Origin of the sequence: Pseudomonas sp. FG1 (assembly GCF_034313875.1) — a bacterium.
GTDB classification, from domain to species: Bacteria; Pseudomonadota; Gammaproteobacteria; order Pseudomonadales; family Pseudomonadaceae; genus Aquipseudomonas; species Aquipseudomonas veronii.
Genome location: NZ_JAVIWP010000001.1, coordinates 1,377,952 through 1,435,622 on the forward strand (window position 1 = coordinate 1,377,952; position 57,671 = coordinate 1,435,622).

Consider the following 57,671-nt stretch of genomic DNA (forward strand, 5'->3'; position numbering starts at 1 on the left):
GATCGAGTCGGTCGTCACGATGAGGCTGGACGCATGGGCGTTGGCGGCGAGGGCCAACAGGGCGGCGGCACTCAGCAGGCGAAGACGGGACATGGGGTTACTCCTGTAGATGAACAAATAAGGTCGCGCGCAGCGGCCACTGTGAAACGGATGTGGATGCCATTGAGCATCAGACGCCCGTTCTACACGGTTCGCCACGTGGTGACCGGATATTAAGCCGCGGCCTGTCCATTCGAAAAGCGCCTTGACTGTCTAGTCACGCCAGAACGGCTTGGACAGCTCGACATGGCGCTCGCCGGGGCTGATACCCGCGTCGGACAGCTCTCGAGGGTCGAGCTGGGCCAGTTGGTGTCGTTCTCGGGCCTGTTGCCGCCACCTGGCGAGCGTGGCGACGATGCGGCGTAACAACGTGGTGCGCGGGGTTGGTGGGTGCATGGGGAGCGCCTTACAGGGTCTTTTTTTTGGAAGACCATGTTGAGCGGATCGTTTCGACCGATACAGATACACCGGCGCTAAATTGTACTGCTCGATTGTTATAATAATCGAACTGTACTGGTTGGTTTGCAAGCTATCTGTTCGGGGCCGAAAACACCCGGGCCCAGACACAACAAAGCCCGCCTCCGGTGACCCGGGGCGGGCTTTGCTTAACGAATCAGGTTGCTGGCTGTGGACCCGGTGGGTCAGGGCCAGCGGGCGCTCATTAACGCCAGAACGGCTTGCTCAGCTCTTCGTAGCGTTGTGCTTCGCTGATACCGGCGTCAGCCAGCAGACGCGAATCCAGACGAGCCAGTTGATGGCGGCTGGAGATGCGGCGCTGCCACAGCATCAGGTTGGCGATAACGCGCAGAGGCAAGGAAGCCTGGGTGCTTACAGCTTTTTCTTCGAAGAACAGATCGGAACTGAGTGTACGTTCCATGATGACATCCTTCCGCTTGTGGCGGGATTAGGTAGTGGTTTAACTGATGCCAATGATCCTCCTCCCGCGCAAGACTCTCTAGATACAGTTCACCTGTATTGTGAGGGGCCAGTTAACTGTTTATAGCGGCTGTACTGTACGGAAATGGGGCAACTGTACCTGTCCGCACTGAAACAGTGCAAAAATGGCATTTTAGAAGAGAGGTGTGGGATATTTCGGTAGGAAAAGACCAGTACAGCAGTACAGTTTTTTCCAGAAAGGGGGATGATGCAACCGAGCTGATGAAACTGTGTGCATCAGCTCGGTTGTGTATCGATCAATCCTTGAGCATGTGCCCGGTTTCTTCCAGGTTAATGTGCCAGCTCAGGGCTTCGCGCAGGACGTGTGGGGTGTGGCCACCAATCGCGCAAGCGGCGTTGAAGTATTTGTTCAACGCATCGCGATAGTCCGGATGCACGCAGTTGTCGATGATCACCCGTGCGCGCTCCCGTGGCGCCAGGCCACGCAAGTCGGCGAGGCCCACTTCGGTCACGAGGATGTCGACGTCGTGCTCGGTGTGGTCGACGTGGCTGACCATCGGCACCACGCTGGAAATCGCCCCGGCCTTGGCAATCGACTTGGTCACGAAGATTGCCAGGTGCGCGTTACGCGCGAAGTCGCCCGAGCCGCCGATCCCGTTCATCATCCGCGTCCCGCACACGTGCGTGGAGTTGACGTTGCCGTAGATGTCGAACTCCAGCGCGGTGTTGATCGCGATGATGCCCAGGCGACGAACCACTTCGGGGTGGTTGGAAATTTCCTGCGGACGCAGCACCAGTTTGTCCTTGTAGTGCTCCAGGTTGCCGAACACGTTGCTGTTGCGCCGCTCCGACAAGGTGATCGAACTGCCGGAGGCGAAGCTCAGCTTGCCGGCGTCAATCAGGTCGAACGTCGAGTCCTGCAGCACTTCCGAATACATGGTCAGGTCTTCGAACGGCGAATCGATCAAGCCACACATCACGGCGTTGGCGATGTTGCCGATCCCGGCCTGCAGCGGGCCGAGCTTGTTGGTCATGCGGCCGGCGTCCACTTCCTGCTTGAGGAAGTTGATCAGGTGGCTGGCGATGCCTTGGGTGTCGGCGTCCGGCGGCGTCACTGTGGAAGGCGAGTCAGCCTTGTTGGTGATCACGATGGCGACGATCTTCTCCGGCGGAATCGGGATCGCGGTGCTGCCAATGCGGTCGTCGACTTTTACCAGCGGGATCGGCGTGCGCGTCGGCCGATAGGTCGGGATGTAGATGTCGTGCAGGCCTTCCAGGTTCGGGTTGTGCGCCATGTTGATCTCGACGATCACTTGCTTGGCGAAAATCGCGAAACTGGCCGAGTTGCCCACGGAAGTGGTTGGCACGATATGGCCTTGTTCGGTGATCGCAACGGCTTCGATCACGGCAATGTCAGGCAGCTTGAGCTGGTTGTTGCGCAGTTGCTCGACGGTTTCCGACAAATGCTGGTCGATGAACATCACCTCGCCGGCATTGATCGCCTTGCGCAGGGTGCTGTCGACCTGGAACGGCATGCGTCGCGACAGCACGCCGGCTTCGGTCAGTTGCTTGTCGAGATCGTTGCCCAGGCTGGCGCCGGTCATCAGGGTGATTTTCAGCGGCGACGTCTTGGCACGTTCGGCCAGAGCTTGAGGGACGGCCTTGGCTTCACCCGCACGGGTAAAGCCGCTCATCCCGACGGTCATGCCGTCCTCGATCAGTGCGGCGGCATCAGCCGCGCTCATGACCTTGTTCAACAGCGAAGGCAAGCGGATACGATCACGGTACATGGATTGTTATCTCGAGATACGGAGGCAAGGTGCGCAGTTTAGTGATTTCAAAAGTTTTCGGCCCGCTACCATGGTCGAATGCCGGGCAGCGATTTAGGGCCTTTGGTCGGTTTTCATGCTGCAATAAAAAACCCTAGCCTACTGCAGGCCAGGGTTTCGGGTATTGCGCTGGCGCAGTGTTACTCGACAGCCTTGACCATGTCTTCGATAACCTTCTTGGCGTCGCCGAAGACCATCATGGTTTTGTCCAGGTAGAACAGCTCGTTGTCCAGGCCGGCATAGCCGCTGGCCATCGAGCGCTTGTTGACGATGATGGTCTTGGCCTTGAACGCCTCGAGGATCGGCATGCCGGCAATCGGCGAGTTCGGATCGTTCTTGGCGGCCGGGTTGACCACGTCGTTCGCGCCGAGCACCAGTACTACGTCAGCCTGGCCGAATTCGGAGTTGATGTCTTCCATCTCGAACACCTGGTCGTAAGGCACTTCGGCCTCGGCCAGCAATACGTTCATGTGTCCGGGCATGCGGCCGGCCACCGGGTGGATCGCGTACTTCACGGTCACGCCACGGTGGGTCAGCTTCTCGGTCAGTTCCTTCAGCGCATGCTGTGCCCGCGCCACTGCCAGGCCATAGCCCGGCACGATGATCACGGTATCGGCGTTGGTCAGCAGGAACGTGGCGTCGTCGGCCGAGCCGGACTTCACCGGGCGCGCTTCTTTCGAGCCGGCCGCCGCACCGGCATCCGGCGCATTGCCGAAACCGCCGAGCAGCACGTTGAAGAAGGAGCGGTTCATCGCCTTGCACATGATGTAGGACAGGATCGCACCGCTGGAGCCCACCAGCGAGCCGGCGATGATCAGCATCGAGTTGTTCAGCGAGAAGCCGATCCCTGCCGCAGCCCAGCCGGAGTAGCTGTTGAGCATCGATACCACTACCGGCATGTCGGCGCCGCCGATCGGGATGATGATCAGCACGCCCAGCACGAACGCCAGGGCCAGCATCAGCGCGAAGGCAGAGAGGTTGCCGGTGAACATGAAGGTCAGGCCGAGCCCCAATGTAGTCAGGCCGAGCACCAGGTTCAGTTTGTGCTGGCCGCCGAACTGTACCGGTGCGCCTTGGAACAGGCGGAACTTGTACTTGCCCGACAGCTTGCCGAAGGCGATCACCGAACCGGAGAAGGTGATGGCGCCGATGGCGGCACCGAGGAACAGTTCCAGGCGGTTACCGGCCGGGATCGCATCGCCCAGGTGTTTGACGATGCCCAGCGATTGCGGCTCGACCACGGCGGCAATGGCGATAAACACCGCGGCCAGGCCGATCATGCTGTGCATGAAGGCGACCAGTTCCGGCATCTTGGTCATTTCCACGCGCTTGGCCATGATCGAGCCGGCGGTGCCGCCGATCAGCAGGCCCACGATCACGTAGCCGATGCCGGCAGTGGCAAGCTCAGCGCCCAGCTTATAGATGAGGCCCACGGTGGTGAGCACCGCCAGCGCCATGCCGAGCATGCCGAACAGGTTGCCGCGCCGCGAAGTGGTCGGATGCGACAGGCCTTTGAGGGCCTGGATGAAACAGATCGACGCGATCAGATAGAGCGTCGTGACAAGATTCATGCTCATTACTTCGGCGCCTCTTCTTTTACTTTCGGGGCTTTCTTCTTGAACATCTCAAGCATCCTGCGAGTCACCAGGAAGCCGCCGAACACGTTGACGGCCGCCAGGGCCACAGCCAGCGTGCCCATGGTCTTGCCCAGCGGAGTCACGGTCAGCGCAGCGGCCAGCATGGCGCCGACGATCACGATCGCCGAGATTGCGTTGGTCACCGCCATCAACGGCGTGTGCAGTGCGGGGGTAACGTTCCAGACCACGTGGTAACCGACATAAATCGCCAGCACGAAGATGATCAGGTTGTAGATACCGGGGGAGATAAGCTCTTCCATCGTCTGAATCCCTGCTTAGGCGTTTTTGCGGATGACTTGGCCGTCGCGGCACATCAGGCACGCGGCGACGATGTCGTCTTCGAGGTTGATTTCAAACTTCCCTTCCTTGTTGAAGACCAGCTTCAGGAAGTCCAGCAGGTTGCGCGCATACAGGGCCGATGCGTCGGCGGCGACGGCACCTGCCAGGTTGGTCGGGCCGCAAATGATCACGCCGTTTTCCACCACCACCTGGTCGGCGACGGTCAGCGGGCAGTTGCCGCCCTGGGCTGCGGCAAGGTCGATCACCACTGAGCCCGGCTTCATCTGGGCAACCGTGTCGGCGCTGAGCAGGGTCGGAGCCTTGCGGCCCGGGATCAGGGCGGTGGTGATGACGATGTCGGCCTGCTTGGCGCGTTCGTGGACCGCCAGGGCCTGGCGTTGCATCCAGCTGGTCGGCATCGGCCGTGCGTAACCGCCGACGCCGACGGCGCATTCACGCTCTTCGTCGGTCTCATAAGGCACGTCGACGAACTTGGCGCCGAGGGATTCGATCTGCTCCTTCACGGCCGGGCGCACGTCAGACGCTTCGATCACTGCACCCAGGCGTTTCGCCGTGGCGATGGCCTGCAGCCCCGCGACGCCAGCGCCGAGGATCAACACGCGTGCGGCTTTTACCGTACCGGCGGCAGTCATCAGCATCGGCATGAAGCGTGGGTAATGATGGGCGGCGAGCAACACGGCCTTGTAACCGGCGATGTTGGCCTGGGACGACAGCACGTCCAGGCTCTGGGCCCGCGAAGTACGCGGTGCGGCTTCGAGCGCGAAGGCCGTGATGCCCTGCTCGGCCAGCTTGGCGATGGTTTCGTTGCTGAACGGATTGAGCATGCCCACCAGCACGGTGCCGCTTTTGATCAGCGTCAGTTCGCTGTCGCTGGGGGCTACCACTTTGAGGATCAGCTCCGCGCCAAATGCATCGCTGGCGCTGCCAATGGTTGCACCTGCCGTTTCATAGGCACTGTCGACGATGCTGGCTTTAATGCCCGCCCCGCTTTGTACAGTGACCTTATGGCCCTGGCCGATCAGCTTCTTGATGGTTTCCGGGGTGGCAGCCACCCGCGTTTCACCGGTCTGGGTTTCGAGAGGAACACCAATGTGCACGTGAAATCTCCTGCATGATCTTTTTGCTTTTGATCTTATTGTAAAAAGGCCAGCGCACCGTGAGTGGCGCATCTGGGGCGGCCGATCAGCACGATCCCGCTGAAATGACAGCGGGGCGCGGCATTTTGCAGGCGAACTTTACGACCTTACAAGGGATTATGACGGGTGACGAAAAATTAACTACAAGTCACCCTGTGACTGATTGTCGCAACGTTTTGAGAAAAAACCTTTAAATACAAGTGGTTAATGGTGTGTTTTGGTTTTTCGGTAGTTTTGCAATCGCCGTTGTGAATAGCCGGGCATTGGTCGGTAATAGTCGCTACAAGCCATGAGAATCATGGCTTGTAGCCTCATTCTCGCCGAACAGGTACAGTTTGCTTAAATGCGACATATAGATATATCTGTAGGATAGTATTTTAGCTGACTACATGGTCAATAAATGGCACTTCGTCTTTAGATTACAGGGCTATAGCGCTGCGACTGATCGATCAGCCAATCCCTGAAGGCGTGCAGGGAGGCCGATTCGACTTTCCTGTCAGGAATCATCAAGTAATACGCCTTCGAACTGCTCAGTGCTTCAGGGCTCGCGATCACCAGTTGGTGCTCGTCCAGTTCGCGCTGGATGAGGAACGGTGGAATCAGCGCAATGCCCATGTCATGCATGGCTGCCTGGGACAACATCGAGAATAGCTCGTAGCGGGGGCCTGTCATGTCGCGAGGTATGTTCAGTTGTTGCGCGTTGAACCACTGGCGCCAGGCATAGGGCCGCGTGGTCTGCTGCAGCAGCGGCAGTTCCGCGATTTCCTGGGGGCTGAAGTGCGCGCGGCTGCCGAGTAAGCGCGGGCTGCACACCGGGACCGGGTTTTCTCCCATCAGCCGGTGGGATTCGGTACCGGACCAGTCGGCATCGCCGAAATAGATCGCGGCGTCGAATTCGGTGTCGGCAAACAGGAAGGGGCGCGTGCGGTTGGTGAGGTTGACCGTGACTTCCGGGTGCTGGCGCTGAAAGTCCTTGAGACGAGGGATCAGCCATTGGGTGCCAAAGGTCGGCACCACCGCCAGCTCGATGACGTTCGCGCCCTGCTGTCCCATGACGGACAAGGTGTCGCGTTCCACCGCGTCCAATTGCGTGGCGACCCGACGGCTATACGACAGGCCTGCTTCCGTCAGCTTGACCCCACGCCGCGAGCGTCGAAACAGCTCGACACTTAAAAACTCCTCGAGGCTGGCGATCTGTCGGCAAATGGCGCCCTGAGTGATGGAAAGCTCCTGCGCCGCCTTGGTAAAGCTCTCGTGGCGGGCTGCAGCTTCAAAGCTGACAAGGGCGGTGGTGCTGGGGATTTTTCTGCGCATGTACCTTGTTCTCACTTATAAGGCGCGTTTGCGCCCTTCTCGGCCGTTACGGAGTGAGAAATTAGCACAAGCCTATGCAAAAACCTCGTTTGCCCTCTGCGCTTGCCGAGCCTAGTCTGCATGCACGACTTCTGATTTCTTTGCGAGGACTTATTCATGGCTGGCAAGGCAAGCTTCAACTGGATCGATCCACTGCTGCTGGATCAACAGCTCACCGAAGAAGAGCGCATGGTGCGCGACAGTGCTGAGCAATTCGCCCAGGACAAGTTGGCGCCAAGGGTGCTCGAAGCCTTCCGCCATGAAAAGACCGACCCTGCGATCTTCCGTGAGATGGGCGAAACCGGCCTGTTGGGCGCGATGATTCCCGAGCAGTACGGCGGCAGTGGCCTGAATTACGTCAGCTACGGGTTGATTGCGCGTGAGGTCGAGCGAGTCGACTCCGGCTATCGCTCGATGATGAGTGTGCAGTCGTCACTGGTCATGGTGCCGATCAATGAGTTCGGCACCGAAGCGCAAAAACAGAAATACCTGCCGAAGCTGGCGTCGGGTGAATGGATCGGTTGCTTCGGTCTGACCGAGCCTAACCACGGTTCCGACCCGGGCGCGATGATTACCCGGGCACGCAAGGTGGATGGCGGCTACAGCCTGACCGGCGCCAAGATGTGGATCACCAACAGCCCGATCGCCGATGTGTTCGTGGTGTGGGCCAAGGACGATGCCGGCGATATCCGCGGTTTTGTCCTGGAGAAAGGCTGGAAAGGTCTGAGCGCTCCGGCGATTCACGGCAAGGTCGGCCTGCGGGCTTCCATTACCGGCGAGATCGTCATGGACAACGTGTTCGTGCCTGACGAGAACATCTTCCCGGATGTGCGTGGTTTGAAAGGCCCCTTCACCTGCCTTAACTCCGCTCGTTACGGCATCTCCTGGGGCGCGCTGGGTGCTGCCGAGTTCTGCTGGCACACTGCTCGCCAGTACACCCTTGATCGTCATCAGTTCGGTCGGCCATTGGCGGCGACCCAGCTTATCCAGAAGAAGCTCGCGGACATGCAGACCGAGATCACTCTGGCCTTGCAAGGCTGCCTGCGCCTGGGACGGATGAAGGATGAAGGCACTGCGGCGGTGGAAATTACTTCGATCATGAAGCGCAATTCCTGCGGCAAGTCGCTGGATATCGCACGCATGGCGCGGGATATGCTGGGCGGCAACGGTATCTCCGACGAGTTCGGGGTGGCGCGTCACCTGGTCAACCTGGAAGTGGTGAACACCTATGAAGGTACCCACGATGTACACGCCTTGATTCTGGGGCGCGCGCAAACCGGTCTTCAGGCGTTCTATTAATAGGAGCACGGGCATGGGCGCGCTTTCGCATCTGCGGGTACTGGATTTGTCGCGAGTACTGGCGGGCCCTTGGGCCGGGCAGATCCTCGCGGACCTTGGGGCCGAAGTGATCAAGGTCGAGCGGCCGGGCAATGGTGACGACACGCGTGCCTGGGGGCCTCCCTTCCTCAAGGACGCGTATGGCGAGAACACCAGTGAAGCGGCGTATTACTTGTCGGCCAACCGCAACAAAGAGTCGGTGACCATCGACTTCACGCAGCCGGAGGGGCAGAAGCTGGTGCGTGACCTGGCGGCCAAGTCCGACATCCTGATCGAGAACTTCAAGGTGGGCGGCCTGGCGGCGTATGGGTTGGACTATGCCTCGCTGAAGGCGGTCAACCCGGCGTTGATCTATTGCTCGATCACGGGGTTTGGCCAGACGGGGCCTTATGCGGCGCGTGCGGGCTACGACTTCATGATCCAGGGGTTGGGCGGACTCATGAGCCTGACGGGGCGGCCGGAGGGTGATGAGGGGGCGGGCCCGGTGAAAGTGGGGGTGGCGTTGACTGACATCCTTACGGGGCTCTATTCGGCGGTGGCGATCCTGGCGGCGCTGGCTCATCGCGAGCGTGATGGCGGCGGGCAACATATTGATATGGCGCTGCTGGACGTGCAGGTGGCTTGTCTGGCCAACCAGGCGATGAACTACCTGACGACAGGCGTGCCGCCAAAGCGCTTGGGCAATGCGCATCCGAATATCGTGCCTTATCAGGATTTTCCCACGGCCGATGGCGACTTCATCCTGACGGTGGGGAATGACGGGCAGTTCCGTAAGTTTGCGCAGGTGGCAGGTCAGCCGCAGTGGGCGGATGATCCGCGTTTCGCGACCAACAAGGTGCGGGTGGCCAATCGCGCGGAACTGATTCCCTTGATTCGCCAGGCGACGGTGTTCAAGACGACGGCTGAATGGGTGTCGCAACTGGAGCGAGTCGGCGTGCCGTGTGGGCCGATCAATGATCTGGCGCAGGTATTCGCGGATGCCCAGGTCAAGGCGCGCGGGCTGGCGATTGAGTTGCCCCACGCACTGGCGGGGATGGTGCCTCAGGTTGCCAGTCCTATACGGTTATCCAAGACCCCTGTGGAATACCGCAGCGCGCCTCCTTTATTGGGTGAGCATACGGTCAGGGTGTTGCAGGAAGTGCTGGGGTTGATGCCGGCGAATGTGGCTGCTTTAAAAGAAGCTGGGGTTATCTGAGTCCTCTCTTCTATATGGAGCGTCATTAAGGGCTCTATATAGAAGAAAGTTGGTTGTTTTTTAGCCAATCCTAACTATTGGATAGATAAGCGAAATTAAAGGTTGACGGCAAATCCTGGACGTCTATAATTCGCCCCACTTCCGGCGCAGTCGAAACAGAAAACTCCTTGGTAAACAAAGAGTTACGCAAGATTCGACAGCGACCTGCTTCAGTTCATCGAGGCCTGGAAGGAGTTGGTAGAGCAGGGTTGTTTGGCTCTATTAACGTTTCGATCTTCTCGGTCGAAAGCGGAGAAAAAGAGGTGTTGACAGCAGCGTGTAACGCTGTAGAATTCGCCTCCCGCTAACGAGAGATCGGAAGCGCAAGTGGTTGAAGTTACAAAGGAAACTTTGAAAACTTCTGAAAATAATCACTTGACAGCAAATGAGGCTGCTGTAGAATGCGCGCCTCGGTTGAGACGAAAGATCTTAACCAACCGCTCTTTAACAACTGAATCAAGCAATTCGTGTGGGTGCTTGTGGAGTCAGACTGATAGTCAACAAGATTATCAGCATCACAAGTTACTCCGCGAGAAATCAAAGATGTAACCAACGATTGCTGAGCCAAGTTTAGGGTTTCTTAAAAACCCAAAGATGTTTGAACTGAAGAGTTTGATCATGGCTCAGATTGAACGCTGGCGGCAGGCCTAACACATGCAAGTCGAGCGGTAGAGAGAAGCTTGCTTCTCTTGAGAGCGGCGGACGGGTGAGTAATGCCTAGGAATCTGCCTGGTAGTGGGGGATAACGTTCGGAAACGGACGCTAATACCGCATACGTCCTACGGGAGAAAGCAGGGGACCTTCGGGCCTTGCGCTATCAGATGAGCCTAGGTCGGATTAGCTAGTTGGTGAGGTAATGGCTCACCAAGGCGACGATCCGTAACTGGTCTGAGAGGATGATCAGTCACACTGGAACTGAGACACGGTCCAGACTCCTACGGGAGGCAGCAGTGGGGAATATTGGACAATGGGCGAAAGCCTGATCCAGCCATGCCGCGTGTGTGAAGAAGGTCTTCGGATTGTAAAGCACTTTAAGTTGGGAGGAAGAGCAGTTACCTAATACGTGATTGTTTTGACGTTACCGACAGAATAAGCACCGGCTAACTCTGTGCCAGCAGCCGCGGTAATACAGAGGGTGCAAGCGTTAATCGGAATTACTGGGCGTAAAGCGCGCGTAGGTGGTTAGTTAAGTTGGATGTGAAATCCCCGGGCTCAACCTGGGAACTGCATTCAAAACTGACTGACTAGAGTATGGTAGAGGGTGGTGGAATTTCCTGTGTAGCGGTGAAATGCGTAGATATAGGAAGGAACACCAGTGGCGAAGGCGACCACCTGGACTGATACTGACACTGAGGTGCGAAAGCGTGGGGAGCAAACAGGATTAGATACCCTGGTAGTCCACGCCGTAAACGATGTCAACTAGCCGTTGGGAGCCTTGAGCTCTTAGTGGCGCAGCTAACGCATTAAGTTGACCGCCTGGGGAGTACGGCCGCAAGGTTAAAACTCAAATGAATTGACGGGGGCCCGCACAAGCGGTGGAGCATGTGGTTTAATTCGAAGCAACGCGAAGAACCTTACCAGGCCTTGACATCCAATGAACTTTCTAGAGATAGATTGGTGCCTTCGGGAACATTGAGACAGGTGCTGCATGGCTGTCGTCAGCTCGTGTCGTGAGATGTTGGGTTAAGTCCCGTAACGAGCGCAACCCTTGTCCTTAGTTACCAGCACGTCATGGTGGGCACTCTAAGGAGACTGCCGGTGACAAACCGGAGGAAGGTGGGGATGACGTCAAGTCATCATGGCCCTTACGGCCTGGGCTACACACGTGCTACAATGGTCGGTACAGAGGGTTGCCAAGCCGCGAGGTGGAGCTAATCCCAGAAAACCGATCGTAGTCCGGATCGCAGTCTGCAACTCGACTGCGTGAAGTCGGAATCGCTAGTAATCGCGAATCAGAATGTCGCGGTGAATACGTTCCCGGGCCTTGTACACACCGCCCGTCACACCATGGGAGTGGGTTGCACCAGAAGTAGCTAGTCTAACCTTCGGGGGGACGGTTACCACGGTGTGATTCATGACTGGGGTGAAGTCGTAACAAGGTAGCCGTAGGGGAACCTGCGGCTGGATCACCTCCTTAATCGACGACATCAGCTGCTCCATAAGTTCCCACACGAATTGCTTGATTCATTGAAGAAGACGATAAAGAAGCAGCCCGAAATTGGGTCTGTAGCTCAGTTGGTTAGAGCGCACCCCTGATAAGGGTGAGGTCGGCAGTTCGAATCTGCCCAGACCCACCAATTTTGTGTGGGAACCTGTAGCAATACGGGGCCATAGCTCAGCTGGGAGAGCGCCTGCCTTGCACGCAGGAGGTCAACGGTTCGATCCCGTTTGGCTCCACCACTACTGCTTCTGGAAGTTGAAAGCTTAGAAATGAGCATTCCATCGTGATGATGGTGAATGTTGATTTCTAGTCTTTGATTAGATCGTTCTTTAAAAATTTGGGTATGTGATAGAAAGATAGACTGAACGTTACTTTCACTGGTAACGGATCAGGCTAAGGTAAAATTTGTGAGTTCTCTTAATTGAGAAATTCGAATTTTCGGCGAATGTCGTCTTCACAGTATAACCAGATTGCTTGGGGTTATATGGTCAAGTGAAGAAGCGCATACGGTGGATGCCTTGGCAGTCAGAGGCGATGAAAGACGTGGTAGCCTGCGAAAAGCTTCGGGGAGTCGGCAAACAGACTTTGATCCGGAGATGTCTGAATGGGGGAACCCAGCCATCATAAGATGGTTACCTTACACTGAATACATAGGTGTAAGGGGCGAACCAGGGGAACTGAAACATCTAAGTACCCTGAGGAAAAGAAATCAACCGAGATTCCCTTAGTAGTGGCGAGCGAACGGGGACTAGCCCTTAAGTGGCTTTGAGATTAGCGGAACGCTCTGGAAAGTGCGGCCATAGTGGGTGATAGCCCTGTACGCGAAAATCTCTTAGTCATGAAATCGAGTAGGACGGAGCACGAGAAACTTTGTCTGAATATGGGGGGACCATCCTCCAAGGCTAAATACTACTGACTGACCGATAGTGAACTAGTACCGTGAGGGAAAGGCGAAAAGAACCCCGGAGAGGGGAGTGAAATAGATCCTGAAACCGTATGCGTACAAGCAGTGGGAGCCTACTTTGTTAGGTGACTGCGTACCTTTTGTATAATGGGTCAGCGACTTATTTTCAGTGGCGAGCTTAACCGAATAGGGGAGGCGTAGCGAAAGCGAGTCTTAATAGGGCGTCTAGTCGCTGGGAATAGACCCGAAACCGGGCGATCTATCCATGGGCAGGTTGAAGGTTGGGTAACACTAACTGGAGGACCGAACCGACTACCGTTGAAAAGTTAGCGGATGACCTGTGGATCGGAGTGAAAGGCTAATCAAGCTCGGAGATAGCTGGTTCTCCTCGAAAGCTATTTAGGTAGCGCCTCATGTATCACTGTAGGGGGTAGAGCACTGTTTCGGCTAGGGGGTCATCCCGACTTACCAAACCGATGCAAACTCCGAATACCTACAAGTGCCGAGCATGGGAGACACACGGCGGGTGCTAACGTCCGTCGTGAAAAGGGAAACAACCCAGACCGTCAGCTAAGGTCCCAAAGTTATGGTTAAGTGGGAAACGATGTGGGAAGGCTTAGACAGCTAGGAGGTTGGCTTAGAAGCAGCCACCCTTTAAAGAAAGCGTAATAGCTCACTAGTCGAGTCGGCCTGCGCGGAAGATGTAACGGGGCTCAAACCATACACCGAAGCTACGGGTATCACGTAAGTGATGCGGTAGAGGAGCGTTCTGTAAGCCTGTGAAGGTGAGTTGAGAAGCTTGCTGGAGGTATCAGAAGTGCGAATGCTGACATGAGTAACGATAATGGGTGTGAAAAACACCCACGCCGAAAGACCAAGGTTTCCTGCGCAACGTTAATCGACGCAGGGTTAGTCGGTCCCTAAGGCGAGGCTGAAAAGCGTAGTCGATGGAAAACAGGTTAATATTCCTGTACTTCTGGTTATTGCGATGGAGGGACGGAGAAGGCTAGGCCAGCTTGGCGTTGGTTGTCCAAGTTTAAGGTGGTAGGCTGGAATCTTAGGTAAATCCGGGATTCTAAGGCCGAGAGCTGATGACGAGTCATCTTTTAGATGACGAAGTGGTTGATGCCATGCTTCCAAGAAAAGCTTCTAAGCTTCAGGTAATCAGGAACCGTACCCCAAACCGACACAGGTGGTTGGGTAGAGAATACCAAGGCGCTTGAGAGAACTCGGGTGAAGGAACTAGGCAAAATGGCACCGTAACTTCGGGAGAAGGTGCGCCGGTGAGGGTGAAGGACTTGCTCCGTAAGCTCATGCCGGTCGAAGATACCAGGCCGCTGCGACTGTTTATTAAAAACACAGCACTCTGCAAACACGAAAGTGGACGTATAGGGTGTGACGCCTGCCCGGTGCCGGAAGGTTAATTGATGGGGTTAGCTAACGCGAAGCTCTTGATCGAAGCCCCGGTAAACGGCGGCCGTAACTATAACGGTCCTAAGGTAGCGAAATTCCTTGTCGGGTAAGTTCCGACCTGCACGAATGGCGTAACGATGGCGGCGCTGTCTCCACCCGAGACTCAGTGAAATTGAAATCGCTGTGAAGATGCAGTGTATCCGCGGCTAGACGGAAAGACCCCGTGAACCTTTACTATAGCTTTGCACTGGACTTTGAATTTGCTTGTGTAGGATAGGTGGGAGGCTTTGAAGCGTGGACGCCAGTTCGCGTGGAGCCAACCTTGAAATACCACCCTGGCAACTTTGAGGTTCTAACTCAGGTCCGTTATCCGGATCGAGGACAGTGTATGGTGGGTAGTTTGACTGGGGCGGTCTCCTCCTAAAGAGTAACGGAGGAGTACGAAGGTGCGCTCAGACCGGTCGGAAATCGGTCGTAGAGTATAAAGGCAAAAGCGCGCTTGACTGCGAGACAGACACGTCGAGCAGGTACGAAAGTAGGTCTTAGTGATCCGGTGGTTCTGTATGGAAGGGCCATCGCTCAACGGATAAAAGGTACTCCGGGGATAACAGGCTGATACCGCCCAAGAGTTCATATCGACGGCGGTGTTTGGCACCTCGATGTCGGCTCATCACATCCTGGGGCTGAAGCCGGTCCCAAGGGTATGGCTGTTCGCCATTTAAAGTGGTACGCGAGCTGGGTTTAGAACGTCGTGAGACAGTTCGGTCCCTATCTGCCGTGGACGTTTGAGATTTGAGAGGGGCTGCTCCTAGTACGAGAGGACCGGAGTGGACGAACCTCTGGTGTTCCGGTTGTCACGCCAGTGGCATTGCCGGGTAGCTATGTTCGGAATAGATAACCGCTGAAAGCATCTAAGCGGGAAACTAGCCTCAAGATGAGATCTCACTGGGACCTTGAGTCCCCTGAAGGGCCGTCGAAGACTACGACGTTGATAGGTTGGGTGTGTAAGCGCTGTGAGGCGTTGAGCTAACCAATACTAATTGCCCGTGAGGCTTGACCATATAACACCCAAGCAATTTGCGAACTCGGAAGAGACCAGATTGCGGTGTGTGAAGACGAAACGAGCCGAAAGTTCGACTCTTACAAAACACCGAAAGCTATCACATACCCAATTTGCTGAAGCGAGGCCAGCTGGCCACGACTCAGTACCCGAATTTCTTGACGACCATAGAGCATTGGAACCACCTGATCCCATCCCGAACTCAGCAGTGAAACGATGCATCGCCGATGGTAGTGTGGGGTTTCCCCATGTGAGAGTAGGTCATCGTCAAGATTAAATTCCAGAACCCCTGTTTGCTCGCGCAGACAGGGGTTTTGTTTTAGTAGAAGTCCACGAATTTCACTGGAGCGTTGCCAAGGCAACGGTCTGGTACACAGAATTTCTTGACGACCATAGAGCATTGGAACCACCTGATCCCATCCCGAACTCAGCAGTGAAACGATGCATCGCCGATGGTAGTGTGGGGTTTCCCCATGTGAGAGTAGGTCATCGTCAAGATTAAATTCCGAAACCCCTGTCTGCTTGCGCAGACAGGGGTTTTGTCGTTTAAGAGGTCTGCTTTGGTCGCACATCTGCTCAGCCGACTCCCTGCATCTGATCGATGGTCATCCGTCCTGGAAAACTGCAAGACTTTGCAGTTTCGGACGCCTTGCTTGTACCGCCGGTCTGTTTCCCACTCAAAAAGAGGATCTTTCTGACAAATCCTTAAGATTCCATTTCATTTGGCCGAAAGCCTGACGAGCCATGCGTGCACCGATTTGGAGCAGATCAAGCGTCTGCCCAGGCGTTACATGGAATGTTCCACCCAGCACGCTCCCCCCCTTTGGCAAAAGAAGTCGATGAAATGAATCTAAAGTTCAGTCATAAAATTCTGTTGGCCGCGTCAGGCGTCGTGGTCTTGGCCTTCGCGTTATTCACGTTGTACAACGATTACTTACAGCGCAGCGCCATCAAACAAAACCTGGAGTCGTCCATCCAGCAATCCGGAGAACTCACCGCCAGCAGTGTGCAGAACTGGCTCAGTGGCCGTGTGCTGATACTCGAAAACCTGGCACAAAACATGGCCCACCAGGGCAGTGCTGCAGATCTTCCAGGCTTGGTTGATCAGCCCGCACTCACCTCGAACTTCCAGTTCACTTACGTCGGCCAAACCAACGGCGTGTTCACCCAACGCCCCGACGCAAAAATGCCCGATGGCTATGACCCGCGCCAGCGTCCTTGGTACAAGCAAGCCGTGGCGGCTGACAAACCGATGCTGACCCCGCCTTACATGGCAGCCGTGGGTGGGCAGATCGTGACCATCGCCATGCCGGTGAAAAAGAACGGCGAGTTGCTGGGCGTGGTCGGTGGTGACCTGAGCCTGCAAACGCTGGTGAAGATCATCAACTCGGTAGACTTCGGCGGCATCGGCCATGCGTTCCTGGTCAGCGGCGACGGTCAGGTCATCGTCAGCCCCGATCAGGGCCAGGTGATGAAGAACCTCAAGGACATCTACCCAGGCACCAGCGTCCGTATCGAGAAGCTTAACCAGGATGTTGTCCTCAACGGTCAGGATCGCATTCTGTCCTTCACCCCTATCGCCGGCTTGCCAGGTGCGGACTGGTACATCGGCTTGTCGATTGATAAAGACAAAGCCTACGCCCCCCTGGGTAAATTCCGCACCTCCGCGCTGATTGCCATGCTGATTGCCGTGGTGGCGATTGCGGTGCTCTTGAGCTTGCTGATCCAAGTACTGCTGCGGCCGCTGACCACCATGGGCGTTGCCATGCAGGACATCGCCCAGGGTGAGGGTGACCTGACCCGCCGCCTGGACGTGACCAGCAAAGATGAGTTTGGCGAGGTAGGGAGTGCCTTCAACCAGTTCGTCGAGCGTATCCACGCCTCGATTTCCGAGGTGTCCTCGGCAACACGCCAGGTGCATGACTTGTCCCAGCGCGTAATGGCGTCGTCCAACGCTTCGATCGTCGGTTCTGACGAGCAGAGCGCGCGCACCAACAGCGTAGCCGCGGCAATCAACGAACTGGGCGCCGCGACCCAGGAAATCGCGCGTAACGCCGCTGACGCTTCCCAGCACGCCAGTGGTGCCAGCGAGCAGGCTGACGATGGGCGAAAAGTGGTGGAGAAAACCATCCTGGCGATGTCGGAACTGTCGCAAAAGATCAGCCTGTCCTGCACCCAGATCGAAACCTTGAACGCCAGCACCGATAACATCGGCCACATTCTCGATGTGATCAAAGGCATCTCCCAGCAGACCAACCTGCTCGCGCTCAACGCCGCGATTGAGGCCGCCCGTGCCGGGGAAGCGGGTCGCGGGTTTGCCGTGGTCGCCGATGAAGTGCGCAACCTGGCTCACCGTACCCAGGAGTCGGCGGAGGAAATCCACAAAATGATTACTTCGCTGCAAGTGGGTTCGCGTGAAGCGGTGACCACCATGAACGCGAGCCAGACCTCCAGCGAAGAGAGCGTCGAAGTCGCCAACCAGGCCGGTGAGCGCCTGATCAGCGTGACGCAGCGGATTGTTGAAATCGACGGCATGAACCAGTCGGTCGCCGCCGCCACCGAGGAGCAGACCGCGGTGGTGGAAACCCTCAATGTCGACATCAACCAGATCAACCTGCTGAACCAGCAAGGCGTGGCCAACCTCAATGAAACATTGAAGGACTGTGACGCGTTGTCTCAACAGGCCAGCCGCTTGAAACAACTGGTCGACAGTTTCAAGATCTGACCTCAACGGCATAGGAGCGAGGCCTCTCGCTCCTACTGCTTAGCCGAGCATTTGTCGGACATTTTCCAGGGTGCCGTCGGCGAAGTTCTGCATAAAGTGTTCGAACCCTTCCTGCGCGGTGTCGACCGGTTCGCCGATGAGCGTCCAGCTCGCCCTGGAGCATCCGCAGCCAAGTGGCTCCACATGCATTGCCGCCCACAAGCGGGCCACGCCCAAGGTGTTGTAGACCGTGGTCCAGGTCATGAACATGGCCTCTTCGTCACGGCTGTTGAGCTGCTCCACCGCACAATGGCCATCGTGGAAATACTTCGTGCGTAAAGCGCCTACGCCGGTGCCGGTCATTTCGATGTGCGACAAGGCGGGAATGAACGCATCAAAGCCTGCAAAGTCCCCCACCAAGCCCCACAGCCTGGCGGCCTCGCAGGTGACTACGACAGAGGCCACCACTGGTGTGCCCCGGGGGTTGCGGATCAATGTATCGGGTTGCAACGGTTTCATGAGGTTGTCCTGAGGCGGTTCAGAGAAAGCCGATGGCCTTGAGGTAGTCGCAGCCTTTGCCTAACAGCGCGGGGCTTTTCTCGGGGTACGGCTTACCCATTTCTTCCACGCCCCGGCGTGCGTTGTCGTGACGGATCATCGACGTATCGCCGATGTCTTCACCCAACCCGTCCAGGTAAAAACCCAGCACGCCAAACAGCGCATTTTCGCGGCCCACCGTTCGCAGTTGCCGTTGCCACTGCGCGACACTGACCCGCTCGAATGTGTAGCCGGCGTCGCGGAATGCGTCGAGGTACTGCTCCCAGCTCAGGGGTTGTGGGTTATGCAGGTTGTACACGCTGCGCCCGGTTGCGAAACGAGCGCAGTGGAACGCGATGAAGCGTGCAAAAAAGTCCACCGGCATCAGGTCGAAGTTCACCGCTAAGCGCGGAACCCGGCCCAACTGCAGCGAGCCCTTGAGCATCAGCATCAGGCGATTTTTCTGTGGTTGGCAAACACCGCTTTGGCTGTTGAAACTGATATTGCCCGGACGATAGATATTCACCCAGGCACCTTGCTCCAGCGCGCGTGCCGATAGCCGCTCGGCCACCCATTTGGACAGGTTGTAACCATTCTTGATGTAGATCGGCGGTGTCGCCGCAGCAGGCGACTCGAGGACCTGTCCCGCGGCGTCGATGGCGCTGCATGCCGAGAGTGTCGAGATGAAGTTGAAGACCTTTTTGCTGTGGGTTTCACACAGGCGCACGCATTCGAGTATCGGGTCGACGTTGTCTTTTACCAGCGACGCGTAGTCCATCACATGGTTGACCTGCGCCGCGTTATGCACCAGCACGCCAAAGTCCCTGGCGAGGCGCTCGTACACCTCGGCGGCCAGGCCCAGGCCAGGCTGGCTGACATCGGCGGCGTACACCTGCACCCGGCTCAGGTCCAGATGTTCCAGGCGGTACTCCTGCAACGCCTGGGTGAACCGTACCGTTGCCGGCTGGTTCGGCAGTTCCCGTACCAGGCATGCCACTTCGGTCGCACCGCCGGCCAGCAAGGCTTCGACAATGTGGACCCCGATAAAACTGTTGGCCCCCGTCACGATCACTTTGCGACGATCACCGGCGCGGTCCTCGGGCAGCACCTCAAAAGGCGGTTCCCGCTGTGCGTCTTGAACCGCCTGGCCGACGGGTGCGGCAGCGCGCGGGCCGTCCTCCAGCAGCGCCGCGAGCGTGCGAATGGTCGGCATTTCAAAAAAGCTGTTCAGGGGCAGGCTGCGACCAAATTGTTCGCGAACCCGCAACAGCAGGCTCGACAGCAAAATGGAGTGGCCGCCGACGTTAAAGAAGCTGTCATCGATGGACAACGTGCCCGTAGGAAGCTGCAACAACTCATGCCACAGCCCCAACAGCTCAACCTGCAGCGGCGTTTGCGCGGCCTTTGCGGTGTGATTCGAAGGGCGCTGCACCGGCAGTTGCAACAAGGCCTGGCGATCGACTTTACCGTTGCTCGCGTAAGGCAGGCCGGCGAGTTCGATCCACCGCTCGGGTTGCATGTAATCAGGCAGCCACTGCCGTGCATGCTGTTTGAGGTCGTCCATCGTGGCACCCGGTTCCGGCTGGGCGACCACACCGCGAATCCTGCGATCACCGTCGATCACCACCGCCACCTGGCGGAACAGGCGGCTGGCACGCAGGCACTGTTCGATCTCCTGGGGTTCGACTCGAAACCCCCGAATCTTCACTTGCTCGTCCCGACGCCCGCCCAGCTCGATGCCGTCGCCGGTCCACTTTGCGTAATCACCGCTGCGGTAGGCGCACACGGGTTGTCCTCCCGGCAGTACCAGTTCGACAAAAGGGTCGTCGCGCAGTTGTGTTGCGTTCAAGTACCCCAGGCTCACGCCCGGCCCGACGATGTACAGCTCGCCCATCACCTGTTCGTCCACCGGCTGTAAATGCTCATCGAGTATCAGCACCTGGCTGTTGGCGATGGGACGGCCGGCGTTGCGATTGCTGTCCCCGGGCCGCAACGTGCGATGGGTGACCAGCACCGTGGCTTCGGTGGGGCCATAGAGGTTGTGCAACTGGCATTGGCCGGCCAGTCGTTCGATCACATAGGGTTCACAGGCATCGCCGCCGGTCAGCAGGTGCGTCAGGCCCAGCGGTTGGTCCAGCGGCAGGATGCTCAGCAGCGCCGGTGGCAGGAAGGCATGGGTGATCTGCTGCTGGCGGATCAGTTCTACCAACTGCTGCGGGTCGCGTCGTTGCGCCTCGCTTGGAACAATCAACTCGGCGCCGGCAATCAGGCTGGGGAAGATATCCATCAGCGAGGCGTCGAAGCTCAACGAAGCGAACTGCAGTACCCGACTCTGCTCGTCCAGCCCCATGCAGCCGCCGAACCAGGCGGTGAAATGGGCCAGGTTGCTCTGGCTCAGCAACACGCCTTTGGGGCGGCCGGTAGTGCCCGAGGTGAAGAGCACCATGCACGGTGCATCCCGGGAGGGGCGATGCTGCAGCAACGGTGACGTGTCGTGCTGATCGAGCGCACTGACATCCAATGAAACGAAGTACTCGCGCAGTGGGTGGCCGCCATCATCCAGCAACAGCCTGGCTCCCGCGCTGTCCAGCATGGCCTGTTGGCGTTGCGCCGGATGATCCGGTGCCAGCGGCAGGTAAACCGCGCCGCAGCCCAGCACCGCAAGAATGCTGGCATACAACGCCGTTGTTTTTTCCAGGCACACCCCGACCACCGGTGGTACCTCCAGGCCTTCCAGCAGTGGGCCGAGGCGTTGCTGGATCGCCCGTGCTTGAGCGTGCAATTGCCGGTAGGTCAGCACACGGCCGGCAATGTTCAGCGCCGGTCGTGCGGCGAAGGTGAGCAGGCTGGCTTGGAGTCGTTCGATCATCGGCACCTGCGCTGCCTGCAGCAATTGCACATCGGCGGTGTGATTGAACCGATGCACGAACGCCAGTGCCTCCAGCTTTTGCAAGCTGTGTTCGGGCCAGGCATTGGTGCCGGCCGCGGCGGGGCAATACTCCGGGTCGCGGGCGAAGCCGCTGACCAGCACGGCGACCCATTCCACCAGCGCGCTTGTCGCTTGCAGGCGCAGTCGCTGGCCATTGCCGCTGGGCGCGTCGGCAAGGTCCAGCACGGCCAGCAAGCGTTGGCCGGCGGCATAAGCGCGTAACTGCAGCCGCGGCAACCCATGCTCCGTCAGCGGGCCGACGCCCAGGCGCAGGCTGATGCGTGGAGCGGCGGCCAGGTGCGCGGGCAGTGACTCGCTACCGTCCTCGATCACCAGGTCGGCAGCGTCATGCCCCGACAGATGACCATACTGTTCCAGCTCCAGCCTCACCGCATCCAGGGCACGGCTGATACCCAACCATCCAATTGTCAGGCGCCTCATGCCGCTCTCCCGGCCACCGGCAGATAGTCGGCCAATGCCAGGGCCACGCTCGGTGTCTGCAGCAAACCGCTGTGTTGCAGAAAGCCCATGATGTTGCCGATCAGCGGGTGGTGGCGGGTGATGGGGAACTCCAGTGCCGCCATGTCGGCCCGCAGCGCATGGCGAACATCAGCGCTGACGTCCAACTGATCGATCAGTTGCAGGTCGAAGGATTTTTGCAGCTCGTTGGTCAGGTAATGCGCCAGAAAGATGGGCAAGACCGGTGCAATGCTGTCGCGGTCAGCCGGGCTTGCCGCCTGCCAATAGAGGCGCACCAGGCGTGTCCAGAACTGCCCATGGCGCCCTTCGTCGAACAGGTGATCGGCCATCAAGCCACGGATGGAGGCCTTGACGCTGTCGTCCCTGGAAAACGCCGCTACGTCATGGGTCACGGTGTTTTCGGCAATGGCCACGGCAATCAATTCCACCGCATCGCGCAGGTGCGCCGGGGCTTGCGCCTGCGCCGCCGGCAGGGCGCGGCTCAGTTCGATCTGCCCGGGCAGATCCAGCGGTGATATACCGGTCATCTTCACGGTCTGTTGCAGGAAGTCCAGCGCGACCAGGGCGTGATAGTCCTCGTCCACCACGACGGTCATCGCGTCGTAGCGACACACAAGGGGGAAGGGCAGGGCGAAACGGTTCTTGGCGATGTTACGCGCGGTCCTGTCGACGATCTCGGTTTCGAAAATCACCACGTCATTGATGAATTTGTAGAAGCTTTGCAACAGCACGAAGTCGCGCCACTGCGGGCAATGTTCAAGGAAGGTCGCGCTGAGCACCAGGGGCTGGCGGCACAGCGGGTAGATCAGTTTGTCGTCGTTTTCCAGCAGGCGGCGAGGGCGTGTGCGGATGGTGGCGCGGCGTTCCCAGTCTTCGGCGATGGAGCGGTAGGCGCTGATGTTCATGGGCGCACCTGTTGCAGCAAGGTGTGTACGTCGTCCCAGAGCTTGATGCGGTTTTCCACGGCGTTGACCGCGGTTTCAGCCGCCTGTTGCTGGCGCTCGGGTGCGTTGTCGGTAAGGCCCTGGAGCATCCTCTGAGCCCCTGGCTCATGGTCTTGGGTGTCCAGCTCGATGTGGCGGTTGAGGTACTCGCCCAAGGTTGGCGCCTGGTTCCTGATGATCTCACTGCCCTGCAACAGCCGTTCGAACATGCTCGGTATAATGCTTTCGCGGCCGTGCAGGAAGGCGGCGGCCACACAATGGGTGGGCGCATTCAACGCGATGTGCAACGTGCTGGCGACGAAGCGGGCCACGCCGGGCAGCACATCGACCTGGCTCAGGGCGGCATTGGCCTCGACGCCCCGACGTTGCAGCGTGATGAACGTATCGATAGCGTGGGTACTGGCGCCCACTTCGAGCATGGCTTCGCGGTACAGCTCGAAGTGGCTGCAATGACCGCGCCGGGGGTGTTCGTCCGACTCCTCGCCCAGCACGATTTCGTTGATCAGGCGGGCGGCTTGCGGGTCGGTCGGCGGGAGCCAGGGTAATTGCGTACAGGTCAGGTCCCGTTGCAGGCGTTTGGTGAGGCTCATGAAGTCCCAAACGGCAAATACATGGTTTTCCATAAAGATTTGTAACTTGCCAAGTGAAGTTATTTCTTCAAATAACGGATGGCTGCATAACTGCAGTTTTTTTTGTTTAAGTAAACCTTGATACATAGTTGATGCCTATAAGTTGTTGCGACTGCTCTGAAAACAGTGCTGGGCTTTTGCAGCCCAAAAGCGGACAGATAACGTTTAGCCAAGCAGCGCGCGCAGCGCTGCCCAAACAAGGGTTCGTGCAGGCTGTTGAGGTGCTTGGTTTATTGAAGAAAGATAATAAGCCGATTAAACGTTTGGGCGAGCTTATAAATGTATTAGATGTTTTTTCGAAAAGATTCCGGTTGTGGGTAAGTTGTATTATTAAACGTGGGAAGTTTCTCGAGCATTAGCAGGCATTACGCAGTCGAATAGTTTTAACCAGGGCGTCTTGATGCGGGTTCTGCCAACAGCGAAGGCCGCCCCGCAATGCTTGATCGGTGAAGCAGGCTGGGAAAGTTCAGTTGCCGGTCGCCTCAAGGCCCTTGAGGTAAGTGCTGATGACCTCCATGCCTCGCATCAAGTGATTGCGCAACGTCAGGATACTTTCGTCGACCTTCTTCTGCGCCACCAGGCTCAGCAGTTCGCGGTGATCTTCCTGGGACGTCTCGCCGAGCCCCATCGCTTCAAGGTTGAAACGCAGGAAGCGCTCCTCTTCATTCAAACCGTGTTCGACCAACGTGAGTAGCCGCCGGTTGGGGGCCTTGCCATACAGCGCCATGTGGAACAGGCGGTTGAGCCGGCCGATCTCGGTATAGTCTTTCTCTTGTTCCAGCGCCGTGATGAAGGCATCGGCCTGGGCAATGTCGTCTGCGCTGAGCAACGGAATCGACAAGCGCAGCGCTTCGGACTCCAGCAGCATGCGCAGGGCGTAGGTCTCGGCCGAATTGTCTTCGATCAGCGGTGCAACCACCGCCCCCTTGTGCGTCACGACGTGCAGCAACGACTGGGCTTCCAGCTGCCGAAGGGCTTCACGCACGGGCATGCGACTGACGCCGAACAGGCTGGCCAGCTCCTGCTGGCGCATGGCGGTACCACAAGGCAATCGGCCATCGAGGATGGCATTGCGCAAGGTTTCTTCGATTACGGAACGAGCAAGATGGGCGGGAATAGGCCCGCTGACCTTGATACTGCTCAAAGGGCTCGGCTTTTGCGTCACGGCTACGCTAGCCTCCTCATAGAATGGCAATGGCTTATTGGATCCAATGCACACTAGAGATTGCCTACAGGCTTGTCAAACGAGCAAGGTTTTCGGCTTGTAAGCGGCTAAACACGCCACTCTGGGTGCCCACATCGAGCTTTTGCGCTGTCTTACGCGGTGGTGTCGGATTGCCCTGCATTGAACACTTCACCGCCATCGTTTGTTCCATTCCCGCCGCCCAGCGCAGGGTTTCGTCGGTGCATTCCTGTCTATGCATATTCTCTAACGGTATTTAAAATACAGTTCTTATATCTATAAAGTCACTCTCCTGTCCGATCGGGAGTGAACTCATGTCAGCCACCTCTACTGTTCCAGCAGCGATCCCTAACGCCCAAACCTTCGAGATTCGCCCACTTCCCGGCAGCGTGGGGGCCGAGATCATCGGCCTGGATTTGTCCCGCCCGGTCAATGACGAGGATTTCGCCCGCATTCACCGCGCGCACCTGGATCACCATGTGGTGGTCTTTCGCGACCAGCGCATCACCCCCGACCAGCAGATCGCCTTCAGCCGCCGCTTTGGCGTGCTGCAGATCCATGTGCTCAAGCAGTTCCTGCTGGCCAACCACCCGGAAATCCTGATCGTCTCCAACATCATCGAAAACGGCCAAGCCATCGGCCTGGGCGATGCGGGCAAGTTCTGGCATTCGGACCTTTCCTATAAAGAACTGCCCAGCCTGGGCTCGATGCTGCATGCCCGGGAACTGCCAGCCGAAGGCGGCGACACCCTGTTTGCCGACATGCACAAGGCCTGGGACCACTTGCCCGAGCACCTGCGCAACGCCGTACACGGCCGCAGCGCTGCGCATTCCTACACCGCGCGTTACAGCGAAACCAAATTCGAAGGCAACTGGCGCCCGACACTGACCCCCGAGCAGCTCGCCCAGGTCGCCGAAGTGGTCCACCCGATTGTGCGTACCCACCCGGAAAACGGCCGCAAGGCGCTGTTCGTCAGTGAAGGTTTTACCACCCGCATCGTCGGCCTGCCGGAGGACGAAAGCCGCGACCTGCTGGCCCAGCTCTACGCCCACAGCGTGCTGCCGGACAATATCTACCGCCACCACTGGCAGCCCCACGACTTGGTGTTCTGGGACAACCGCTCGCTGATCCACCTGGCTACCGGTTGCCCGAGCCATCTGCGCCGCAAGCTGTACCGCACCACCATCCAGGGCGACGCGCCTTTCTGATTCGGAGCATGACCATGTCCAGAAACATTCCATTTGCGCGGCTGGCCGCCACGTTCGGCCTGGGTATCAGCCTGTTGGCCGGCAGCCTCGTCGCCCCGACGGTGGCGCAGGCTGAAGGTGAGATTCGCATCGCCGAGCAGTTCGGCATCGTCTACCTGTTGCTCAACGTGGTGCGCGACCAGCACCTCATCGAAAAATACGGTAAGCAGGAAGGCCTCGATATCCAGGTCGACTGGACCCAACTCTCCGGCGGCGCGGCCGTGAATGATGCGTTGCTCTCCGGTTCCATCGACATTGCCGGTGCCGGCGTCGGGCCGCTGCTGACCATCTGGGACCGTACCCGCGGCAAGCAGAACGTCAAGGCCGTCGCCTCCCTCGGTAACTTTCCCTACTACTTGGTGAGCAACAATCCCAAGGTCAAGACCATCGCCGATTTCACCGATAACGACCGCATCGCGGTACCGGCGGTGGGTGTGTCGGTGCAGTCGCGCTTCCTGCAATACGCAGCTGCCAAGCAGTGGGGCGACAAGCAATTCAATCGCCTCGATCAGTACACCGTCGCCGTCCCGCACCCCGACGCCACGGCCGCGCTGATCGCCGGCGGTACCGAGCTGACCGGGCACTTTTCCAACCCGCCGTTCCAGGACCAGGCCCTGGCGAACCCCAATGTGCATGTGGTGCTCAACACTTATGACCTGCTGGGCCCGAACTCGCCGACGGTGTTGTTCGCCACTGAAAAATTCCGTAACGACAACCCGAAAACCTACAAGGCATTCGTCGATGCGCTGACCGAAGCCGCGCAGTTCGCCCAGCACGACAAAGGCGCCGCCGCCGACACTTACATCCGCGTGACCAAGGCCAAGATCGACCGTGCCGAGCTGCTGAAAATTATCGACAACCCGCAATTCGAGTTCAGTGTCACGCCGAAAAACACTTACCCGCTGGCGGAGTTCCTCTACCGCGTCGGCGCAATCAAGAACAAGCCGGAATCGTGGAAGGACTACTTCTTCCAGGACGCCAAGCCCCTGCAAGGAAGCTGAGATGAACGCGCCCCTGCAAGGCCACACGGCCAGCAACCTGCCCACCGCCGCCGCCGCGCTGCTGGCGGTGGATAACGTCAGCCTCGAATACCGCACCCCCGAGCGCGTGGTGCGGGCCACGCACCAAGTCAGTTTCGACATCGACCCGGCCGACCGCTACGTGTTGCTCGGCCCGTCGGGTTGCGGCAAATCCACCTTGCTCAAGTCCATCGCCGGGTTTATCCAGCCTTGCGAAGGGGAGATCCGCCTGCTGGGGCAGAAGGTCGAACAGCCCGGTCCAGACCGCATCGTGGTGTTCCAGGAGTTCGACCAGTTGCCGCCGTGGAAAACCGTCAAACAAAACGTCATGTTCCCGCTGCTGGCGTCGAACACCCTCAAGCGGCGGGACGCCGAAGAACGCGCGCTGCACTACCTCGACAAAGTCGGCCTTAGTGCCTTTGCCGACGCCTATCCGCACACTCTCTCCGGCGGCATGAAAGCCCGCGTGGCCATCGCCCGCGCCCTGGCGATGCAGCCGAAAATCCTGTTGATGGACGAACCCTTCGCCGCCCTCGATGCGCTGACCCGACGCAAGATGCAGGAAGAGTTGCTGCGGCTCTGGGAAGAGGTGCGTTTCACCTTGCTGTTCGTCACCCACTCCATCGAAGAGGCGCTGGTGGTGGGCAATCGCATCCTGTTGCTGTCGCCCCATCCTGGGCGCGTGCGCGCGGAAATCCACAGCCATCAATACGATCTGCACAGCCTTGGCGGTGCGCAATTCCAGGCCTCGGCGCGAAGGATTCATCGCCTGCTGTTCGATGAAGCCCCCGAAGCCGAACGTGAGTTGGGCTTCGCCGATATCCGCATCGCTTACTGAAGGGCCCCACCCATGCGCCAGGAATATGAAGTCACCCTCGAACCGCTGCTCAGCGTCCCCGTGGAACGCGAGCTGCCCCTGCGCCAACGCGTGTGGCAACAAGGCTGGTTGCGCAAAGGGTTGATCCTGATCGTGCTCGCGATCCTCTGGGAAGCGGTTGCGCGCTACCAGAACAATGACCTATTGCTGCCGAGTTTCTTGCAGACGTTTCACGCGCTCTACGACGGGCTTCTGAGTGGCGAGCTGCTGAGCAAAGTCAGCCTCTCGCTGGTGGTGCTGATCAAGGGCTACCTGATCGGCATTGTGCTGGCATTTGCCCTGACCACACTGGCGGTGTCGACCCAACTGGGCCGCGACCTGCTCAGCACCCTGACCTCGATGTTCAACCCGCTGCCGGCGATTGCGCTGTTGCCGCTGGCACTCTTGTGGTTTGGCCTGGGCCAGAACAGCCTGATTTTCGTGCTGGTGCATTCGGTGTTGTGGGCGTTGGCGCTCAACACTTATTCGGGGTTTCTCGGCGTGTCCGAAACCCTGCGCATGGCCGGTCGCAACTACGGGTTGAAGGGCATGCGCTTCGTGCTGTTCATCCTGATCCCGGCGGCACTGCCGTCGATCCTCGCCGGCCTGAAAATCGGCTGGGCATTCGCCTGGCGCACGCTGATTGCCGCCGAGCTGGTGTTCGGCGCCACCAGCGGCAAAGGCGGCCTGGGCTGGTACATCTTCCAGAACCGCAATGAGCTGTACACCGATAAGGTTTTTGCCGGGCTGGCGGTGGTGATCCTGATCGGCTTGTTGGTGGAGAACCTGGTGTTCGATACCTTCGAGCGATTGACCGTCAAGCGGTGGGGGATGCAGCGCTGAGGCTGGCTTGATCAATGTGTGAGCAGGCTTGCTCCCACTGGGGACGTTTCCCCGTCAAGCGCCTTCAAGGATTGCGCAAAAACACCACATACCCGCGAAACCACTCACTCCCCTGCAAATACCCCGGCGCCGTCCATTCCCCGCCCTGGATCAAGCCGATCTTGAACGGCAGCCCCAGCCGATTCATTCGTGGCAGATACGCGGCGTAATCCGGGATGCTCTGGCGCCCCTGATACGTCTGCACCACCACTTCATCCACCACGCCGTTGAGCCGGGCGATGGCGGTTGGGTCGGCGTTGCTGCTCCAGTCCATCAGGCCGGTGATGCTCAGGCGCAGGTCGGTGGGCAGGCGCTGGCGCAGGTCGCGCAGGAAGTCGGCGTATTCGTGCAGGTACTGGGTGCGGGCGTCGAAGTCGATCTGGATGCCGATCACCGGGTTGCCGGCGTCGCGCCAGCGTTGTACCTGGCCGAGCAGTTGGGTGTAGACGCGGTCCGGCCAGCGCAGGGTGTGGGCGCGGTAGACCAGCCAGATGTCGCCCTGGGTGATGCGCGGCACGCTTATGCCCTGGGCGATCAATTGCACGCCGCGTTGGGGCGCGCGGCGGGTGGCGTTGATCTGGCCCTGGAGGATGTACAGGGTGTTTGCCTGCTTGAGCACCGGCTGCGGCGTGACCCCGCTCCACAGCCAGAAGGCGTCATAGTCGCGGGCGTCGACCGCGCCGAAAGCCGGGCTTGCCAGCAACAGCAAGCCGAGCCACAGCGGTTTCACCAGTAGTACTGCAGGGATTTGCCCCACTGCGTGTCGGCAAAGCCCGTCTTGAGTTGACGGAACCAGGCCTTGCGCACGGCCGGTGCGACGTCTTCGCCGCCGCAGCTGTTATAGCCGGCGGGCGCGTAGCAGTTGATGGCGCGGAACAGCGCGTAGGCCTTGTCGGTTTTCGGCGCCTTGGGGTTGCCGATCACCTGTTGGTAGCCGTCGAGCCGCGAGAAGGTGTCACCCTTGAAGTCCGATGGCGTGCTGCCCAGGCTGCCGGCGGCGCGTGCCTGTTCAAGGGGCATGCCGTCGAGGTTGTTGCGCAGGATGAACTCGCCGAAGCAGTTCAGGCCGTGGGGATTTTTTGCGTCGTTCTGCAAGGTCGCGGCGGTTTGCGCAATGCTCGGGCAGGCGTAGCCGGATTCAGCTTTTTCGCCGTTCCACTGGAACAGTTTCAACGTCTGGCTGGCGCTGTAGACATAACCCAGGCTGGTGCCCAGCTTGTCGTCCGGGGCCGACGCCGGCAGTTGCTTGAGGTCGTCGTCGAAGGTGGCGAACTGGCCGCGCAGCAGGTCTTTATAGAGCAGCACGAATTGGGCGGTCTGGCGCTCCAGCGGGTCATGGGCCTGGGCGATCTGTTGGCGCAGCAAGTCCGGCCCGGCGATGTGGCGCAGCAGGATGTAGCGCACCTGTTTGGCGCTGATCGGCGAATCGGCGGCGAACACCTTGGCCAACTGGCCGCTGCGTTCGTAATTCATCGCCAGTGCCAGCTCCAACTGGTCGCGTTGCAGCGGTTGTTTGGCCAGCGGCAGCAGTTGCAGCCACAGGGTTTCGGCGGCTTTCCAGTCTTGCTTGGCTTCCAGGGCCAGGCCGCGCAGGGTCTGTTGGCTGAAGGCGAAGTAATCCGGGTTCGACGGCACGTCCTGGGGCAGGTGTTTCAACGCGTTGTCGGGTTGATGCTCGACGTACAGGGCATACGCCGCTTGCAGGTAGTCGAACAGCGCCGGCGCGTCGGCAAACACGGCTTTTTGCTGATCGAGATCGGCGCGGCTGAGGGCCGGCGGCGTGTGAGCGCGCATCCGCATCAGGTCGCTGACGAGCAGGATCATCGGGTTCTGGACTGCCTTGCCGTTGACCATCAGCAGCTTGACGTCGGCTTCGGCCACCAGCTCATCCACGGACACATTACGCTGGGCGTCGGTGGCCTGGGTCAGTTGCCAGGCATAGGCCTCGGCGAGCTTGGCTTGATCGTCCGCCAACCAATACACCCGGCGCAGCAGGCCACGGGCGGAGGCGACGTAATCACCCTGTGGATAAGTCTTCAGGTAACCGAGGAAGCCTTCTTCGGCGTCGCTCAGGGCGGACTTATCCACATGCTCGAGTTGCGGCATGCCGTATTCGTCGAAGGCGTCGGCCTGCGCCTGGTTCAGTGACGTCCGCGCGGTCATGTACAGCGCGGTTTCCTTCAGCCAGGGCACATTGCTGGTGCTGGCGCCGGCGAAACCGCGCTCGGCGTCGCTGAAACGGCCGCTATAGAAGTCGGCGGCGGCCTGCAGATAAGTGCGAAACAATTGGCCTTCGCTGGATTGGATCTGCTGTGCATCCAGCACTTGGCCTTCCCAAGAACAGGCCGTGAGCAATTGCAAACGCGCCTTCACCAGTAGCTCGCGTTCGGCTGCCGGCATGTCGGCCTTGAGCACCTGGCGGATAAACGCGGTGGCGCTGTCATCGTCGTTGCTGCGGCAGCGGCTGCCTTCGCCATTCAGGAAGTCAGCCCCCGCCGATTTGTATTCGTCGCGCTTGATGCCCAAAGGCTGGAGCAGGGTGTCGAGTTCGGCGCTGGGCGAGGTGTGCGATGTGTTATCCGCTTCGGCCGGCGCGGCGGCGATCGGCACCAGGCGGTACACCGGGAACGGCACCGGACCGAAGCCTTGGGACAGGTCGTCTTCGCTCAAGGCGTTCGGCGCCAGGGGTGCGGCTTTTTTGTCGGCCAGCAACAGGCGCAGGTTGGTTCGGCTGTCATTGCCGGGGCTCAGGAACGGCAGGTTGTTGCAGGTGTCCAGGCTGTCCCGCGAGACCCTCCAGTCGGGGTAGCACGAGTCGTCGGAGCTGGCGAGTGCCGGCAGGGAGAGACCGGCGAGCAGGGCCAGTGCCAGGGGTGACAGAAAACCGATGTGCATGACGTGTCCTTGATCCTGAGTCCTTGGAGGTCGGCAATCATAACGTGATCCGGCGAAGGCTTCGGCGAAGGCCTACAAAAAATGCTGATTTGTCTGACTGGGGGTAGTGGCAATTTAACTCCGCTGCCCTAGACTGCGCACATCGTCAGGGAGGTCGAATGTATGAAGCAGTTATGTAGATCGGTACTGGGATTTTCCTGCTTGGTGAGCCTGGCGCCGATGGCCATGGCGGACGATCCGCTGTTGGACCACGCGCCCGCAGCGGCCGTCAGCGCCGACAGCGAAGCCCGTGGTGTATTGCGCGCCCGTGACCAGGCGATGCTTGCCAGTGAATTGTCGGGGCGGATTGTCGAACTGCCGTTCAGCGAGGGCGAGTCGTTCAAGAAAGGCGACACCCTGGCGCGTTTCGATTGCTCGGCCTACCAGGCCCAACTCAATGCCGCCTCGGCCGCCAGCCGTGGCGCCGGCGAAGAACTGGCCCACAACAAACAACTGGCGGCGCTGAATTCGGTCGGCCGGTTCGAAGTGGCCCGCGCCGAAGCCAAACTCACCGAAACCCAGGCCCAGTCCCAGGTCTATCAGGTGCAGGTCAAGCGCTGCAGCGTGCTGGCGCCGTATGACGGCCAGGTGGTGCAGCGCAAAGTCCAACGTTATGAAAGCGTCTCGGCCGGCGCGCCGCTGCTGGAAATCGTCGACAACCGCAGCCTGGAGATCCACCTGCTGGTGCCGTCGCGCTGGATGGGCAAACTCAAGCCCGGGCAGACGTTCAGCTTCACCCCCGACGAAACCGGCCAGGCATTCAACGCCACCGTCAAACGCCTTGGCGCGCGCATCGACGAAGGCAGCCAGACCCTGTTGCTGGTCGCGACCTTGCCCAATGCCAATGGGTTGATGGCCGGCATGAGCGGCACCGCGCACTTTGCACAACTGCAATGAACGCACCGATGACGGGCAATGCCGAGCGGGTATTCGCGCAGTTTCTCGAGTTGGAACGCCAGACCCGCGCCGCCCACAGCACTGAGCAATTGGCCTACAGCCTGGTCAACGATGGGCAACCGCTGTTCGGCTATCGCCATGCGGCGCTGTTGATCGCCGGCAAGGTGCGGGCCGTGACGGCGGTGAGCAGCGTCGACCCGAACGCGCCGTTCGTGGCCTTCGTCGAGCAGGCCGTGGCCCAACTGCACAAACACGGGCTGGGCCAGACCGCCCGGGAAGTGCCGGCCGCGCAATTGAGCGCGCAACTGCAGGCCGACTGGCAGAGCCTGTCCGCCGGCCATGTGTTCTGGTTGCCCTTGATCGACCCGCAAGGCCGCGTGTTCGGCGGTGTGTGGCTGGCGCGGGATACGCCCTGGAACCCGGCCGAGCAGGTGCTGCTGGCGCAGTTGGGCGATACCTACAGCCACGCTTGGCGTGCGCTGCAACCGCGCCAGCCGTGGCGCCTGCGCCTGACCCGCAAACGCCAGGTGCTGGTGGTCGTCGCGTTGCTGCTGATGCTGCTGATTCCGGTGCGCCAATCGGTACTGGCGCCCGCCGAAGTGGTGCCGTTGGCCGGCCAGGTGGTAGCGGCGCCGCTGGATGGGGTGATCGCCGAGTTCCTGGTCAAGCCCAACCAGACGGTGAAAACCGGCGACCTGCTGCTGCGCTTCGAAAGCACCACCCTCACGGCCCAGGCCGATGTGGCAGCGCGTGCCCTGGGCGTGGCCGAAGCGGAGCTCAAGGCCAATTCCCAGCGCGCCTTTGCCGATGCCGAATCGAGTTCGCGTATCGACCTGCTGGCGGCCCGGGTCGAGCAAAAACGCGCCGAGCGCGACTACGCCCGCGAACTGCTCAAGCGCAGCGAAGTACGCGCGGAGCGTGACGGTATCGCGGTGTTTGCCGACGCCGAACGCTGGACCGGCAAACCGGTGCAGACCGGCGAGCGTCTGCTGCAGATTGCCGACCCCGGCCAGGCAGAGTTGCGCATCGAACTGGCGGTGGGCGATGCCATCGCATTGGCGCCCGACGCCCAGGTTGCGCTGTTCCTCGACAGCGACCCGTTGCAGCGCCACCTCGCCACCTTGCAACGCGCCGCCTACGAGGCGCAGCCCACGCCCGGCGGGCAACTCGCCTATCGCCTCGATGCGCGCTTCGATGAGGCACCGCCACGCATCGGCCTGCGCGGCACGGCGAAGCTCTTCGGTGAGCGCGCGCCCCTGGCCCTGTACCTGTTGCGTCGGCCATTGGCCGGCTTGCGCCAGAGCGTTGGCCTCTGATGAACCTGCCCCCACTGCGTGAAGACCTGCAACTGTCCAGCGCCGGCGCGGCCCTGGACGGCTCGCCGCGCTGGACCCTGGCCGACCCGGTGCGCGGGCGTTACTTCAAGCTCGGCGCCACCGCCATTCGGCTGCTGCGCCACTGGTCCCTGGGCGACCCGCAACACGTCCTGCAAGCCGCCAACCGTGAGCCGGGCCTGCCCCTGGGCGCCAGCGAAGTGGATGAGCTGCTGAGCTTCCTGCGCGCCCATGACCTGATCGCCGCGCTGGACCCGCAGCAACGTGCCAGTTACGCCTACAAGGCCGCCGCCCGTAAGCAAAGCCTGTGGCAAATCCTGCTGCATCAATATTTGTTCTTCCGCATCCCGCTGTGGCGCCCGGACGCGTTCCTCAACCGCGCCTGGCCGTGGCTGGCGCGCTTCGGGCCGGGGCTGTTGCGCTACGGCTTGCCGCTGACCCTGGGCCTGGGCGTGTTTCTGGTGGCGCGGGACTGGCAGCGCTTTCTGGCGACGTTCCCGCACCTGTTCAGCCTTGGCGGTGCCCTGGCGTTTGGCGTGGCGCTGTTCTTCGCCAAGCTGTGCCATGAATTCGGCCATGCCTTCATGGCCAAGCGCGCCGGGTGTCGCGTGCAAAGCATGGGCGTGGCGTTCATGGTGTTGCTGCCGATGTTCTACACCGATGTGAGTGACGTCTGGCGGGTCAATGATCGGCGCGCGCGATTGCTGATTGGCGCCGGTGGGGTGATGGCCGAGTTGTTGCTGGCCTGCGTGGCCTTGCTGGCCTGGTCGCTGCTGCCGGACGGCGCGGCGCGCACGGCGGCGTTCATGCTGGCCAGTGCGACGTGGCTGACCACCCTGGCGATCAACCTCAACCCGTTCATGCGCTTCGATGGTTATTTTTTGATCAGTGACCTATGGGGCGTCGACAACCTGCAAGGTCGCGCCTTCGCCCTTTGCCGCTGGCGCCTGCGCGAGTGGTTGTTCGGCTATGGCGAACCGGCGCCGGAACCCTGGGCGCCGAACATGCAACGGCGCCTGCTGTGGTGGGGTTACCTGGCCTGGTTGTGGCGGGCGGCGCTGTTCCTGGGGATCGCCCTGGCGGTGTATCACCTGTTCTTCAAGCTGCTGGGGATCTTCCTGATGCTGGTGGAACTGGTGTGGTTCATCGGCCTGCCGATCTTCAAGGAGTGGCGCGAATGGTGGAGTCGCCGCAGCCAGGCCCATGCGCCGCGGGTGCTGCTCAGCGGCCTGGGCCTGCTGTTGTTCGTGCTGGCCCTGGTGGTGCCGTGGCGCAGTGCCGTGGAGTTGCCGAGCATGCTCGAGGCCGGGCGCGCCAGTGCCTTGCACGCGCCGGTGGCGGCGCGGGTGAAACAGTTGCGGGTGGTGGATGGGCAAGTCGTGACCCAGGGCCAGGTGCTGATCGAATTGGAATCGCCGGATTTGGATGCGCGGCAAAGCATCGTGCGCCGCGAAGTGGAGATCCTGCAGTTGCAGATGCGTCGCCAGGCCGGACGCAGTGAAACCGCGGCCGACGCCGGGATCAACGATCAGCGCCTGTCCCAGGCCCTGGCCGAATACCGCGGGCTTGCCGCCCAACGCGAACGCCTGCTGTTGCGTGCGCCCCATGCCGGCACCGTGCGCGACGTGCTGCCGCAGTTGAGCGTGGGCCGCTGGCTGTCACCTAAAGACGCGCTGGCGCGAGTGGTCGAGGAGGGCGCGCGCCTGCGCGGGTATCTGGCGGAAGCCGAGCTGTGGCGGGTGACGCCGGGGGCGAGCGGGCGGTTTATCGCCGATGACCCGATGCGCGCCGCCATCCCGGTGGTGCTGACCGATATCGATGCCAACGGCGTGGCCTATCTGGACCAGGAAGCCCTGACCTCCGACCACCACGGGCCGATTGCCGTGCGCCGCGACGAAAACCAGCGCCCGGCGCCGGTGCAGGCGCAGTACGGCGTGCGGTTGCGCAGTGCGCAACCGATCGCCACCCCCCATCAACCGCTGCGCGGCGTGGTGGTGTTGCAAGGGCGCAGCGAGTCGGTGCTGGGCGTGGCCTGGCGTCGAGTGGCGGCTTTGGGTGTACGGGAAAGCGGATTCTGACAGGAGTGCAAAGGCATGTTGAACAAGGACGGCGCTTTGGCGCAGGGCCTGGTGGTGCGCCCGTCACGGCCCACCGACGGGCCATTTCTGCAAAGCCTCTACCGCTCGGCGCGTGCCGATTTGCAGTGGATCGACGGTGAGCAGGGGCTGGTCGAGGCGGTGATCGCGCAACAGTTTCAAGTGCAGGAAAACGGCATGGGCGAGCATTTTCCCGGGGCCTTGCATTATGTGATCGAAAAACTCGACACGCCCATTGGCGCCCTGAGTGCCGATTTCGGCCCGAATGAAATCCGTGTGCTGTACCTGGCGTTTATCCCCGCTGCCCGAGGCCAGGGTTTTGGCCGCGCGGTACTGCACGGCGTGCAACGGGCCGCGCAGCAGGTGTGTTGCCCGGTGGCCACGGTGGTGTGGGCGAGCAACCCCCATGCGCGCCAGCATTACCTGGCGCTGGGGTTTCGGTTGGAGGAAGAGACGCCCGCCGCGCAGCGGCTGGTGTGGTACCCGTCTCAGTTGAACACGATGCAGAAATAACCGCGTGCGTTGTCGCGGCCCATGGCGGGTTCGCGGGACACAAACACCTGCTCCAGGCAGGTCTGCGCCAGCGGCAAACGGCAGAGGCCGTCGACGAAATCCGTCGGCTCCAGGCTGTCGAGCAACACGCTGAAGGCCGTGCGCGGGCTGCCCGGTACGCTGGCTTTGGGCGCATCAGTCACCTGTTGGATCTGGATCGGCAGCGCCGACCCATCCGGCAGGTACAACACACTCGTGCGCGCAAGCAGAGGGCGAAAGTGCTCGGGGGTGACCAGGTTCAACATACATCAGCTCCGTGTCAGAGAGGCCGAGGCCCAAGTGCCTCGGCCCGGGTGCGGGTCAGTCGCGTGACGGGAAGACCCCGTTCAGGGCAATGCTGAAGTTGATCACCAGGAACGGGTTCATCGTGTCCATGGGCAACCCTTGGCCGGCCAAGGCCAGCGTGCCGGTCAAGCTCGTGCTGACGCCTTTGAGCGGTACCGGGCTGGCGCCCTGCTGGTCGGAAAAGATCGAGGCACTGCCCGGCCCGCCCCCGGAGGCGCCGATAAACGCATTGGCGGCGGTCGGCGCTGTAAGCGGGTTGCTGGCGGTGTCGGCCAGTTGCACCGCCGCGCTGACTGCCAGCGCCGCCGTGCTATGGGTGTGCGTGGGTAGGTTGGCCTGGGTGGCCATCACGCTTTCGACGCCGTCGACGTCGCCGATTAACCGCTGCGACAGGCCCGGGCCATTGCCTTGGCCGATGGGCAGGCGACCTTGCAGGTCAGGCAGCTTGAAGGTTTGCGTGCCGTCCCCGCCATATGTCGTGCCGATCAGCGCGTACAGCGCCTGGTATTGGCTGATGGGCAGGAGCTGGCCGGCGCAGAAGGCCCAGTTTCTTGGGGCGAAATTAAAGGCGAAAGGTTGGATAGTGCCGATGAATACTTCCATGAATCGTTCATCCTTGTGTGAGCTGTTCAAGGGGATATAAAGCCAGTCGATCTGGCTTCATCGCAGAGCGTAGACGCAGGTTTTGAGCGCTGCCTGCCGGTTGCGAAACAACGGGCGAATCCGGGGCTTTTGTCCTAGAGTGGCGCTTGTTTGCGCATGCGCAGGTTTGGCCCTGGAAATGGGCAGTGGCGGGGGAATCGGGGTGCGACGGTCTGTGGTAGAGCAAGACGACAACGTTGGGGTAATTTCTGCTGTCAATCGCCTCGCAAAGGCCCGTGAAGGTGGCGATTGGTTGCGCCAGTTATGGTGGGTGCCGATTCTGGCGCTGGCGCTGGCGGTGCGTTTTTATGGCCTGACGGCCGCGGCGATCTGGGGCGACGAAGGCTCGAGCCTGTTGCTCAGCCAATATGCGGCGACCGACCTGTGGTTTCACGCCGCCCACGATGTGCATCCGCCGTTGTATTTCTTCTTGCTGCGCGGCTGGATCGAGCTGTTCGGCGACGGCATCTGGTCGATTCGCAGCATGAGTGCGATTCCCGGTGTGGTCGTGGTGGGCCTGGGCATCTGCCTTGCGCGGCAGTTGTCCACCCTTCGTGCCGCCGTGCTGGCGGGTGTGCTGCTGGCGCTGTTTCCCAGCGCGGTGCGCTACAGCCAGGAAGTGCGTATGTACTCGCTGCTCGGCGTGTGGCTGCTGGGCGCGACGCTGGCGTTGGTGTATTGGGTGCGCCAACCCGAGCGCACGCGCTACCTGCTGGGGTATGGGCTGCTGATGGCCGCCGGTTTCTATACCCATTACTTCACCGCGTTGTGTGTGTTGGTGCATTGGGCCTGGCTGGGCCTGTTGAGTGCGTCCCAGCCCCCCGGTCGGCGCTTGATCACGCGTCCGGCCTGGTGGGTGGCTAACGTCGCGATCGTGCTGGTGTACCTGCCTTGGCTGCCGAACCTGGTGGGCCTGGTGCAGCATGTCGAGCAGCTCAAGGTCGGCGGCGACATCGGCTGGGAAGAGCCGATCAACCAGTTCTCCGTGCCGTCGATGATCTGGCAGTTCATGTTGCAGGACGAAGGTCTTGGCTTATCGCCTGTGCTGTTCTGGTCATTCCCGCTGCTGCTGGTGGCCGTGGTCGGCGTCTGCGCCTGGCGCGATCAGGCGCGCTACCGGCCGGCCGGTCTGTTGGCGCTGTTTTTCTTGCTGCCGTTGCTGCTGGTGTACGGGGTGTCGTTTATCTCGTCGGTGTTTATCGAGCGTTACCTCACCGTCTATGCCCTGGCTTTGCCGATCATCCTGGCGCTGGCCATCGACCGCCTGCCCGGACGTCTTTCATGGCTGGGCGCGGCATTGTTCGTGCTGTGCGTCGGTGTGGAACTGCTGGGGGTGAAGAACAATGCCACCGTGGATGTGGATGATCAGTTCAACGTGCCGGTGGAGTTCGTCAATCGCAACTACCAGGAAGGTGACCGCATCGTCCTCAGCGACATGCTGTGGTACCTCAGCTACGTGTATTACGACCGGACCGACGCCCAATTGCAGCTTTACACCCCGCCCAAACCGGATGGCACGCCGACGCGGCCGAACGCCTATGGCTTCGGCACGCTGGTGGATCAGGACGGCGGGCGTATTTACCTCGACCGTTTGTCGGCATTACCGGCCGATACCCAGCGTGTCTGGCTGATCAGCAGCAACGAAGCACCGGACGATTTTGCGCCGCTACCGGACGGATGGCGTGAAAAAATGCAGCAGGACGGGGGCGGTGCCAGGGCGCGATTATTCGTGCTATGCCTCGGCCCAGAGCCTTCGCAGCCAGAGGCCTGCCGCTAATATCCATTTGGAATGAAAGGAATATCAAAACAGTGGCATTTGACCACTAGTGATCTCTTTAATCATCAGTTACGATTCGGATACAAATGGATTTTTGTCCTACAAAAGTGGTGAAGGGATGCAGTATCACTTTATCTCCGGTTTGCCCCGCTCCGGTTCGACGCTGCTGTCTGCGATCCTCTTGCAGAACCCGCGCTTCCACGCTGGCATGAGCAGCCCCGTGGGCACTCTGTTCAACGGCGTGCTGGGGCAATGCAGTGCTGGCAGCGAGTTCGGTTCGGTCATCGATGCCAATACCCGGCGCCGCTTGCTGCGCGGGTTGTTCGATGCCTATTACGCCGACCGCGCCCCTGTGCCGGTGGTGTTCGACACCAATCGCCAATGGTGCGCCCGTATGCCGGCGCTGCACGACCTGTTCCCCCAGGCCAAGGTGATCGCCTGCGTGCGTAACGTGGCGTGGATCATGGACAGCCTCGAGCGTGTGTACCGCGCCAACCCCTTCGAAAACACCAAGCTGTTCAACGACGACGTCGAGCGCAACACCGTCTACAGCCGTGTCGAAACCCTTGGCCAGCGCAATCGCCTGGTGGGGTACGCCTGGTCGGCGCTCAAAGAGGCGTACTACGGTGAACACGCCGACTCGATGCTGGTGGTCGACTACGATTTGCTCTCCCAGGCCCCCGAGCGGGTCATGCGGCTGGTCTACGAATTTATCGGCGAGCCCTGGTTCGAGCACGATTTCGAGCACCTGAGCTACGACGCGCCGGACTTCGACGACGCCCTCGGCGTGAGCGGTTTGCATCGGGTCAAGCCGAAGGTGGAACTGCAGCCCCGGCGGACCATCCTGCCGCCCGATCTCTTCGAGCAGTTCGCGCATATGTCTTTTTGGCGTGATGGCACTTCCAGCGCCGCCAATGTGATCCGTACCAAAGCCGATGCCGCGATCAGTTGATTGCGGTTTTTTTCATTGCGGGAATCAGCATTCGACCGACGGGTGAGCAGCATGTGGTGGAACAACCTTAAGGCACGGCCAGCAACAACCAATGCCAGCACCCTGGCGACGCCGATGATTATGTCCCTGGAACCGCGCATGCTGTTCGACGGCGCAGTGGCCGCCACCGTGGCCGATGCGGCCCAGGCCGACAGCCACGCCACCGCAGATGCTGCGGCCAAGGCGCCGACGACCACCGAACACGCCGCCACCGGCAGCGAAAGCCACGCGCAGTCCGACGCGCCCGCCACCCCCGCACCGGTTGCCGTGCCGGGGCAGAGCGTGGTGTTTGTCGATGCCCGCGTGAAGGATTCCGCCGAGCTGCTCAACGGCGTTGCCCCCGGCACCCAAGTGGTGCAACTGGACGCGAGCAAGGACGGCCTGCAGCAGATCGCCGATTACCTGGGCAGCCATCAGGGCGTCAGCTCGGTGCAGATCATCGCCCACGGCAATGCCGGTGATCTGTGGCTGGGCAGTACCTATTTGTCCGCCGACAACGTCGCGGCCCGCAGCGAAGTGCTGGCGCAGATCGGCCAGGACATGAACGTGGGCGGCGATATCCTGATCTACGCTTGCAACACCGCCGCCAGCGACAAGGGCATCAACTTTGTCGACTCGCTGGCGCAACTGACCGGGCGCGATGTTGCCGCGTCCACCAACCGCACCGGCCTGGGCGGCGACTGGACCCTGGAAGTCGCCACCGGCTCCATCGAAAGTCATACGGCGTTGTCGTACCAGGCGATGTCGGCATACCAATACGGCCTGGCAAACATCACGGTGACCAGCGCTGCAGACAGCGGTGCCGGCACACTGCGCCAGGCCCTGACCGATGTGGGTGTCGGCGAGACCGTCACCTTCAGCACCCCGGGCATGACGGTCAATCTGGACACGCAGTTGGTCATCGCTAAAAACCTGACCATCGATGGCGACCTGAACAACGATGGTGTTGCCGATGTGACCATCAGCGGGCAGTACAAGACTCAGGTGCTCAAGGTTAACAGCGGTGTCACCGCGACCCTGGACGGCCTGGTCATTACCAAGGGCCTGGCGGCTGGCGACGGCAGCAATGGCGGTAGCGGTATTAGCGCGGCCAATTTGCTCGGGGCGGGGATCAGTAACTTCGGTAACCTGACCCTCAATAACGTCAGCGTGACAGAGAACGCAGCCTCGGGTGGCGGTGGTGGCGGTGGTGTGACCAATGGCAATTTCGGCGGTGCCGGTGGCGGCGGCGGCGCGGTGGGCGGAGGCAACGGCGGGCGTGGTGGCAATACCGGCAACGGGAGCGGTGTCTACGCCGGAACTGCGGGCACCCCCAACCAGGGTGGGAAGGGTGGGGGCTACAGCACCATGGGCGGCAACGGCGGCTCGAGCAGCGGTGGTGCCGGCTCGACCGGCATCTACGGTTATACCAACGGTTCCGCTGGCGGCACAGCGACCTCTGGCGGCTTGTCGATCGGCGGCGGTGGGGGTGGTTCCGGCTGGAACGGTGCCGGTGGCAAGGGCGGCGGAGCGGCTGGCGGTATCTACAACGCCAGCGGCGCCACCCTGACCATCGTCGGCACCAGCTCGATTACCGGTAACATCGGTGCCGGCGGCGGCGGCGGTGGCGGTTCGGCGGCCGGCAGCGGCACTACTCTGAATGGCGGTGACGGTGGCCTGGGTGTCGGTGCCATCTGGAACAAAGGCACGGTATTGATCACGGCGGCCAACTTCGCGGCGCTGGGCGGTTCGGCCAATACCGGTGCCAGTGGTAACGGTGGCTTGGCCACCAACGCCTCGGCGGGCAGCAAACCCACAGCAGTCAACGGTCTGTTCAACGATATCGGCGGAACGGCGAACACCGCTTACAGTCCGGCCCCGGTCGCGACCATCGTGGTCAGCAACACCGCGCAGCACATCGGCAGCACTTCGCAGGTGACCATTACCTTCAACCAGGCCGTGACCGGCTTTACCAGCGCCGATCTGACGATCAGCAACGGTACCCTGGGCACCCTGACTACCAGCGACAACATCACCTACACCGCGACCTTTACGCCGAGCGCGAGCGTGACCAGCGCCACCAACCAGATTGTCCTCGACAATACCGGCGTCACCGCCACGTCGACGGGGACACCGGGGACCGGCACCACTTCGTCCAACACCTTCAGCATCGATACCGTGCGCCCAACCGCGACCGTTACGGTCGTTGCGCCGACGTTGAGCACCACGGTCAACTCGACGGTGAACATTACCTTCAGCGAAGCGGTGAGCGGTTTCAGCCTTACTGACATGTCGGCGTCCAACGGCACCCTGAGCAACCTGACCACCAGTGACAATATCCACTGGACCGCGACCCTGACGCCAAGCGCCAGCAACAGCAGCAGCGGCAATGTCGTTACCCTGGACAACACCCTCTATACCGATACCGCGACCAACGCCGGTACCGGCACGACCACGTCCAACACCTATGCGATCGACACGGTGCTGCCGACCTCGACCATTGTGGTGTCCGATACCGCACTGAGTATCAGCGGTAACACGTCCCTGGTGACTATCACCTTCAGCGAGGCGGTCACCGGGCTCACCGCCGGCGCCTTCACGGTCGCCGACGGCATCCTGAGCAACTTGGGCAGCAACGACGGTGGTCTCACGTGGACCGCAACCCTGACTGCGAGCCCCGGGGTTACCCATACCGGCGATGTCATCACCCTGAACAACACCGCGGTCAGTGATGGCGCGGGCAACGCCGGCAGTGGCACCACCAATTCCAACACCTATGCGGTCGATACCGCGCGGCCGAACGCGACTGTCGTGTTCGCCAACACCAACCTGGGCATCGGCCAGACCTCGCTGGTGACCATCACCTTCAGCGAAGCCGTGACCGGGTTCACCAACGCCGACCTGATAGTGTCCAATGGCACCCTGAGCGCAGTCAGCAGCAACGACGGTGGTACCACCTGGACCGCCACCTTTACCCCGATGGCGAGTATCGTCAGCGCGAGCAACCACATCACCCTGGACAACTCCGGGGTCCAAGACGTGGCGGGCAACGCCGGCAGTGGCACTACCACGTCGAACAACGTGGCCATCGACGGTGTGCGTCCAACCGCGACCCTGGTGGTTGCGAGCAACTCCCTGGGCATTGGCCAGACCTCGCTGGTGACCATTACCTTCTCGGAAGCCGTGGTCGGTTTCTCCAATGTCGACCTGACGGTGTCCAATGGCACCCTGAGTGCGGTGAGCAGCAACGACGGTGGCATCACCTGGACCGCGACCTTCACGCCGAGTGCAAACCTCACCGACACCACCAACGTCATCACCCTGGACAATACCGGCTATAGCGACACCAGCGGCAACACCGGCACCGGCACCACCGACTCCAACAACTACGTCATCGACACCGTGCGCCCCACCGCGACCATCGTGGTCGCCGACCCGGCGCTGACCGCTGGCGAAACGTCGCTGGTGACGATCACCTTCAGCGAAGCCGTGACCGGCTTCACCCTCGCCGACCTGACGGCAAGCCACGGCAGCCTGAGCAGCCTGAGCAGCGCCGACGGCGGCATCACCTGGACCGCGACCTTCACCCCAGGGACGAACACCAACAGCGCGAGCAACGTGATCGCCCTGGCCAACACCGGCATTGCCGACCTGGCCGGCAACGCAGGCGCGGGCACCACCAACTCGGCGAATTACACCGTCGATACGGTGTTGCCTTCGGCGACCATCGTGGTGGCCAACCCGACGCTGAAAATCGGTGACTCCTCCCAAGTGATGATTACGTTCAACGAGGCCGTGACTGGTTTCAGCAATGCCGACCTGACGATCACCAATGGCACCTTGAGCGCGGTCAGCAGCAGCGACGGCGGCATTACCTGGGGCGCGACGTTCACCCCGAGCAGCGCGATCAGCGACGCCACCAACCAGATCACCCTGGACAACAGCGGCGTCCAGGCGGCGGTGTCGGGTAATGTCGGCGTCGGTACCAGCAATTCCAATAACTACGCCATCGACACCCAACGTCCGACCGCCACGGTGGTGGTGAACAACGACCACCTGGGGATCGGCGGCTCGTCGCTGGTGACCATCACTTTCAGCGAAGCAGTGACCGGGTTCAGCCTGGCCGATCTGACCACCGACAACGGCACCCTGAGCAGCCTGAGCACCAGCGACAACATCACCTATACCGCGACGTTGACGCCTGTGGCAGGCGTCACCCAGAACAACAATCACATTGTCCTGGATAACACCGGTGTGACCGATGGCGTCGGTAACGTCGGGTCTGGCACCACGTCGTCCAACGCCTATATGATCGACAGCCAGCGGCCAACGGCGACCATCGTGATGGCCGACCCTGTGTTGAGTGCCGGCGAAACTTCCCTGGTCACGGTCACGTTCTCGGAAGCCGTCAGCGGTTTTGACAACAGCGACCTGAGCGTCCCCAACGGCACCCTCTCGACAGTCAGCAGCGCGGATGGCGGCGTGACCTGGACGGCGACTTTCACACCGACCGGCAACGTCCGCGACACCACCAACCTGATCAGCCTGAACAACGCCGGCTACACCGACCTGGCCGGCAACGCCGGCAGCGGTGTCACCAACTCGGGTAACTTCACCATCGACACGGTGCAGCCGAGCGCAACCATCGTCGTCGCTGACAATGCCCTGAACATCGGCGACACCTCGCTGGTCACCATTACCTTCTCCGAAGCGGTCAGCGGTTTTACCAACGCCGACCTGACAATCGCCAACGGCACGCTGACCTCCGTCAGCAGCAACGACGGCGGCGTGACCTGGACGGCGACTTTCACGCCGAGCAGTGCGATCAGCGACACCAGCAACGTGATCACCCTGGACAACAGCGGTGTGCAAAACGGCTCCGGCAACAGCGGCAGCGGCACCACCGATTCGAACAACTACGCCGTCGACACCGTGCGCCCAACGGCCACCATCGTGGTCGCGAATCCGGCCCTCGGCGTGGGTGGCAGCTCAGCGGTGGTGATCACCTTCTCGGAGGCGGTGACCGGGTTCAGCAACGCCGATCTGACGGTCAACAACGGCACCTTGAGCGCCGTGAGCAGCGCGGACGGCGGCGTGACCTGGACCGCGACGTTCACCCCGACGTCCGGCGTCACCGACACCAGCAACGTGATCACCCTGGACAACACCGGCATTGCCGACCTGGCGGGCAACAGCGGCAGCGGCACCACCGACTCCAACAACTACGCCATCGACAGCCAGCGGCCAACGGCGACCATCGTGATGGCCGACCCTGTGTTGAGTGCCGGCGAAACCTCCTTGGTCACGGTCACGTTCTCGGAAGCCGTCAGCGGTTTTGACAACAGTGACCTGAACGTCGCCCATGGCACCCTGAGCGCGGTCAGCAGCAGCGACGGCGGCATCACCTGGACGGCTCTCTTCACACCGGCGGCGGGTATCCGCGCCGCCAGCAACGTGATCACCCTGGCCAATACCGGCATTGCCGACCTGGCCGGCAACGCCGGTACGGGAACGACCGACTCGGCCAACTACAGCATCGACACCGTGCTGCCGACGGCGACCATCGTAGTCGGCGACACCGCCCTCAAGGCCGGCGAGACCGCCCCGGTGACCATCACCTTCTCCGAGGCTGTCAGCGGTTTCACCCTGGCCGACCTGAGCGTGGCCAACGGCGTGCTGAGCAACCTGGGCTCCAGCGACGGCGGCGTGACCTGGACCGCGACCCTGACGCCGACGGCCGATGTGACCGACACCAGCAACCTGATCAGCCTGGACAACAGCGGCGTACAGACCGCCGCCGGCAACGCGGGCAGCGGCAGCACCGATTCGAACAACTATGCGATCGACACCCAGCGCCCGACCGCGACCATTTCGGTGGCCAACGGCACCCTGGGCATCGGCCAGACCACCACCGTCACCATCGGCTTCAGCGAGGCCGTCAGCGGTTTCGATCTGTCTGACCTGAGCGTGGCCAACGGCGTGCTGTCCAACCTGGCCAGCAACGATGGCGGCAAAACCTGGACCGCCACCCTGACCCCGACGGCGGCGATTACCGATGCGACCAACGTGATCGTGCTGGACGCCGGCCAGGTCAACGATGCTGCCGGTAACGCCGGCAGCGGCATTGCGATCTCGAACAACTTCGTGATCGATGGCGAACGCCCGACGGCGACCATCACCATTGCCAACCCGAACCTGACCGTCGGCCAGACCACCACCGTCACGTTTACCTTCAGTGAAAAAGTCAGCGGCTTCGCGCTGGATGACCTCAGCGTGGCCAATGGCACCTTGTCCAACCTGGCCAGCAACGACGGCGGCAAAACCTGGACCGCGACCCTCACACCGACGGCCAACCTCAACGACCCGAGCAACTTCATCACCCTCGACACCGGCCTGGTGAATGACATGACGGGCAACGCCGGCAGCGGTTATGCCAATTCCAACAACTACGCGATCAACACCATTGCCCTGACCGGCGACCCGCTGTTCCGCGTCACCGAGCCGGCACCGCCACCCGGCGCGCCGGATGTGCCGCTGCAACCGATCGTGTTTGGCCGGCCCGCGGGCGACCTGGGTTCACCCATTGGCTTCCCGGCGTTGTTCGAACAGCGCGAGATGGGCGCGGGCTTGCCGCCTATCGGTAGCATCTTCATTCGCAACGGTGCCTTGGCGCCCAGCTTCATTGCCCAGGTGTTCAACAGCGACAGTGGCGCGAACGGCGGCGCGCAGGGCTTCCTCGGTTTTGGCGGCGGCGATGGTGGGGTGTTTGGTTCAAGCACCTTGTCGGGGTTGTTCAATCGTGAGAGTGGCGGCGGGGACAGTGGCCTCAAGGCGTTCGACAGCCGAGCAATCCAGGGCGGCGGTGACGCGGCCCAAGGCCTGCGGGGCGTGTTCGGCGCCCCGACCCTGGGCCAGCAATTGCAGCAGATCAAAGACGTGGAACAGCGTCAGGTGATTGACCTGGCGAAGGCATTGCAACAGGTCGGCATCAGCGAAATGCAGGCCTGACACACTTAAATCAAGGCGCAGTAACAGGGGCAGTCCAAGGATGAATACAGTTCATAAGTTGTTCGGCGCCAGCGTGCTGGCGCTGGCGATCGGCGGTTGTGCGGTCACCAGCGAGCCGATTGAGCGCAGTGTCAGTGAGCAGCGAGCCCGCAGCGACCTGCACGGTATGTACAAGGATCAGGAGCCATTGAACGGCCCGTTGACACTGCACCAGGCCATGGCCCGGGCGGTTAAATACAACCTCGAAGGGCGCTTGAAGATCATGGAGGAGGCGCTGGCCAAGCGCCAACTCGACCTCGCCAGTTTCGACATGCTGCCGCGCATGGCGTTGTCCGCCGGTTACGCCGGGCGCAACAACACCAACGCCTCCAGCAGCCAGAGTGTTCTCACCGGCACCCAGTCCCTGGAACCGTCGACATCCCAGGACCGCGACCGTCGCGTGGCCGACCTGACCATGGTGTGGAACGTCCTCGACTTTGGCGTCAGCTACATCAGTGCCAAACAGCAAGGCGACCAACGCCTGATCGTCCAGGAGCGGCGCCGCAAGGTGATCAACACCATCGTCCAGGACGTGCGCTCGGCCTATTGGCGGGCGGTCGCGGCCGAACGCCTGCTGACCCAGATCGACAGCCTGATGGCGCGGGTCGACCAGGCCCAGAGCAACAGCCAAAGCATGAGCGAGCAGCGTATCGGCGACCCGATCCAGGCCCTGGGCTACCAGCGCTCGCTGATCGAAGCCACGCGCCAATTGCAGGAACAGCGCCGCGCGCTCTCCCTCGCCAAGACTGAACTGTCGACCCTGATCAACCTGCCCATGGGCACCGACCTCAAGCTGGCCACGCCGGACGACTACGCCGTGCCGCAGCTCAAGGTCAACTTCGCCAGCCTGGAACAGGAAGCCCTGGCCAACCGCCCTGAACTGCGCGAGCAGGACTACCAGACCCGCATCAGCGCCGCCGAAACCCGCAAGGCCATGCTGCGCCTGCTGCCGGGCCTGGAATTCTCAGCCGGCGGGCATTACGACAGCAACTCGTTCCTGGTGGACAACCGCTGGGCCGACTACGGCGCCAAGGTCACCTGGAACCTGTTCAACGTGCTTTCCGCCCCGGCCGCCATCGACGTCGCCAAGGCCGGCGAAGAAGTCGCCACCGCACGGCGCCAGGCCATGTCCATCGCGGTGCTGGCGCAACTCTACGTCGCCAACGCGAACTTCCAGGACGCCGTGCGCCAGTTCAAGACCAACGAACAGCTGGCCGACATCGACGGGCAGATCCTCACCCAACTGCGCAACCGTCACCAAGCCGCAGGCCTGGGCGAACTGGACCTGATCCAGGGCGAACTCAATACCCTGCAAGCCGACCTGCGCCGCGACCTGGCCTACGCCGACCTGCGCAACGCCTACGGCCAGATCTTCGCCAGCGCCGGGCTCGACCCGTTGCCGGAGCAGGTCGATTCCGACCGCGTGCAGTCCATCGCCACCGCGCTGGCCGGCCGCGAATCGGCATGGGCCGCCGGCAACATCGCCGCCCCGGTGCCCCGTGCCGCCGTCAAGTAACCTGGTGGCACCGACCGCGAGCATCACGCGTGCCCAGCGTGAGGCTCGCAACGGTCATCGCGGCGTGGCGATCCTGCTGACCGGCCTGCCGGCGTCGGGTAAGTCGACCCTGGCCCAAGGGCTGCAGGCGGCGTTGTTCGAACAAGGCCGACACAGCATCGTGCTCGACGGCGATGCCTTGCGCGGCGGCTTGAACAAAGACCTGGGGTTTGCCGACGGCGACCGCCTGGAAAACATCCGCCGCGCCGCCGAACTGGCGGCGTTGCTGGTGGACAACGGGCAAATCGTGATCCTGGCGCTGATCGCGCCGTTGGTCGAATTACGCGCGGTACTCGCCGAACGCCTGGGCGCGGATTATCGGGAAGTGTGGTGCAACGCCGCACTGGACATCTGCGAACGCCGCGACCCCAAAGGCCACTACGCCCGCGCCCGACGCGGCGAACTGCCGGGGTTCACCGGCATCGGCTCACCCTACGAACCACCGCCGCAAGCCGCCCTGGTCCTGGAGACCGGCCAGCTATCCGTGCAGCAATGCGTCGCACAACTGCAGGTATGGTTGCAAACCCTGTAGCGCAAGCTCGCGCCTGCCGTGGGTGAGGGCTAGACTCGGATAAACCCATCTATCCGGAGCTCATCATGCAATCGCCTGAACACAGCTTGCCCTCCCTGTTCAAACAACTCGGCCTGGCCGACGACCCCGCCGGCATCGAGCAATTCGTCACCGCGCACTCACCGCTCAAGGCGGACCTGGAACTGGCCGATGCGTTTTTCTGGACGGATAGCCAGAAAGCGTTTTTGCGTGAGGAAATTCTGGAGGATGCGGATTGGGCTGAAGTGGTGGATGAGTTGAACCTGATGTTGCGGCGTGATTGAGAGGTGTAAAAAATCTTTGATGAAATGCCGTAATGTAAAAAAATTGGTGTGCGGTAAAAAAACTGGGCTGTAAGCGGCCCAGTTAATTTTTTCTGGAAAGCTTCGCACCATGGCAATCGACCTGCGCGCTGGGGCGGGTGATACACGAGGTTGGGAATGATGGTGGGCAGAGTGAGGAACCCTTATCAACGGGGCTGACTCCTTCTTCTGGACACAACATGAAACGACTGATCCCCCGCACTGAAATTGAACAATATGACCTCACAAAAATCGATAGTCCCTATTTTGTCGACAGCAAAGTAAGGGAGTTTTTCCGTGCGCCTTATGCGTTGCAGGGACTGAGTGAACTTCTTGGTGAATGCAATATTTCCCCTGTTTGTTGTTCTGGGGAAAAAAGATCAAAGGACGCAGGAAAATGAAGCGTAAGCATGTTTTTTGGTTTTGGGGAGCCATGGATGCCCTTTATCTGATTCGCTATGCAGTGGCCAGCGCAATACAGGCAAGGATTCCTTTTTTAAGCGATTTTGAAAGTGCGTTATGGGTGCTGCGTGATCATAGCGTTGTGCAGTTATACATGTTCGGCTTTGCCATGCTGCTGCAAGTTTCCATCGTGATCTCGTGCCTGCTGTTCTTTCTTGGACGTGAACAGGTGAGGTGGATTACTTACCTTCAAACACCCTTGCGATTGGCTTTTATTGTGCCTTCTGTTTCGCTGTTGCTAGTGGGTGCTCAGCTTGTTCCTAACTACAACTTGGTGTTAATGGCTGCGTTAGTTGTTGTATCCGAGGCAGTGAAAGTCTGGAGCGTCTGGCGGTGGAGCAAAAGGTGCTGATATTTTCCGGCAGAGCCACCTAGGAGACTGAGCGGTCAATAAGCCGGTTGCACAGCAATCCTGAAGCCGACACCGATCCAAATGTGGGAGGGGCTTGCCCCCGATAGCGGCAGATCAGTCAACCATGTATTGCCTGAACCTCCGCTATCGGGGGCAAGCCCCCTCTCACATGGGTCATGCGGCGTTGCGGCTATCGTTGAAGATCCAACCCTCACACTGAAAGTCGCTTTACTTACCCACGCCACGCCACGCCTGAATGGCAGGCCGCACAGCTATCCTGAGGCGACACCGATCCAAATGTGGGAGGGGGCTTGCCCCCGATAGCGGCAGATCAGTCAATCGTGTATTGCCTTCACTCCGCTATCGGGGGCAAGCCCCCTCCCACATGGGTCATGCGGCGTTGCGGCTATTGTTGAAGATCCAACCCTCACACTGAAAGTCGCTTTACTTACCCACGCCACGCCTGAATGGCAGGCCGCACAGCAATCCTGAAGCCGACGCCGATCCAAATGTGGGAGGGGGCAAGCCCCCTCCCACATGGGTCATGCGGCGTTGCGGCTATCGTTGAAGATCCAACCCTCACACTGAAAGTCGCTTTACTTACCCACGCCACGCCCGAATGGCAGGCCGCACAGCAATCCTGAAGCCGACGCCGATCCAAATGTGGGAGGGGGCTTACCCCGATAGCGGCAGATCAGTCAACCATGTATTGCCTGAACCTCCGCTATCGGGGGCAAGCCCCCTCCCACAGGGTTCATGCGGCGTTGCGGCTATCGTTGAAGATCCAACCCTCACACTGAAAGTTGCTTTACTTACCCACGCGCCGCCCGAATGGCAGGCCGCACAGCAATCCTGAAGCCGACACCGATCCAAATGTGGGAGGGGCTTGCCCCCGATAGCGGCAGATCAGTCAACCATGTATTGCCTGAACCTCCGCTATCGGGGGCAAGCCCCCTCCCACATGGGTCATGCGGCGTTGCGGCTATCGTTGAAGATCCAACCTTCGTGCTGAAAGCCGCTTTACTTACCCACGCCACGCATCCGCTAAATTTGTTTCAAAACTTGACGCATCTAGCGCCATCCACCATATTGATAGTTAGCAAACTAACTGTATGTGAACGATCCAGTGCCCAAGACCCTCGAACAACTCCAGATGAACCTCAGCAGCAGCATGGTGGTGGGCGCCCGTAATTGGCGCAAAATCTGCCAGAACACGCTGCTGAGCTACGGTATTTCCGAAGCCTGCGCCGTGCCGTTGCTGATGATCGGCCGCCTGGGCGACGGGGTGCATCAAGTCAAAGTGGCCCAGGCTTCGGGGATGGAAAGCCCGTCGCTGGTGCGCCTGCTCGACCAACTGTGCAGCGGCGGCTATGTGTGCCGCAGCGAAGACACCCACGACCGCCGCGCCAAGGCCTTGAGCCTCACCGCGCGGGGCCGTGAGCTGGTACAGGCGGTGGAGGCGCAACTGGTGCGCCTGCGCCGCGACGTGCTGGCCGATATTGCGCCTGCGGACATGGAGGTTGCGCTGCGCGTGTTGCGCGCCTTTGAAGTCGCGCATCAATACCCTGTGGTTGCAGCATCTTGAGAGGATTTTTTACCGGCATGCCGCCGGCCAGGGACTGGTTCTACGGGGTACGCACGTTCGCGGCGTCGATGATCGCGTTGTACATCGCCATGCTCATGCAAATGCCGCGTCCGTACTGGGCGATGGCCACGGTGTACATCGTCTCCAGCCCGTTTGTCGGGCCGACCAGTTCCAAGGCGCTGTACCGTGCGATCGGCACCTTCATGGGCGCGGCGGCGGCGGTGGTGTTCGTGCCGATGTTTGTGCAATCGCCCTACCTGCTGGTGGTGGTGATTGCATTGTGGACGGGCACCCTGCTGTTTCTCTCCATGCACTTGCGCACCGCGAACAACTACGCCTTGATGCTGGCCGGCTACACCTTGCCGCTGATCGCCTTGCCGGTGGTGGATAACCCGCTGACGGTGTGGGACGTGGCTGAAGCGCGCACCGAGGAAATCTTTCTTGGCATCGCGGTGGCGGCGGTGGTCGGCGCAATGTTCTGGCCGCGGCGCCTGATGCCGGTGTTCGATGGCTCGGTGGCCAAGTGGTTCAGCGACGCCCAGGTCTACAGCCAGCGCTTTATGAGCCGCAACGTGGCGCGCGACGAAGTCAGCGCCTTGCGCGGCGGCATGGTCGCCACCTTCAACACGCTGGAATTGATGATCGGCCAGTTGCCCCACGAAGGCGCCCGGCCGCAGACGGTACGCAACACCAAGGAACTGCGCGGGCGGATGATCCACCTGCTGCCGGTGGTGGATGCGCTCGACGATGCGCTATACGCCATCGAACACCGTGCGCCGGAGTTTCTCGAAACGCTCGCGCCGCTGTTGGAGGCCACGGATCAGTGGCTGCAAAGCACCACCGAGTCGGCCCCGTTGGAACGCTGGCGCACCCTGCGTGACCAACTCGACGCGCTGCAACCGGAAGGCGAAGCGCTGGACGACCGCCACACGCTGCTGTTCTCCAACGCGCTGTATCGCCTGGGTGAGTGGATCGACCTGTGGCAAGACTGCCGCAGCCTGCAGGCCGCGATCCAATGCGAGAGCCAGGACACCTGGCGCGCCGTTTACCGCCACTGGCGCCTGGGCCGCCTGACGCCTTTTCTCGACCGTGGCCTGATGTTCTACTCGGCGTTTTCCACCGTCACCGCGATCATCGTCGCCTCGGTGCTGTGGATTCTGCTGGGCTGGACCGACGGCGGCAGCGCCGTGATCCTGGCAGCCGTCGCCTGTAGCTTCTTTGCGTCGATGGACGACCCGGCGCCGCAGATCTACCGGTTCTTTTTCTGGACCGCCATGTCGGTGCTGTTCGCCAGCCTGTATCTGTTCCTGGTGCTGCCCAACCTGCACGATTTCCCCATGCTGGTGCTGGCGTTCGCGGTGCCATTTATCTGCATCGGCACACTCACGGTCCAACCGCGTTTCTACCTGGGCATGCTGCTGACGTTGGTGAACACCTCGTCGTTCATCAGCATCCAGGGCGCCTATGACGCCGACTTCCTCAACTTCGCCAACGTCAACCTGGCCGGGCCCGTGGGCCTGCTGTTTGCCTTTGTGTGGACGCTGATCGCGCGGCCCTTCGGTGCCGAGTTGGCCGCCAAGCGCCTGACCCGGTTCACCTGGCACGACATCGTCGGCCTGACCGAACCGGCGAACCTGGCCGAACAACGGTACCTGGCCGCGCAAATGCTCGATCGCTTGATGCAGCACCTGCCGCGCCTGGCCATCATCGGCCATGACACCGGCGTCGCCCTGCGCGATTTGCGCGTGGCGCTGAACCTGCTCGACCTGCTGGCCTACTCGCCACGGATCTACGGCGTACCGCGGGTGTTGCTCGGCCAAGTGGTGGAAGGCGTCGGCGCTTACTACAAGGCCTGCCTCAAGGCGGGCCGACGCTTGCCCTCGCCGAGCGGCCTGCTGATGACCCTCGACCGCACGCGCCGCGCCCTCAACGGCCAAGGCCTGCAAGACGAAGACGACACCCGCCTGCATCTGTTGCATGCCCTGGTGGGTCTGCGCCTGGCGCTGTTGCCCGGCGTGGAATTGATTGGCGGCACCGAGACCGAGGCGCCGCTGCCTGATGGAGCGCCTTTATGATCGGTGATCTGGATGTCAGCGGGGTGTTCCTGCCCACGCTGCTGGTGCTGATGGGCATTGCGTACCTGTTGTTTCTGCTGGTGCATGGGTTGTTGACCCGTCTGCACTTTTATCGCCTGGTCTGGCACCGGGCATTGTTCAACGTGGGGCTCTACGCGCTGTTGCTGGGCGCGGTGGACTCACTCAGTCGATACCTGATGACATGAAAAAACCTTTTTTGACCATCGGCCGTGTCGTCCTGACGTTGTTGATCGTGAGCTTCGCGGTCGTCGTCGTATGGCGCATGGTCATGTACTACATGTTTGCGCCCTGGACCCGTGACGGCCACATCCGTGCCGATATCGTGCAGATCGCCCCGGACGTGTCCGGGCTGATCCAGCGCGTCGACGTGCACGACAACCAACTGGTGAGCAAAGGCCAGGTGCTGTTCGCCGTCGACCAGGACCGCTTCAAGCTGGCCCTGCGCCAGGCCCAGGCCGCCGTGGCCGACCGCCAGGAAACCCTGGCCCAGGCCCAGCGCGAGTACAAGCGTAACCGTGGCCTGGGCAACCTGGTGCCGAGCGAGCAACTGGAAGAAAGCCAGTCCCGCGTCGCCCGTGCCCAGTCGGCCCTGGCCGAAGCGCAAGTGACGGTGGACTCGGCGCAACTCAACCTCGACCGTTCGGTGATCCGCAGCCCGGTGGACGGCTACGTCAACGACCGTGCGCCGCGCACGCAGGAGTTCGTCACCGCCGGGCGCCCGGTGCTGTCGGTGGTGGACAGCAACTCCTTCCATATCGACGGCTACTTCGAAGAGACCAAGCTCGACGGCATCCACGTCGGCATGGGCGTCGATATCCGTGTGATTGGCGACGGCGCCCGCCTGCACGGTCATGTGCAGAGCATCGTCGCCGGTATCGAGGACCGTGACCGCAGCAGCGGCGCCAACCTGCTGCCCAACGTCAACCCGGCGTTCAGCTGGGTGCGCCTGGCCCAGCGGATTCCGGTGCGTATCGCGTTTGACGAGGTGCCGGCGGACTTTCGCATGATCGCCGGGCGCACCGCGACGGTGTCGATCATCGGCGACAAGCCCAAGGACGGAGCCCAGCCATGAAGCAGATTTTGGCAACCGCGGCGCTGGGTGTGCTGTTGTCAGCCTGCCAGGTGGTCGGCCCGGATTATCGACTGCCGGACAAGGCCGCCATGAACCGTGGCGACCTGCAAGGGCAACTGGCGGGCGAGGGCGCCAACGTGGTCTCGGCGCCGGTGCCGGCGGACTGGTGGAAGCTGTACAACGACCCGCGCCTGGATGAACTGGTGCGCCAGGCCATGGCTTCCAACACCGACCTGCGCGTCGCCGCCGCCAACTTGCAGCGGGCGCGCTATCAGGTGCAGGAGGCTGAATCCGTCGGCGGCTGGAGTGCCGGCGCCAAGGCCGAAGCCCAGCGCCTGCAAGAGTCCGGCGAAGCGTTTTTACTCTCGGAAAAAGTCCCGGTGGGCAATATCGGCAGCGTGGGGATCACCACCTCGTATCAATTCGATCTGTTCGGCACCTTGCAGCGCGGCATCGAAAGCGCCCAGGCCAGCGCCGACGCAACCCAGGCCGCGGCTGATATTGCACGGATCACCCTGGTCGCCGATGTGGTGCGTTCGTACACGCAAATCTGCGCGGCCAACGAAGAGCTGGCGATCGCCAACGAATCCCTCGACCTGCAAGCCCAGAGCACGACGTTGACCCAGCGCCTGCGCGACGCCGGGCGCGGCGATGAAACCCAGGTCACCCGCTCGCAGACCCAGTACAAATCCTTGCGCGCCGACATGCCGCGCTACGAAGCTGCGCGCCAGGCCGGGCTGTTCCGCCTGTCGATGCTGCTGGCCAAGCCGGTGGCGCAACTGCCGGCGGGCACCGGTACGTGCGCCGAACTCCCGCACATCGCCCAACTGCTGCCGGTGGGCGATGGCGCGACGCTGCTCAAGCGTCGCCCCGATGTGCGCCAGGCGGAACGCCAACTGGCCGCGGCCACGGCGCGCATCGGCGTGGCCACGGGCGCGCTGTACCCGGACATCAGTATCGGCGCCTCGATCAGCACGGTCGGGTTGCTCGAAAATCTCGGCACACCGGCCACCAACCGCTGGGGCTTTGGCCCGATGATCAGTTGGACCGTGCCGACCAACGGCGCCCGCGCGCGCATCCACGAAGCCGAAGCGGCGACCCAGGGCGCCCTCGCGCACTTCGACGGGGTGGTGCTCAACGCCATCCGCGAAACCCAGACCGGCCTGGCGCAGTACACCGCGCAGTTACAGCGCCGCGATGCGCTGGCCGAAGCCGACGCATCGGCCAAGGAAGCCGCAGACCAGACCCACCGCTTCTTCCAGGCCGGCCGCGCATCGTTCCTCGCCGACCTGCAAGCCACGCGCACCTACACCGATGTGCGCGCGCAACTGGCGGCGGCCAACACCCAGGTTGCCATGAGCCAGATCGATCTGTTCCTGGCCCTGGGCGGCGGCTGGGAAAGCGGACGAACGCAAGCCTCACAGCCCGGCAAACCCTGAGCAGCTAGCTATGCTTTGACAAGCGGGCCGCCATGCTTTTTGACCGGCAGAGGGCCCGCCTGACACAGCTCGCGTTTGCTCATGGGGATTCCAATAATGAAAAACCCTTATGCTCCCGCTTTCTGGTGCGTGTGCTTCGCACTGGTGTTGTTATCGGCGGCCTACTTCTACGGCGTCATGCTCGCTCACCGAATCGACACGGCCATGGTGTTTCTCGACAGCGCCTGCCTGGTGATCGGCACCTTGTCCATCGGCGTCGTCGCCTGGGCGTCCTACCAAAACCAAAAGGTGAAGAAAAAACTCCTCGAACAAGGCAAGACCCGCGTCGCGATCTGGGACACCAAGGTCGCCCTGCGCCGGGTCGAAACCGTGTTCGACCGCTATTTCTGGGGCAGCTATTGGCAGCCCGGGCGCACCTTCCAGGAAGTCATGGGCGACCTGACCGGCACGCCCCTGGAAAAAAGCCTCGAGACCCTGAAAAAACAATGCGTGCTGCTGGATCGGCAGGTCGCCGACGGTAGGCATTGGCTGAATAATGCGCGGGAATTGTCCGATGTGGCCACGCAGATGGCCCGCGAACGCTACCAACTGGACTTCTGCGACCCCAAGGTCGATACCCCCGGTAATGCCGTGATACACCGTGAATTCGAGGTGTTGGTGTACACCTGGACCGCCCGGTTGAAGAGTTTCGACCACCAGTTGGACGAGATCGAAACGGAATACTCCTGAACTTGCGTGGAACTGATCCCTCTGAAAGTCTGGGCCGTTCGCGGCCGCCAGTGCTAATCTTCCCCCCGTTTTTCGGCGGGCTTGAGCCAACCTCACTCGGGGTTCAAGGAAGACAGCCCACTTCTCACAGGATTTGATCAGGTCACCTCATGAATAAGCCAGCAGTCGTTCTTTTGGGTTTTGTTGTCGCCGTTGGCGTCGTCAGTGCAGGCGGCGCCTGGTACACCGGTAAGCAACTGGAACCGGTGCTGCAAACCGCGATCCAGAACGCCAACAAGGAACTG

The 57,671-nt window shown here is 61.0% G+C and carries 43 protein-coding genes, 2 tRNA genes and 4 rRNA genes (2 of these 49 only partly in view); 32 read left to right on the forward strand and 17 right to left on the reverse strand.

Annotation, left to right across the window (positions count from 1 at the left end; all coding sequences use genetic code 11):
* The 8 genes from RGV59_RS06520 to RGV59_RS06555 form a co-directional block, all read right to left on the reverse strand.
* Positions 1-93 carry the 5' end (the start) of a DUF2388 domain-containing protein gene (locus tag RGV59_RS06520; RefSeq protein ID WP_017849052.1) on the reverse strand. The gene continues 228 nt to the left of window position 1, outside the view, so only the first 93 of its 321 coding nucleotides appear in the window; its start codon is at positions 91-93; its stop codon lies off the left edge, out of view.
* Between the two features lie 159 nt (positions 94-252).
* Positions 253-435 (reverse strand): DUF1127 domain-containing protein, encoded by a 183-nt coding sequence (locus RGV59_RS06525; protein ID WP_102618546.1) that lies wholly within the window; start codon positions 433-435, stop codon positions 253-255.
* A gap of 265 nt (positions 436-700) precedes the next feature.
* Positions 701-916 (reverse strand): DUF1127 domain-containing protein, encoded by a 216-nt coding sequence (locus RGV59_RS06530; RefSeq protein WP_017849054.1) that lies wholly within the window; start codon positions 914-916, stop codon positions 701-703.
* A gap of 316 nt (positions 917-1,232) precedes the next feature.
* Entirely contained in the window at positions 1,233-2,726 is a 1,494-nt protein-coding gene (locus tag RGV59_RS06535; RefSeq protein ID WP_017849055.1) for an acetyl-CoA hydrolase/transferase family protein, read from the reverse strand.
* 179 nt (positions 2,727-2,905) lie between these two features.
* Complete coding sequence (locus RGV59_RS06540; RefSeq protein ID WP_017849056.1) at positions 2,906-4,342, reverse strand: NAD(P)(+) transhydrogenase (Re/Si-specific) subunit beta; 1,437 nt, start codon at positions 4,340-4,342, stop codon at positions 2,906-2,908.
* On the reverse strand, positions 4,342-4,662 hold the full coding sequence (locus tag RGV59_RS06545) for an NAD(P) transhydrogenase subunit alpha (protein ID WP_003187417.1): 321 nt from the start codon (positions 4,660-4,662) through the stop codon (positions 4,342-4,344). The genes RGV59_RS06540 and RGV59_RS06545 overlap by 1 nt, the downstream gene beginning before the upstream one ends.
* 15 nt (positions 4,663-4,677) lie before the next feature.
* Positions 4,678-5,799, reverse strand: a complete 1,122-nt coding sequence (locus tag RGV59_RS06550) for a Re/Si-specific NAD(P)(+) transhydrogenase subunit alpha (protein ID WP_126585928.1) — start codon at positions 5,797-5,799, stop codon at positions 4,678-4,680.
* 453 nt (positions 5,800-6,252) lie between these two features.
* Entirely contained in the window at positions 6,253-7,152 is a 900-nt protein-coding gene (locus RGV59_RS06555) for a LysR family transcriptional regulator (RefSeq protein WP_102618547.1), read from the reverse strand.
* A gap of 156 nt (positions 7,153-7,308) precedes the next feature.
* Between RGV59_RS06555 and RGV59_RS06560 the strand changes: the two genes are divergently transcribed.
* The 9 genes from RGV59_RS06560 to RGV59_RS06600 all read left to right on the forward strand — a co-directional run bounded on the left by RGV59_RS06560 (position 7,309) and on the right by RGV59_RS06600 (position 18,026).
* Positions 7,309-8,490, forward strand: coding sequence for an acyl-CoA dehydrogenase (locus tag RGV59_RS06560; RefSeq protein ID WP_017849059.1), 1,182 nt, complete (start codon positions 7,309-7,311; stop codon positions 8,488-8,490).
* Positions 8,491-8,503: 13 nt separating this feature from the next.
* Complete coding sequence (locus tag RGV59_RS06565) at positions 8,504-9,724, forward strand: CaiB/BaiF CoA transferase family protein (protein WP_126585929.1); 1,221 nt, start codon at positions 8,504-8,506, stop codon at positions 9,722-9,724.
* Positions 9,725-10,363: 639 nt separating this feature from the next.
* Positions 10,364-11,900, forward strand: a 16S ribosomal RNA gene (locus RGV59_RS06570).
* Positions 11,901-11,983: 83 nt separating this feature from the next.
* Positions 11,984-12,060: transfer RNA gene (locus RGV59_RS06575), tRNA-Ile, on the forward strand.
* Between the two features lie 27 nt (positions 12,061-12,087).
* Positions 12,088-12,163 (forward strand) — tRNA-Ala (locus tag RGV59_RS06580).
* A 247-nt stretch (positions 12,164-12,410) separates the two neighbouring features.
* Positions 12,411-15,302 (forward strand): 23S ribosomal RNA (locus tag RGV59_RS06585).
* Positions 15,303-15,458: 156 nt separating this feature from the next.
* Positions 15,459-15,574 (forward strand): 5S ribosomal RNA (rrf, locus tag RGV59_RS06590).
* A 109-nt stretch (positions 15,575-15,683) separates the two neighbouring features.
* A 5S ribosomal RNA gene (rrf, locus tag RGV59_RS06595) occupies positions 15,684-15,799 on the forward strand.
* The 16S, 23S and 5S rRNA genes sit together here with 2 tRNA genes alongside, the layout of an rRNA operon.
* Positions 15,800-16,145: 346 nt before the next feature.
* Entirely contained in the window at positions 16,146-18,026 is a 1,881-nt protein-coding gene (locus RGV59_RS06600) for a methyl-accepting chemotaxis protein (protein ID WP_017845552.1), read from the forward strand.
* A 39-nt stretch (positions 18,027-18,065) separates the two neighbouring features.
* On the opposite strand, the gene RGV59_RS06605 is transcribed toward RGV59_RS06600, so the two are convergent.
* From RGV59_RS06605 to RGV59_RS06625, 5 genes are all read right to left on the reverse strand, one after another.
* Positions 18,066-18,524, reverse strand: a complete 459-nt coding sequence (locus tag RGV59_RS06605; RefSeq protein WP_126585973.1) for an SRPBCC family protein — start codon at positions 18,522-18,524, stop codon at positions 18,066-18,068.
* 19 nt (positions 18,525-18,543) lie between these two features.
* Positions 18,544-21,912 (reverse strand): amino acid adenylation domain-containing protein, encoded by a 3,369-nt coding sequence (locus RGV59_RS06610; protein WP_126585972.1) that lies wholly within the window; start codon positions 21,910-21,912, stop codon positions 18,544-18,546.
* Positions 21,909-22,856 (reverse strand): diiron oxygenase, encoded by a 948-nt coding sequence (locus RGV59_RS06615; protein ID WP_046483732.1) that lies wholly within the window; start codon positions 22,854-22,856, stop codon positions 21,909-21,911. The genes RGV59_RS06610 and RGV59_RS06615 overlap by 4 nt, the downstream gene beginning before the upstream one ends.
* A complete protein-coding gene (locus RGV59_RS06620) occupies positions 22,853-23,611 on the reverse strand; it encodes a DUF3050 domain-containing protein (RefSeq protein WP_126585971.1) in 759 nt (252 codons plus the stop codon). Before RGV59_RS06620 ends, RGV59_RS06615 begins: the two co-directional genes overlap by 4 nt.
* Before the next feature lie 379 nt (positions 23,612-23,990).
* A complete protein-coding gene (locus RGV59_RS06625) occupies positions 23,991-24,689 on the reverse strand; it encodes a GntR family transcriptional regulator (RefSeq protein WP_026139846.1) in 699 nt (232 codons plus the stop codon).
* Positions 24,690-25,021: 332 nt separating this feature from the next.
* Here RGV59_RS06625 and RGV59_RS06630 point away from each other — a divergent pair, with 332 nt between their 5' ends.
* From RGV59_RS06630 to RGV59_RS06645, 4 genes are read left to right on the forward strand one after another with little or no spacing between them, the layout of a single operon-like run.
* Positions 25,022-25,915 (forward strand): TauD/TfdA dioxygenase family protein, encoded by an 894-nt coding sequence (locus RGV59_RS06630; protein ID WP_126585970.1) that lies wholly within the window; start codon positions 25,022-25,024, stop codon positions 25,913-25,915.
* Positions 25,916-25,929: 14 nt separating this feature from the next.
* Positions 25,930-26,955: an ABC transporter substrate-binding protein gene (locus RGV59_RS06635; RefSeq protein WP_017845545.1), complete on the forward strand. Its 1,026-nt coding sequence runs from the start codon at positions 25,930-25,932 to the stop codon at positions 26,953-26,955.
* A 1-nt stretch (position 26,956) separates the two neighbouring features.
* Positions 26,957-27,811, forward strand: a complete 855-nt coding sequence (locus RGV59_RS06640; RefSeq protein WP_126585969.1) for an ABC transporter ATP-binding protein — start codon at positions 26,957-26,959, stop codon at positions 27,809-27,811.
* 12 nt (positions 27,812-27,823) lie between these two features.
* Positions 27,824-28,672 carry an ABC transporter permease gene (locus RGV59_RS06645; RefSeq protein WP_046483738.1) on the forward strand — a complete coding sequence of 283 codons (849 nt, stop codon included), beginning with the start codon at positions 27,824-27,826 and terminating at the stop codon, positions 28,670-28,672.
* Between the two features lie 64 nt (positions 28,673-28,736).
* On the opposite strand, the gene RGV59_RS06650 is transcribed toward RGV59_RS06645, so the two are convergent.
* Positions 28,737-29,441 (reverse strand): DUF3142 domain-containing protein, encoded by a 705-nt coding sequence (locus RGV59_RS06650; RefSeq protein WP_126585968.1) that lies wholly within the window; start codon positions 29,439-29,441, stop codon positions 28,737-28,739.
* The gene (locus RGV59_RS06655) at positions 29,438-31,606 is read right to left on the reverse strand and encodes an outer membrane assembly lipoprotein YfiO (RefSeq protein WP_126585967.1); all 2,169 of its coding nucleotides are present in this window, start codon (positions 31,604-31,606) and stop codon (positions 29,438-29,440) included. Before RGV59_RS06655 ends, RGV59_RS06650 begins: the two co-directional genes overlap by 4 nt.
* 219 nt (positions 31,607-31,825) lie before the next feature.
* Here RGV59_RS06655 and RGV59_RS06660 point away from each other — a divergent pair, with 219 nt between their 5' ends.
* The 4 genes from RGV59_RS06660 to RGV59_RS06675 are packed head-to-tail and all read left to right on the forward strand — an operon-like array spanning position 31,826 to position 36,485.
* Positions 31,826-32,542: an efflux RND transporter periplasmic adaptor subunit gene (locus RGV59_RS06660; protein WP_371918437.1), complete on the forward strand. Its 717-nt coding sequence runs from the start codon at positions 31,826-31,828 to the stop codon at positions 32,540-32,542.
* Positions 32,539-33,858 carry an efflux RND transporter periplasmic adaptor subunit gene (locus tag RGV59_RS06665; RefSeq protein ID WP_046385122.1) on the forward strand — a complete coding sequence of 440 codons (1,320 nt, stop codon included), beginning with the start codon at positions 32,539-32,541 and terminating at the stop codon, positions 33,856-33,858. The genes RGV59_RS06660 and RGV59_RS06665 overlap by 4 nt, the downstream gene beginning before the upstream one ends.
* Positions 33,858-35,954 (forward strand): biotin/lipoyl-binding protein, encoded by a 2,097-nt coding sequence (locus RGV59_RS06670; RefSeq protein ID WP_126585966.1) that lies wholly within the window; start codon positions 33,858-33,860, stop codon positions 35,952-35,954. The genes RGV59_RS06665 and RGV59_RS06670 overlap by 1 nt, the downstream gene beginning before the upstream one ends.
* A 15-nt stretch (positions 35,955-35,969) precedes the next feature.
* On the forward strand, positions 35,970-36,485 hold the full coding sequence (locus tag RGV59_RS06675; RefSeq protein ID WP_046385120.1) for a GNAT family N-acetyltransferase: 516 nt from the start codon (positions 35,970-35,972) through the stop codon (positions 36,483-36,485).
* On the opposite strand, the gene RGV59_RS06680 is transcribed toward RGV59_RS06675, so the two are convergent.
* Positions 36,461-36,769, reverse strand: a complete 309-nt coding sequence (locus RGV59_RS06680) for a hypothetical protein (RefSeq protein ID WP_046385119.1) — start codon at positions 36,767-36,769, stop codon at positions 36,461-36,463. The genes RGV59_RS06675 and RGV59_RS06680 overlap by 25 nt on opposite strands.
* Positions 36,770-36,824: 55 nt before the next feature.
* On the reverse strand, positions 36,825-37,412 hold the full coding sequence (locus RGV59_RS06685; protein WP_017845535.1) for a phage tail protein: 588 nt from the start codon (positions 37,410-37,412) through the stop codon (positions 36,825-36,827).
* 202 nt (positions 37,413-37,614) lie between these two features.
* Here RGV59_RS06685 and RGV59_RS06690 point away from each other — a divergent pair, with 202 nt between their 5' ends.
* The 15 genes from RGV59_RS06690 to RGV59_RS06760 all read left to right on the forward strand — a co-directional run.
* Complete coding sequence (locus RGV59_RS06690) at positions 37,615-39,228, forward strand: glycosyltransferase family 39 protein (protein WP_126585965.1); 1,614 nt, start codon at positions 37,615-37,617, stop codon at positions 39,226-39,228.
* A 118-nt stretch (positions 39,229-39,346) separates the two neighbouring features.
* Entirely contained in the window at positions 39,347-40,180 is an 834-nt protein-coding gene (locus tag RGV59_RS06695) for a sulfotransferase family protein (protein WP_017845533.1), read from the forward strand.
* A gap of 51 nt (positions 40,181-40,231) precedes the next feature.
* On the forward strand, positions 40,232-47,206 hold the full coding sequence (locus RGV59_RS06700) for an Ig-like domain-containing protein (protein WP_260473883.1): 6,975 nt from the start codon (positions 40,232-40,234) through the stop codon (positions 47,204-47,206).
* Between the two features lie 40 nt (positions 47,207-47,246).
* The gene (locus RGV59_RS06705) at positions 47,247-48,761 is read left to right on the forward strand and encodes a TolC family protein (RefSeq protein WP_026139841.1); all 1,515 of its coding nucleotides are present in this window, start codon (positions 47,247-47,249) and stop codon (positions 48,759-48,761) included.
* The gene (gene cysC / locus RGV59_RS06710) at positions 48,745-49,332 is read left to right on the forward strand and encodes an adenylyl-sulfate kinase (RefSeq protein ID WP_046483759.1); all 588 of its coding nucleotides are present in this window, start codon (positions 48,745-48,747) and stop codon (positions 49,330-49,332) included. Before RGV59_RS06705 ends, cysC begins: the two co-directional genes overlap by 17 nt.
* Before the next feature lie 65 nt (positions 49,333-49,397).
* Complete coding sequence (locus tag RGV59_RS06715; protein WP_046483761.1) at positions 49,398-49,634, forward strand: DUF2789 domain-containing protein; 237 nt, start codon at positions 49,398-49,400, stop codon at positions 49,632-49,634.
* Positions 49,635-49,852: 218 nt separating this feature from the next.
* A complete protein-coding gene (locus RGV59_RS06720) occupies positions 49,853-50,053 on the forward strand; it encodes a hypothetical protein (RefSeq protein ID WP_126585964.1) in 201 nt (66 codons plus the stop codon).
* Complete coding sequence (locus RGV59_RS06725) at positions 50,050-50,466, forward strand: hypothetical protein (protein WP_126585963.1); 417 nt, start codon at positions 50,050-50,052, stop codon at positions 50,464-50,466. The genes RGV59_RS06720 and RGV59_RS06725 overlap by 4 nt, the downstream gene beginning before the upstream one ends.
* A 1,153-nt stretch (positions 50,467-51,619) precedes the next feature.
* Complete coding sequence (locus tag RGV59_RS06730) at positions 51,620-52,051, forward strand: MarR family winged helix-turn-helix transcriptional regulator (protein ID WP_102618709.1); 432 nt, start codon at positions 51,620-51,622, stop codon at positions 52,049-52,051.
* Positions 52,048-54,126, forward strand: a complete 2,079-nt coding sequence (locus RGV59_RS06735) for an FUSC family protein (protein ID WP_126585962.1) — start codon at positions 52,048-52,050, stop codon at positions 54,124-54,126. Before RGV59_RS06730 ends, RGV59_RS06735 begins: the two co-directional genes overlap by 4 nt.
* Positions 54,123-54,332 (forward strand): DUF1656 domain-containing protein, encoded by a 210-nt coding sequence (locus RGV59_RS06740; protein ID WP_017845525.1) that lies wholly within the window; start codon positions 54,123-54,125, stop codon positions 54,330-54,332. Before RGV59_RS06735 ends, RGV59_RS06740 begins: the two co-directional genes overlap by 4 nt.
* A complete protein-coding gene (locus tag RGV59_RS06745) occupies positions 54,329-55,219 on the forward strand; it encodes an efflux RND transporter periplasmic adaptor subunit (RefSeq protein ID WP_046489608.1) in 891 nt (296 codons plus the stop codon). Before RGV59_RS06740 ends, RGV59_RS06745 begins: the two co-directional genes overlap by 4 nt.
* Positions 55,216-56,658 (forward strand): efflux transporter outer membrane subunit, encoded by a 1,443-nt coding sequence (locus tag RGV59_RS06750; RefSeq protein ID WP_046489612.1) that lies wholly within the window; start codon positions 55,216-55,218, stop codon positions 56,656-56,658. Before RGV59_RS06745 ends, RGV59_RS06750 begins: the two co-directional genes overlap by 4 nt.
* Before the next feature lie 96 nt (positions 56,659-56,754).
* On the forward strand, positions 56,755-57,387 hold the full coding sequence (locus RGV59_RS06755) for a hypothetical protein (protein WP_026139839.1): 633 nt from the start codon (positions 56,755-56,757) through the stop codon (positions 57,385-57,387).
* Between the two features lie 149 nt (positions 57,388-57,536).
* Positions 57,537-57,671: the 5' portion of a YdgA family protein gene (locus RGV59_RS06760; RefSeq protein WP_046385109.1), read on the forward strand. The gene runs 1,362 nt beyond the window's last position; only the first 135 of its 1,497 coding nucleotides appear in the window; it begins with the start codon at positions 57,537-57,539; its stop codon lies off the right edge, out of view.

What these genes read in the sequence shown, in the direction of transcription:
- RGV59_RS06600 (WP_017845552.1), top strand. Translation starts at nt 16,146, where the DNA reads ATGAATCTAAAGTTCAGTCATAAAATTCTGTTGGCCGCGTCAGGCGTC.
- RGV59_RS06620 (WP_126585971.1), bottom strand. Translation starts at nt 23,611, where the DNA reads ATGTATCAAGGTTTACTTAAACAAAAAAAACTGCAGTTATGCAGCCAT.
- RGV59_RS06635 (WP_017845545.1), top strand. Translation starts at nt 25,930, where the DNA reads ATGTCCAGAAACATTCCATTTGCGCGGCTGGCCGCCACGTTCGGCCTG.
- RGV59_RS06535 (WP_017849055.1), bottom strand. Translation starts at nt 2,726, where the DNA reads ATGTACCGTGATCGTATCCGCTTGCCTTCGCTGTTGAACAAGGTCATG.
- RGV59_RS06560 (WP_017849059.1), top strand. Translation starts at nt 7,309, where the DNA reads ATGGCTGGCAAGGCAAGCTTCAACTGGATCGATCCACTGCTGCTGGAT.
- RGV59_RS06530 (WP_017849054.1), bottom strand. Translation starts at nt 916, where the DNA reads ATGGAACGTACACTCAGTTCCGATCTGTTCTTCGAAGAAAAAGCTGTA.
- RGV59_RS06725 (WP_126585963.1), top strand. Translation starts at nt 50,050, where the DNA reads ATGAAGCGTAAGCATGTTTTTTGGTTTTGGGGAGCCATGGATGCCCTT.
- RGV59_RS06730 (WP_102618709.1), top strand. Translation starts at nt 51,620, where the DNA reads ATGAACCTCAGCAGCAGCATGGTGGTGGGCGCCCGTAATTGGCGCAAA.
- RGV59_RS06700 (WP_260473883.1), top strand. Translation starts at nt 40,232, where the DNA reads ATGTGGTGGAACAACCTTAAGGCACGGCCAGCAACAACCAATGCCAGC.
- RGV59_RS06545 (WP_003187417.1), bottom strand. Translation starts at nt 4,662, where the DNA reads ATGGAAGAGCTTATCTCCCCCGGTATCTACAACCTGATCATCTTCGTG.
- RGV59_RS06540 (WP_017849056.1), bottom strand. Translation starts at nt 4,342, where the DNA reads ATGAGCATGAATCTTGTCACGACGCTCTATCTGATCGCGTCGATCTGT.
- RGV59_RS06565 (WP_126585929.1), top strand. Translation starts at nt 8,504, where the DNA reads ATGGGCGCGCTTTCGCATCTGCGGGTACTGGATTTGTCGCGAGTACTG.
- RGV59_RS06740 (WP_017845525.1), top strand. Translation starts at nt 54,123, where the DNA reads ATGATCGGTGATCTGGATGTCAGCGGGGTGTTCCTGCCCACGCTGCTG.
- RGV59_RS06605 (WP_126585973.1), bottom strand. Translation starts at nt 18,524, where the DNA reads ATGAAACCGTTGCAACCCGATACATTGATCCGCAACCCCCGGGGCACA.
- RGV59_RS06695 (WP_017845533.1), top strand. Translation starts at nt 39,347, where the DNA reads ATGCAGTATCACTTTATCTCCGGTTTGCCCCGCTCCGGTTCGACGCTG.
- RGV59_RS06555 (WP_102618547.1), bottom strand. Translation starts at nt 7,152, where the DNA reads ATGCGCAGAAAAATCCCCAGCACCACCGCCCTTGTCAGCTTTGAAGCT.
- RGV59_RS06645 (WP_046483738.1), top strand. Translation starts at nt 27,824, where the DNA reads ATGCGCCAGGAATATGAAGTCACCCTCGAACCGCTGCTCAGCGTCCCC.
- RGV59_RS06685 (WP_017845535.1), bottom strand. Translation starts at nt 37,412, where the DNA reads ATGGAAGTATTCATCGGCACTATCCAACCTTTCGCCTTTAATTTCGCC.
- RGV59_RS06675 (WP_046385120.1), top strand. Translation starts at nt 35,970, where the DNA reads ATGTTGAACAAGGACGGCGCTTTGGCGCAGGGCCTGGTGGTGCGCCCG.
- RGV59_RS06745 (WP_046489608.1), top strand. Translation starts at nt 54,329, where the DNA reads ATGAAAAAACCTTTTTTGACCATCGGCCGTGTCGTCCTGACGTTGTTG.
- RGV59_RS06660 (WP_371918437.1), top strand. Translation starts at nt 31,826, where the DNA reads ATGGCCATGGCGGACGATCCGCTGTTGGACCACGCGCCCGCAGCGGCC.
- RGV59_RS06655 (WP_126585967.1), bottom strand. Translation starts at nt 31,606, where the DNA reads ATGCACATCGGTTTTCTGTCACCCCTGGCACTGGCCCTGCTCGCCGGT.
- RGV59_RS06615 (WP_046483732.1), bottom strand. Translation starts at nt 22,856, where the DNA reads ATGAACATCAGCGCCTACCGCTCCATCGCCGAAGACTGGGAACGCCGC.
- RGV59_RS06750 (WP_046489612.1), top strand. Translation starts at nt 55,216, where the DNA reads ATGAAGCAGATTTTGGCAACCGCGGCGCTGGGTGTGCTGTTGTCAGCC.
- RGV59_RS06640 (WP_126585969.1), top strand. Translation starts at nt 26,957, where the DNA reads ATGAACGCGCCCCTGCAAGGCCACACGGCCAGCAACCTGCCCACCGCC.
- RGV59_RS06630 (WP_126585970.1), top strand. Translation starts at nt 25,022, where the DNA reads ATGTCAGCCACCTCTACTGTTCCAGCAGCGATCCCTAACGCCCAAACC.
- RGV59_RS06755 (WP_026139839.1), top strand. Translation starts at nt 56,755, where the DNA reads ATGAAAAACCCTTATGCTCCCGCTTTCTGGTGCGTGTGCTTCGCACTG.
- RGV59_RS06715 (WP_046483761.1), top strand. Translation starts at nt 49,398, where the DNA reads ATGCAATCGCCTGAACACAGCTTGCCCTCCCTGTTCAAACAACTCGGC.
- RGV59_RS06665 (WP_046385122.1), top strand. Translation starts at nt 32,539, where the DNA reads ATGAACGCACCGATGACGGGCAATGCCGAGCGGGTATTCGCGCAGTTT.
- RGV59_RS06680 (WP_046385119.1), bottom strand. Translation starts at nt 36,769, where the DNA reads ATGTTGAACCTGGTCACCCCCGAGCACTTTCGCCCTCTGCTTGCGCGC.
- RGV59_RS06610 (WP_126585972.1), bottom strand. Translation starts at nt 21,912, where the DNA reads ATGAGGCGCCTGACAATTGGATGGTTGGGTATCAGCCGTGCCCTGGAT.
- RGV59_RS06720 (WP_126585964.1), top strand. Translation starts at nt 49,853, where the DNA reads ATGAAACGACTGATCCCCCGCACTGAAATTGAACAATATGACCTCACA.
- RGV59_RS06670 (WP_126585966.1), top strand. Translation starts at nt 33,858, where the DNA reads ATGAACCTGCCCCCACTGCGTGAAGACCTGCAACTGTCCAGCGCCGGC.
- RGV59_RS06705 (WP_026139841.1), top strand. Translation starts at nt 47,247, where the DNA reads ATGAATACAGTTCATAAGTTGTTCGGCGCCAGCGTGCTGGCGCTGGCG.
- RGV59_RS06525 (WP_102618546.1), bottom strand. Translation starts at nt 435, where the DNA reads ATGCACCCACCAACCCCGCGCACCACGTTGTTACGCCGCATCGTCGCC.